This is a genomic window from Dyadobacter sp. SG02 (genome assembly GCF_900109045.1).
GTDB lineage: Bacteria > Bacteroidota > Bacteroidia > Cytophagales > Spirosomataceae > Dyadobacter.
The window spans coordinates 634,386-692,056 of the sequence record NZ_FNYL01000002.1 but is presented as its reverse complement, the minus strand read 5'-3'; the positions used below and the strand labels follow the sequence as shown (position 1 = coordinate 692,056).

The following is a 57,671-nucleotide window of genomic DNA, read 5'->3' as shown; positions in this document are numbered from 1 at the left end:
TGGCAGCAGGACAACATGTACCGTGAGGAGCTGGGTAACTTCGACGCTTACCTCCCGCGCCTCGTGGGTTATGTGGCACAAGGTACCGGCCGCGCATTGCAGGTGGCCAACGACCGTTACATGCAGAATGTAGGTTACATCCGTTTGAGAAACCTGCAAATCGGTTATACCATTCCCGAGCGCATTACTTCTAAAATCCATGCACGCGATTTGAAAGTATATGTGTCAGGCGAAAACCTCTGGACATGGTCACCATTGTACAAATGGACCCGCGACACCGATGTTACCAGCATTTACGGATCTGACCGTGATCTCGGCGGCGGAGGCTCAGGTGACGGATACAATTACCCGATGTTGAAAGCTGTCTCAATCGGCTTGTCACTCAATTTTTAATGGAATTATGAAGACTAGAAATATATTAAACTATACCCTTGCCGTGATGCTGATCGCAACGGCAAGCTCCTGCGACCTCAACGAGGTGCCGGTGGATACCGCTACCAACGAAGCCGTTTTCGGCTCGGAAAATGGTTTGGACCTTTATGCCAACTCCTTTTACAACCTGCTTCCCGATCCGGATGCGGGGGTATTTCAAATCGACGACAACTCCGACTTCGTGGCACGAAATGGCGTGGATACTTACCTGGCTGTTAATGCATTAAGCCCTATTACCAGCGGTGGATGGGACTGGGGAAACCTGCGCAACATCAATTATTTCATCGAAAACACCGAAAAAAGCACCGTCCCTACCAAGAATCACTACCTCGGAGTAGCGCGCTTTTTCAGGGCTTTGTTTTATTTCGATAAGGTTAAAAGGTTTGGCGATGTGCCCTGGATCGATAAAACCATCGATGTAAAAGATGATGCGACCTTGTACGGCAAGCGAATGAACCGTTACGAAGTGATGGACAAAGTGCTGGCGGACCTGAACTTCGCGATCGAGAATATTACATTGACTTCCGACCCGTCGGTAACGCGCATTACCAAAAACGTGGCACGCGCTTACAAAACGCGCATTGCATTATTCGAGGCATCCTGGCGGAAATACCATACCGAGGACAACAAGCAGGCTACCGCCAATACCTGGTATGAAGAAGTAGTAAAAGAAGCCAACGCCATCACCGGTTATACGCTGCATTCCAGCGCTGCCGACCGGTCTTACCGCGAAATGTTCATTGCGAAAAGTGCTTTTGCCGACGAAACCATTCTTTCGGTAGCATTGAGCGCCAGCTTGCAGGTGTACAGCTCTGCCAACCGCCGGTTTATCAGCCCTACTTACGGAAACCGTCCGAGCCTGACCCGCCGTTTTGTAAATACCTACCTGAACCTGGATGGTACGCCATTCACGAGCAAAAAAGGTTACGAAACGACCCCGTTCGTGGAAGAGGTTAAAAACCGCGACCTGCGTTTGAAGCAAACCATCCGCACCGGCGACTACACCCGGACTGAAAACGGCGTACCGGTGATTGCACCACCGAATTTCAGCCAGACCTACACAGGTTACCAGCCGATCAAATGGTGCTACGACGAGCGCTTCCCGTTCGACGACGAAAGCCGCAACGACAATGCGCACATTATCATGCGCTATGGCGAGGTGTTGCTCAACAAAGCCGAGGCATTGACCGAACTCGATAAAATGACCGATGCCGAATGGACCAACACCATCGGAGCATTGCGCAAACGCGCAGGTATCACCGGCGCTACGCTGACGACCCTTCCTACCACGGCCGATCCTTATATGGTGTCGTTCTTCGGAGGCAAGTTCAACAATGCCGTATTGCTGGAAGTATTGCGCGAAAGAGGTACCGAAATGGTATTCGAAGGACTACGCCCGGACGATTTGAGAAGATGGAAAGTAGGTAACCTGTTCCAGGATGCCCCTATGAACGGAATGTACGTTCCGGCCCTGGGCGAATACGACCTGAACGGCGACGGCAAAAACGACGTGTATTTCTACCAGGGTACCAAACCTACATCGACCACGCCAGGCATTGCATTCGTGGACGTGAGCCCATCGACGGCCGTAGGCCGTATCCAGCTTTCCAAAGGCACTTCCGGCGAAGTAATCTGGAACCCGGGACAACGCGAATGGGCAGATAAGAAATACCTCTACCCTATCCCGGAAGCAGATCGCATCAAAAACCCTGCTTTGGGCCAGAACCCGGGCTGGTAATTTCTGATTCTGGAAAGTCTGGTTCCGGAAATCCAGTTATAAAAATCTAGTTCTAAAAATCTAGTTCAGAAATCCTTATTCTTTCTATCCCCGGTCTAAAGACCGGGGCAAAGGATTGGCATCAGAGGTTGTCGGCAACGACAACCTCTTTTTTGTCCACCGCCAGTCCCGTTGCCCCGGACTTTAGCCCGGGGATCAGATGATTAGGATTGATAAAAGATTGAGATCAATAGAGATCGATAAATGATTGGCAGGAACATTTTACATACAAAACATGATTTTATATTTTTATAATACATACATTTAATGACAAAATAGACTAAACCATTGTGTGCCAATGAAAGGGACCAATCTGGGCGAATTTGAAGAACTCGTATTGCTCACCATCGCGTCCCTTGCGGCGGAAGCGTACAGCGTCGCCATTTGCGACGAACTCGAACGGTACACCGGCCGCTCGGTGAAGCTGGGGGTGGTGCATGCCGTACTGAACAGGCTGGAAGAAAAAGGACTCGCCAAAAGCCACCTCGGCGATGCCAGCGCGACCCGCGGCGGTAAACGGAAACGTTTTTATGAAGTTACCCACGCCGGGAAGGTGGCGCTCATGCGTGCGAAGGAATTACGCGAGGCGATCTGGCGGAATATCCCCGGCTTTAACCTCGAAGGTTCGATATGAAAAAGGACCCGCAACCTCCGCAATGGGCCACCGCTTTTCTGAAATGGTACTGCCGGCCCCGGCTGCTCGAAGACCTGGAAGGCGACCTTTATGAATACTTTATTCGCAACCTCCGCGACAAAAGCCTGCGGCATGCACAACTGATTTACCTGATAGACGTGATCAAGTTCCTGCGACCGTACACCATCCGTAAAATAGAACCTCTCACTTTCCTAACCCATTTCATGATGATCGGCAGCTATTTCAAAACTTCGAGGCGTAACCTCGTCCGTAACAAACTGTTTTCGTTTATCAATATCATCGGTCTGGCTGTAAGCATGTCGGTAGGGCTGCTGGTGATCGCCATCGTGAACGACCTGCGTTCCTACGACGACTTTCATGAAAAGAAAGACCGCATTTACCGGGTCGTCACCAGGCATCAGGACGACGGTAAACCGCCGATGGACCTCGCTTCCACGTCCGTAAGAACCGCCCAACGGCTGGCGGGCGACGTGCCGGGCATCGAGAATTTTACGATTATGCGAAACGGCTTTTCGGGAGATGCCAAAGTGGGCCAGAACACCTTTCCATTCGAAGCCACCTGGGCTGACCAATCGTTTTTCAAGGTATTCACCTTCCCGTTGATCGCCGGCGATGCGGCCACGGCGCTCAAAGAGCCCTACTCGCTGGTTTTGACAGAGAAAACAGCCCTGAAATTGTTTGGCAATACCCATGTGGTAGGACACACCGTGCGCTTCGACACGCTCGATTACCAGGTTACCGGCGTGGCCCGGGACGTTCCCCACCTCTCGCACATCCGTTTCGATGCGCTGGTGTCGTTCGCTACCGCGGACGCTACGATGGGCAAAAAGCAGGACGGGTTTTACAACTGGGATAATGTGTGGTCCAACTACATATATATGACAATCCCTAAAAAGGGCGGCACGGCAGGCATACAGCGGGCGCTCGACCAGATCGGCACCGAGGAAAACAAAGTGCTGGTCCATAAAAAAGTAACGTTATCCCTCCAACCGATCAAGGATATCGCGCTGGGCCGGAAGCTTTCCAACAATATGGGGCCGCGCATCGAGCCGGTCACGGTCTGGATATTGGCCGGACTCGCATTTGTGATCATCCTTTCGGCTTGTTTCAATTACACCAACCTGTCGGTCGCACGCTCGCTCAGGCGCTCGCGCGAGGTGGGCGTGCGTAAGATCATAGGTGCGCACAGGAGCCATGTCCTGGGCCAGTTCATCGCCGAATCGGTAATGATCGCCTTTCTTGCGCTGCTGTTTTCTTTTGGGTTATACCTGTTTTTGCGGAGGGAATTCCTCTCACTGGACCCGCACGTTTCCGAGATTTTCACGCTAGGCCTGTCCTGGCGTTCGATACTCTGGTTTATAGCGCTGGCGGCATTCACAGGCCTGGCGGCGGGATTTTTGCCTGCGGTGTTTTTCTCCAAAATCAATGCGCTGTCTGTGATGAAAGATGCCTCGGGGCTCAAAATTTTCAGGCATCTCGGCCTGCGCCGGGTGTTGATCGTGACGCAATATGTCCTTTCGCTGATATTCATCGCCACTACCCTGGTGGGTTACAGCCAGTACAAAGGCTTTCTGAATTTCGACCTGGGTTTCAACACGGAAAATATCCTCAATATCAAACTCCGCGGAGCGGAAGCGGCAGCATTGAAAAAGGAGCTTGCGGAAATCCCCGAAGTAAAACAGGTTTCCCAATCGAGCATGATCACGAGTGTGGGCAGTATTTATGGCTTCGATGTAAAATATTACCCATCTGGCAAAGCAACGCAACCTGCCGATTCCGCATTGGTGTGGGTGAATACGGTGGATGAAAACTACCTGCCCATCCACAAGCACAAGCTGCTGGCCGGCAACAATTTCAAGCTACGCCCCGAAAAAGGAAATGAAAGCGAACTCATTGTAAACCAGCAGGTTTTAAAACGGTTCAATATCGGCGACCGCGACCCGCACAAAGCACTGGAACATATTATCGAAGTCGAGGGGCGGAAGCTCACCATTGTGGGCGTACTGAAAGACTTCCACTACGGAACCATGGAAAACAAGATCGAGCCGGTGATGTTCCGCTATTCGAAAAGCGAGCCATGGGGTTACCTGAACCTGGAAATCGCTTCCACCGACCTGGAAAGCACGATGGCGAAAGTCGAATCGGCGTGGAAACAGTTCGATAAAGTGCATCCGCTGAAAGCCAATTTTTACGATCAGGAGATCGAGAATGCGTACAGCGAACTCTCCATGATGGTGAAAGCCATCGGGTTCCTCGCATTTCTGGCCATCTGCATCGCCTCCCTAGGCCTTTTCGGTATGGTGGTGTTCACTACCGAAACCAAGTTGAAGGAAATCAGCATCCGCAAAGTACTCGGCGCCAGCGAACCCGGGCTGATATACCTCCTCTGCCGTGGTTTTATCACGCTCCTGGGCATCGCGGCGCTCATTGCCCTGCCGGTTACCTACCTGCTGTTCGACAAAGTGTTGCTCACCCGGTTCGCCTACCACCAGCCCATCGGCCTGGCTGAATTACTGGGCGGCGCATTGGTTGTAATGCTGCTGGCGCTCGTCATGATCGGCTCGCAAACTGCCCGGGCGGCCCGGAGCAATCCGGCGAAGGTGCTGAAAAGCGAATAGGCCATTGCCGTCAGATCGAACTGGCGGCAATTTTTTATTTGAGTTTTACTTTGAAATACAAAGTACTTTATAAATATTTGAACAAAATATACCGCAACTATGAATCTGATCAACCGCCTTGCCGCATGTTACGTTGAAGCGAAAGGGAACAAATGGTTCCGCTATTTCGCCACTTTTTGCCGCATTGGCGTGGCGCTGGCCTTTGTTCCTTCGGGTTTTGTGAAAGTTAGCGGAGAAAGGTTCACTGCGCTGCCTTCGAACCATCCGCTCGGGCATTATTTCGACGCCCTGCATTTGACCGGCTATTATTATACGTTCATCGGCGCCGGTCAGCTGATCACCGCCGCCCTGTTGCTCATCCCGCGTACCGCGGTACTGGGCGCGCTCATGGCTTTCCCTATTATGCTCAATATCACCGTGCTGGTACACGCCACCCGTTTCGAAGGCACGCGCATTGTCACACTCATTTTGCTGGCGAACATTTTCCTGCTTTGCTGGTACTTCGACAGGGTCCGGTACATATTGCCTTTCAAATGCGCCGAACTGGGCATACCGGAATACAAACCCCTCAACAACAAATTTCCGTTCGCATTCTTCGGGATGGTGATCGCCATTGTTGCTACGGTGATCATTGGCAACATGTATCTGTACAACATCCGCCCCGGCAACTCCGAGCTTGAATGCACCAACGGCTGCGGCGGGCCTAATGGTGACCCGGCTTGTAACCAGTTCTGCGACTGCATTTACAACCGGGGCATGCCGCTGGACACTTGCCTGAAAATTTACGAGAAGGCGTCAAAAAACCGTTAAATCATCGAAAAATGCCGGATACTCATGAAAATTACCAGTAAATAGTTTCAGCGCAACGACGTCGGCGCGGTATGTTACGTTTGCATTGTTTTTCGGGTGACCTGGAAACAACTTATCATTAGCCATGAAAATTAACACTTCGACACCGGCCCTGCGCTGGTGTTTCTTTTTTAGCGGCCAAACGCTGCGCCAGCTCAAAGAGGTGGTTTGAACGTTGCAAGAAATTTTACTTTAATTTATTTTATATAAAATTAAATTATATATTTGATCAGTAAGGTTAAGAACACATTTCAACTACTAACCAACCTGACAAATGGCAGCAATAGAAGTACCCGGCAACGCCCACGGCACCGGCAGAGCAAGAAGCAGGGTTTCCACCCGCGTAGATATGACACCCATGGTAGATCTGGGCTTTTTACTGATCACATTCTTCATGCTCGCGACTACGATGAGCAAGCCCACCTCGATGTCGGTATTCTTCCCGGATAAAACCACCATTATCGAGACCGAACCAATCCGCGCTTCCGGCGTTCTGACGCTTTTCCTGGGCGATCACGATCAGGTGTATTACCTCGATGGCATTGCCGCGGATGACGACCGTGCTTCTGCATCCCTCCAAACCACCCGCCCAGGATTTGAACTCAGGAACGTGATCTTCGCTGCGCAAAAACGTGTCGCCGCCCTGCCACGCCAGGGAAATGATGACCGCTCTCTGATCGTGGTGATCAAACCGACAGCCGTTTCGAGCTACAAAAACATGGTCGATGCAATGGACGAAATGGCTATTACGAAGTCGAGGCGGTATGCACTGGTAGACAAGCTTACCGAAGCGGAAACGAAACTGCTCGGAGACCGGCTGTCTGGAGACAAGATCACGCATTAGCCGAAATAAACGGAATCCGAACCTGATCAGCTAAGGCGCTATCTGCGATTTCCGCTCTGTGAACGAGAACCATAGCAGAATGGCGAAAGCGGTAATGAGCAACGGCGCGGCGATCAGGTTCACCACATTCCATCCCCAGCGGTCGAGTGCCGCGCCAGCTGTGAACGACGATATAGTGGCCACGGCATACACCATAAAATCGTGAAATGCCTGACTTTTGGCGCGGTCGCCCGCGGCGTAGGATTTGGTAAGCAATGCGGTACCACCGATAAACATGAAGTTCCAGCCGACGCCGAGAAAGATCAGTCCCGTGGTGAAATGGAACAATTCGGTGCCCGAAAGCGCGAGGGACAAATGCAGCAGGAATATCAGTATCCCGCATAAAATGACCCGCACCGCGCCGAAACGCTGGATAAGATCGCCGGTGAAAAAGGAAGGTACAAACATCCCGAGCACATGCCATTGAATGACAAGCGACGAATCGTCGGCATTGTACCCGCATATCTTCATGGTAATGGGCGTGGCGGTCATCACCATCAACATCACGGCAGAGCCTACCGACGACGAAGCGATGGCGCCGATGAAAGCAGGGCGTTTCAGAATCTCCGAAATCGGCCGCTCCTGTGCGCTTGTACCTGCGAGCGTGCTCTCGCGCGTATCGCGCCGGAGGCACGAAACAGCTACAACGGCGCAAAGTGACAATGCCATGATCGACAAATACGAATACAAAAACGGTATCTCACCTATATCTTTCGTAAACCGTGCGATCGACGGCCCTGCCACGGCGGCGAAAACCCCGCCGGAAACTACCCACGAAATGGCGCGGCTCCTGTCGGCCTCCTCCACCGACTCGGCCGCCGCAAAACGGTAATACTGCGAAAAACCCTGGTATGCACCGATAAACATATTGCCCACCACGAACAGCCAGAAATCGACCAGGTAAATGCCGAGCGACGTCAATGCCCCGGCCAGGAAACCCAGTCCGATCCCGAGCATAAAGCCTGGTTTTCGCCCGTATTTTTTCATAAACATCGAAGCGGGGATCAGCGCGGCGGCTGTTCCGATGCTGATCACCGCGACGGGCACCGTCGCCAATGCCTTATCGGCAGCGAGGTTGTACCCTACCAGCCCCGACAATGCGGCCACCAGTATCCCGGCCGTCTGAAAAAAAGCCTGACCAGCTACGAGGGGGAAGACGTTTGCCAGAAACCGGCCTTTTGTATTCATCGACATATCAGCTTTTCGATGGGTATCCAAACACATAAACCGCCGAATCTACATCAATGCGCCACTACATCCGAGCCTTTCAATAGGTTATTTCGCTCCGGCTGTTCCGTTTCGCTATTTTTAGCGTCGCACGGAAAACCTTTTGGCTATGCATATCCCTTCCCCCGACGAAGTCAGGACCATCACGGCGATCACCGACCCGGCGATCCGCAATTTGCGCATTACCCAATGCTACAACGAGCTTTCTGCCGCATTCATCGGCCGCACGGGCCCGGTGGCCAACTGGTGTACATTTGCTACCTGGGCTTCCAAACAGGCCGGACAGAGCATCCGGCGTGAAGATCTGCTCAGAAGCGTGGAAGCCAGGCTGAACCTCGGCCAAATGGAGGAATTGAAGGCACTGTGGCGCATTGCCGGCGAGCTGGGAATCGATAGTGCTTTACAACAAAAGCTGCTCGGCATTATCCGCAACACGTGGCTGGCGGGCATTATCGATAATATCAGCGAGGCCGTCGGACGTGGTAACCGGAAGGTATTCGAGGAAATCGGCTGGGAGTTCGCGCGGTTTCTTTCATTATGTTTTAAAGATCAAACCTTCAATCAGCAGCGGCTGGATGCATTTTGTGCAACATTCAGGCCCGGAAGCCCACCCGACGGCCAGCAATATCTGCAACAGGCATTTACCCATTACTATCACGCATTCTTCGAACAGGAACCACAGCTACGGACGGAATTGCAGCTGCTGGCCAACCTCGAAATCGGATTTCACGAGCAGACGCGCCTGCAACCGGAAATCGCGTCGTCGCTGAATGCAGCATTTGCGGTGAATAAGGAGATCGTCCGGAAGAAAATCATTGACGCTTTTTTCCCGCCCGAAAGCTGGCTGGCCCGCATTCGCCTGGGTTACCTGAAAATCACCGGCAAAACGTCCCGGCTGGATACCGCCATCGACCAGCTCCTGAACCGCCTCCAAGGCATGGTACGGGAACAGCTCACCGCACACCTCATGACGCTGACCTTGCCACCCGATCTGCGACTGTCGCTGGGCAAAGACCTCAACAGGGCCTACCCGGATAGTTTGCTTCAACTCTCATACGCAGGCCTGCTCGCGCTGCTCGCCGAGATCGATCCCACCCCCGACAGCGTTTCGCAAACCGGCGCCGTCGACTGGTCCGATCTCCGGGAGCGTATACACTACATCGCGGATTTGTTCCGCTGTTACCACCTCGACCCGGTTTTGTACGCTGCCGCATTCACATTACAACAGGTCGAAGCCATGAAAGCGGGAAAGTTGCCCGCCGGGAAGCTGTAAGATTGGCATGACAAAACCGCCGGAAAGCATGTACTCTCCGGCGGTTTTGTATTCAACATTCGACATTAGCGGGGTTACTCCTTTTGGATCTAGTTATCCGCGAGAGCCAGCGACGGATAGTCGATATATCCATCTGCTCCTGCCGAGTAAAAGGTGTTATAATCCGGCGCATTCAATACGGCATCCAAATCGATTCGGGTAACGAGGTCGGGGTTGGCCAGAAACGGCTGACCGAAAGCGATGAGATCAGCGACGCCCTCTTGCAATTTTGCTTCCGCAGTTTCGGGCGTGAAACCGTTACAGTAAATAAGGGTCCCTTTAAAATTCCTGCGAATGGCTTCCAGTGTTTCCGCTTCGATGTCGGGGCTTAACGAAATGTGAATATAGGCAATGCCCAGGTCGTTCAGTTTCGCAGCAAGGTATGCATACGTTTCTCGCACTTCGTTCCGGTCGTAAGGCGTCATGTCGTTATAAATACCATAGGGCGAAAAGCGGATTCCGATCTTTTCCTTGCCGATCGCGTCGGCTGTTTTTTGCACAATTTCCAGCACCGCCCTCGAACGGTTTTCGATCGGGCCACCGTATTCGTCCGTACGATTGTTCACATTCGGGTTGAGGAATTGTTCGAGCAGATAACCATTGGCATTATGAAGCTCAATACCATCAAAACCGGCCCGAATGGCATTTTGTGAGGCTTTTACAAATTCATCGACTACGTCCCTTACGCCCGCGGTCGTGAGTGCTTCCGGCTGCGAATGCGGCAGCATACCTTCCTGGTCGGTCCACATTTGCCCTTCGGCGGTAATGTCCGACACGCCTACCACACGTACGCCCTCGGGCAGGTTGTGCGTATGCGCTATCCTGCCTGTGTGCATGAGCTGCATGAATATCTTGCTGCCGCCCCGATGTACCGCGTCAGCTACATTTTTCCAGGCTTCGGTTTGCTCGTCACTGAAAATGCCCGGGATGCGCGCATAACCCAGTCCTTCGGGTGCCGGCGCGGTACCTTCCGTGACGATCAGCCCGGCGCCGTTGCGCTGGGTATAGTACTCGACCATGAGGTCATTGGGAAGGTTATTAATGGCCCTGGACCGGGTCATGGGCGCCATTACGACGCGATTTTTCAGGCGGAGTGTTTCCGTAATATATTCAGTCAGAATCTTTTTCATTTCACTTTGCTGATTGTTTGATACAGCAAAGCTATTGCGCAAGACAGGAACAAAATAACCTGATATGGCAAATAAATAGTCCTATCCGACAGATTGAAATTTCTTGGGCGTCTTGCCGTGATGCTTCGCGAACAACCGTCCGAAATGGCTTAGGTTGGTAAAACCCAACTGATAACCCACCTGCGAGACGGTCAGGCCCGGCTGCCGGAGCATCGATGCCGCCTCTTCCATCCGTGCGGTTTGATAATAGTTGTAGATACTGTCCCCGAACACCTGCCTAAAAAGCTGTTTCAGCTTCGTTTCACTCATATTGGCTAGTTTGGCGAGGTCGCGCAACTGGGGCGGCACCGAAAGATCGGCTACCAGTGTATCCCGGACGGTCATGAGCATCCCCGCGTCGAAGTTGTTGAGCTGGCAATGCTTTTTGTCTTCGCGCTGGGCCAGCTTGCTGAACACCTGGTACAGCAGCTCCTGGGCCTTCACTTTGTAATAGAACCGTTGCAGGGGATCGGCGTTTTCGCTCTCGAACAAGCTCCTCAACGTTCGCTCGAAGTCGGGGACCATGAGTAAATGGTACAAAAAGGTGCTGTTCGCTTTGGTGACGGTTTCAATGAGTTGGTTGGGCTCGGTGGGGCCGAGCAACTCGCGGAGCAATGCGGCCCCGACGCCTACCGACGTGAAATGGATTTCATGCCCGGGCGGAAACCGGATCTCGGAACTGAGATCGCCGGACGACACCTCGACGGACGCGGCGTGCGTTTTTGTACAATTAAAACTGCCCTCGCGGTTCGAAAGAAAGTTATTCGGGAATGCCGCGCTATAAAAAATGACTGTCACCAGGTCGCTGGAAGCTTCCGGCGCGATTCGTTTTAAAACAAATTCTTCGCGTAAGGTGTATTGGTGAATATGTAACCTGAAATCTTCACCGAGATCGATCCGCCTGATATTCCCCTGCCCCATTTTAGCCGGAATCCTCAATTCATCGCCCAGGACCGGCAAGCCGAACTGTTTGGAAAAATCCGCCAGAAAATCCACACCGGCGCCGGCTGAGAACTCGAATGTCATAGTATTATAGGTAAAAAGCGATGTCCGATCCTGCTATTAACTACGTCATGTAACAAAAATCAAAACCAACAAATTCACGATTTTACCGCCCAAAACTTGCTTGAAAAGCCGCATTACGAATATATTCGCCGCATCGTTAAATAGTATTTTTCTCAGGTATGCGTACAAGGAAGATCATTCCGGGTGTAGTTTTTTCGCTTATTTTCTCATTATCAGCAGTATTTGCACAAAACAAAGTCGACCTATCCAATGCCCTCAATGCCGCACGACTGAAAGCGGAGAAGGATACGGCCTGGCATAAGATCGAATTCGGGGCTAATCTTAACCAGGGGTCGTTTAGCTCCAACTGGACCGGCGGTGGTGTGAACTCGGTGGCGCTCGGTGTGTTTTTTAATGCATTGAACGAAAAGAAGACGGGGAAGAACTCCTGGCGCAATGATTTCCAGTCGCAATACGGCATTGTCCGCAACAAGGGACAGGAGAGCCGCAAGAATGCCGACCGCATTTTCTTCGATACCAAGTACAACCGCGAACTTTCCCCGAAATGGAGCTTCTTCGCGAACCTCAACTTCCTCTCGCAGTTCGCGGCGGGTTACGAGTACAGCGGCGCGTCGGATTCCATTCAATTTAAAAGAAAGGTTTCAGGACTGTTTTCGCCCGCTTACGTCACTGAGGCAATCGGTATCGAGTACCGTCCCGCACCCTATTTCTTCGTCGATCTGGCGCCCGGCGCATTGCGGCAAACCATCGTCGTCGACCGCGATTTGTACGTCAATACACCCGACCAGAAAAACTACGGCGTGCCCATAGGCAAGCGCGTACGTACGGAAGCCGCGCTCATCCAGCTCGTAGCCAACTTCGACAAGGATGTGGCCAAGGGCGTCAACCTGAAATTCCGGTACCTGATGTTTTCGAGCTTTCAAAACCCGTTGGAGATCGACAACCGCCTGGACGCCCAGCTGACTGCGAAGATCAACAAGTATGTGAATGTTAATCTCGGCGCCATCGTCGTGTACGACAAGGACCAGAGCAGCAAAATCCAGTTCGCCCAGGCATTGAGCATCGGCTTCCTTTTCGCACTGTAATCAGGCGGCAGCCAGTTTCCAAAGCGTGCCGTTGGGTGTAGTGTAATCTTCCAGAAGGCCTTCTTTGTGCAGCGCACGCAGCTGTTGTTCGGCGCTTTCGAAACTTTGGCCCGTCAATCCGGCGAATTCTTTGGCAGTCAGTGTCGGATATTTGCCGAACAGATCCTGCCAGTTTTTACTGTACCAGGCCTTGGGAGCGCCCGGATGCATTTTGGCAATCGCGGCCTCGAACACTTCATATGGTTTAAATCCATAAACTTTCTCGTACCGGCCCTCACGGTCGAATACCAGGAGCGTCGGAAAACCGCGGACAGACCATTCCGCCGCCAGCTGCAAGTCAGCCTCGAACATTGTCACGGCGTTGTTCTGATAGTCTTCTTCGAATAAAGCGGCGTCCAGCCCGGCGTGGTTCGCAGCATCTGCCAAATGCTCCCAGCGGGCAATATTCTTCTTTTCGAGAAAAACCATTTCCCTGATTCTCCGCAAAAATGCAATGGCTTTGTCCTCGTCCTGCATTTGCGCGGCTTTGAAAGCCACCGAAGGCGGATAGGACGAATGCAGCGGATCTTCCAGCCAAACGTCGCCGACAATGGGCATCTGGTAGTAGTGGCTCACCTCGTCCCAATGCGGTGCCACGTCGGTGGGCTTGCTGATTCCCCCGCTGTTGTAGGACCAGTCGGGTAGCAGGCCGCCCATCCGGTATTCGAGCTCCACGAGCTGGCCGTATTCCAGTTTCAGTTTACGTAGTTGCGGCTCGATGCCCCAGCAGGTGGAGCAGATCGGGTCGGTGAAATAAATGATTTTGACCGGCTTTTCCCCCGGTTCGATGGCCCCCGGTCCGGCGGCACCCGGTTCGTTTTCAGTGTGCACCGACGGCAGTTCACAAATGCCGCTTTCGGTATCGCAGAGCAGTGGATTGTTTTTCATACACGAAATTAATCCGACCATAGTTTCCAATTGTTATGCATTTCCCTTTGGTAACCGGTTACCTCTTGGAAACTACCGGGCCGCTTTTTAATTTTACACCTGACCCTATCTGGTAAAAAGATGAAAAAACAGGCCTCCTGCAATACCTCCCAGCAATGCCGGAAACGAATCCTGGCTATCAAAGACGCCATGGAGATACTTTCGGGAAAATGGAAGTTCCATATCCTGGGAACGCTGCTGCTCAACGACAAAATGCGTTTCATGGACCTGCTCCGCGAAGTGGACGGCATTGCCGCCAAAATGCTTTCCAAGGAACTGCACGATATGGAAATGAACCAGCTCATCACCCGCCGCGTGCTCGATACGAAGCCCGTCACCGTCGAATACGAACTCACGGAATATGGCCGGTCCGTAGAACCGATCATCAACGAAATTGCAGGCTGGGGCATGCTTTACCGCAGCGGTGTGGTGGCGTAATCAATTAAAAATAGACTTGCGGTTACTTAAAATATTTTTGTTAATTGCCGTTAGTCTAATGTATCAAATCAGCCAGCCATGCAGAGATTTCAACGATTATTTAAAGCAGCATTATCCGTAACTACCTGTGCCCTTTTGACTAACGCAGCCCACGCGCAGCTAAGCCTGGGATTGAAAGGCGGTGCTAATTTCAGCACGCTGGTGACCGAGAACAGCAACATCGACAATTTCAAAACCCGGGTAGCGCCTAACTTCGCGGTCGTTTTTAACTACCGGCTTTCGCCGGCGTTCAGCATTCAGGCCGAGCCGGGATTTTCGGGCCGTGGCGGCGTGTTCCGCCCGCAACAGGGACCTCCGATCGTAATAGTCCCCGGTGCGCCGAGACAGGTGGTGGAAAAAGGAGCGATCAAAATCGGCTATTTTGAATTGCCCCTGCTGGCCCAGTACCGGCCCCGCCTGACGGAAAAACTGGAAGCAATCATTTCCGCCGGTCCGGAGCTTCGTTACCGCGCCGGGTCGCGAAAAGAGGAGGCCACGATATCCACCTACGTGAACGACGAGAAAATCGGGACGGTTAAACACACCGAATCCTACTCGGGCGACGACGCAGGCAGCGCATTCGATATAGGCGCGGTAGCCGGGGCGGGCCTCGCCTACCCGATTGGCCGTTTGAAAGTGTTCGTGGAAGGCCGCTATCACCTCGGATTGCGTAACCTTTCCAATCGCGACGATGTCAAAGTTCACAACCGGGGCGCCTCGGCAGTACTGGGCGTGACGATTCCAATACTCAAATAAACCCATTTTAAACCCGAAAAGCATGTCATCCGTACCCGTATCCATTGCCGTTCTCCCTTTTGTGAACCTGAGCAACGACCCCGAAGAGGAGTATTTCAGCGACGGCGTTACCGAGGAGATCATCAACGTACTGAGCCGTGTGCCGGGCTTGCAGGTGGCGGGCCGGACGTCGTCTTTTACATTTAAAGGCAAAAGTCAGGACGCGCAATGGGTCGGCGGGCAGCTGCAAGTGGGCCATATTCTGGAAGGCAGCCTGCAAACTTCGGGTAGCCGGTTGCACATTACAGCGAAACTCTTGAAAACCGCAGACGGTGCTCAGGTATGGTCTGAAAAGTATGACCGGGCGTTGGAAGACATATTCGATGTGCAGGAAGAGATCGCGCAGGCTATTCTCGGGGCGGTTAAAATAGAACTATTGGGCGAAGAGCCGGTGATCGCGTTCAAGCGCTATACCCATCACAAGGAAGCTTACCAGCTTTACCTCCGCGCCCGGTTTTACCACAACAAATTCGGCGGAAGCGACGATTACCACAAGGCCATCGGGTATTTCCGGGAGGCGCTGGCCATCGATCCTTCGTATGCGATAGCCTATTCCGGCATTGCGTCCTGCTACCTGAATATGTGGTTTTACAGGCATTTACCGGCGGAAAAGGCTTTGCCGCTCATGAAGGAGGCTACCGAGCAGGCTCTGGCGCTCGACAACGCCATTGCCGAGAGTTACCTCGCGCTCGCACGTATGCAAATGCTGTACGAGTGGGATTTTACAGCCGCATCCGCATCTTTCCAAAAAGCATTGGAACTGAACTGGAACACCGCCGACCTCCACGGCCAATATGCGCTATACCTCGCCCTCACCGACCGCCCCGCCGAGGCCGGGCAGGAAGCGGCGCAAGCGCTGGCGCTCGAACCGTTCTCGCTGATCAACAATTTCTACGCGGCTTATGTGTACTGGATTTCGGAGAGGTTCGATCTGGCCGTGGAACAGGGACGCAAGCTGGTGGCGCTTGACCCGTCGTTCTGGGGCGGGCATATGCTTATCGGACTGAACCTGATCACATTAAAACAGTACCCGGCGGCCCAGGACGCGCTCGAAACGGCACTGGAAATCAACTACAACGGCATTACGCTGAGTGCCTGCGGTGTACTTTTCGGGTTGTCGGGCGAAACGGAAAGTGCGGGGGATATTCTTACGCAAATGGCTTCACTGGGGAAAACCAGCGTCGTGGCAAACTACGACCTGGGCATTGTGAACGCGTCCATCGGAAAAAAAGAGGTTGCAGTGAATTATTTCCGCGCGGCAATCGACAAACACGAGCCGCCGATGCTGTTCTTTAAATACATTATAAGAGATTGGCTTTCAGGAAATCTGTACGACGACCGATACGAATCATTGATTAATCTCCGCCATTAATTTTACAAATAATATATTTCCGTTACAACATCAAAATTTTATTCTACCTTTGGCACTTAACAAAAAAAGTAACAGTATGAACAAGGGAAGAGTAAAGTTCTTCAATGAAACGAAAGGTTTTGGTTTCATTACTCCGGAAGATGGCGGAGATGACATTTTTGTACACACATCAGGTCTCAAAGACAATGTTCGTGAAAACGACGTTGTTACTTACGAAGTTGAGAATGGCCGCAAAGGATTGAATGCAGTCAACGTTACATTGGCCTGAGCAATCATATACACGGCAGACGAATAATCCTCCTTTCCCGGGAGGATTTTTCATTTCAGAACTCGTAACCATCCGTTTCCCATGGCATTTATCGATATTGTTCTTCGCCCTCCTTCGTACGGATGGCAGGATGAACACGGAAATCTGATCAAACCCCGCCCCGGCCAGATTTTCGCCGAATTCTTCAAACGGTTAAATGTCGTGCAGGACAAGCGGAACTGGCTATCGCTGATGAGCTGGGTGAAAGTGCTCTGTATGGTGCCGTTTCTGGCACTTTTTATTTTCAAATTTTTCAATCTCTGGCTGTTGCTGGCGGCATTTGTGTATAGCATGTTCATCATGGGTACGCATGGCACGATCTGGCACCACCGCTATTGTACACACGGCGCGTACAAGTTTAAGAACCACTTCTGGCGGGTTTTTACGCAAAATCTCACGGTTTGTATGATCCCGGAGGAAATATATGTGGTCTCGCACCACGTACATCACGCCAAATCCGACCGTCCCGGCGATCCTTACAATGCCGAAGCCGGGTTTCTCTATTGCTTCCTGGCCGATGTAAACCATCAGCCGATCGCGTCCGACCTCAGCGAACGGGAGTACGACCGCGTGAAATCGCTCATGCGGCATACCGGTGTGATCGCCAATTCCTATCAGCAATACCTCAAATGGGGCTCTTACCAGCATCCCGCAAGGGCAGTCCTCTACTGGCTGCTCAACTGGTCGTTCTGGTACGCGGCATTCTTCCTGCTCGGCGGCCACGCGCTGGCGTGTACATTGTTCGGCGCCGCCGGTTTCTGGGCAGTGGGCGTGCGTACTTTTAATTATGAAGGGCATGGAAAAGGCGAGGACAAGCAACGTCCGGGAACCGACTTCAACCAGAACGACAAGTCGATCAACCAGCTTTGGCCGGGTATTGTGGCCGGTGAATGGCATAACAACCACCACCTTTTCCCCAAAAGCGCCCGGAGCGGCTTTCAGCCCCATCAGGTGGATCTTGCATGGTATTATATCAAATTAATGAGCAAGCTCGGCGCCATTTCCAGTTACCACGATTCCAAAAAACAATTCCTAAAACAATACGAATCGCCCTACCGCGAGGCGAAGCAAAATACCGCGGTTGCCGAAAAACACTGATCTCGGGCTCCTGCCCATTCCGATAGATTGCGCGGTGTTGTATCTTTACAACTCCGATGAGCACCGCATTCGTCAAGTGGTTTCTGGTTGTTGTTACCCTTCTCCTGCCGCAACTTCCTTCGTGTGCGCAGCAGGGTAACCCGGCTGTTGCCCATAAAAAAATCAAACTGCAAAATATTTCCATCGACGACGGCCTCTCGCAGGGGTACGTGAGCCGGGTTTTACAGGATAAAACCGGTTACCTGTGGATCGCCACCGCCGACGGCCTCAACCGCTATGATGGCTACGAGTTTGTAGTGTACCGAAACAGCCCCGATAGCCGGTCGATCGCCTCCAATTCCATTAAAAAAATGTGTCTGGACCGCGACGGAAGGCTTTGGATCGCCTTCGCCCAGGGCGGCTTGGATCTGTTCGATCGCGGTTCGGGAACGTTCATGCACGTGATCCCCATCGGAAGCCGGCCCATTACGACAGATCCCGACGGTTTTTCGTTCCTCGGCCCTTACCGCAACGGCGTGGCCTTTATACGGGACCGGCAAATATTCGGCGTGGACGCCGGGCTGCGGATACGGCCATTGTCGGCCGCAAAGGATTCGGGGAGACCCGTCTGGGGCATTATGCCCGACATTCACACCTCGGCCAACGGGCGGATATGGTTGCTCGATGCGCATTCCTCCCTCTACGAGCTGCAAATCGACACCACCGCCAACCGGTACCGCTTCGTGGAGCGTGCCGTTCCCGCCGCATTGGCCCCGGGCAATGCACCTAAGGAATGCCGCCAGTTTTTCGCCGTAGACGAATTCAACGGGCTTGTTTACTTTCAACAATACAACAATCTGTACCGGCTGAACCTGAAAACCAATGTTACCGACCTGTTCATGCAGCATACCGGTTTCTGGACATTCCTGTTCAGCGCGGTCGACCACAATGGTAATATCTGGTTCTCCAACTACGGTAAGCTCTATTTCGTGGATACCGCCGCCCGCAAGGGATGGTTTATCGAAAGTGCCGATCGCGACATCGAGAAAAAGAACGTATCTACGGACGGCGCCTGTTACCTCGACCATACGGGCAATATCTGGGTCTGCACGCTGGGTTACGGTTTGACGAAGATCAATTTGCGGAACGCCAGTTTTCACCATGTCAAGCGGGAGCGGGCGATTAATTTTTCGAGCAAGAAAATCTATACGAGCGTCCGGGGCGACTTGCGGGTTACGCCCTGGGAAGGCGAGGACTGCCTTTTTGATACCATTCAAAAAAAACTTGTGCCCGGCGAAGTTCAATTCAGCGACAAAGGCCTTGAAAAGAACGGCCGGGCTGTTCCGCTTTACCCGTTTACGCCGGGATCGGGCAAAATCCCCGCCGACATTCTCGAACACGGCAATTATTACCTGCTGCCGGTGCACAACAGCCACATATGCCTGATCGAGCCCGACCGGAACTTCGCAACCGTTCTTTACAAGGAAGATCAGATTGTGTACGAATGCCCATACCTGCTGGCGCCCGGGCATCAGGTGTGGTTTGTGGCCGACAACCAATTCCTGCGCTCGCTCGACCTCGCGTCCGGGCGCTACCTGAATATGCCCCTGCCGGTACAGGCGGGGCTTGCACGCGAGACGATTGCCCGCGACAGAAGCGGCAATATCTGGCTGGCGGTAGAAAACGGCATCGCCGTTTACCGGGCAGCCACACGCACGTGGCGCACGTATTTGCATAACCCGAACGGAGGGTTGCAGCCCGGCGGCATACTATGCTTTTTCTTCTCCACCGCTGATCCGGAGCATGCCTGGATAGGTTTTGAAGGAAAAGGGTTTTGTAAAATGAATGTTAAAACCGGTGCCTGCCGGTACTATACCATGGAAAACGGGTTGCCTAACAACGTCGTTTACGGCATCATGCAGGATAAGACCGGCAACCTGTGGATGAGTACCAACAGCGGATTATCTTCCTATAATGCCAGGAGCAACCAGTTCCGCAACTATACATTCGAGGACGGCCTGCAAAGCAACGAGTTCAACCGGTACTGTTTCGCGCAGTCGCCTTCGGGAGCGATGCTCTTCGGGGGAGTTAATGGCGTCAACTACTTCCATGCGGCCGATATTACTTCGCGAAGATCGGAGACGCGTGTATGGCTTACCGATATGCTCGTGAATGGCAAGACCGTCAGGCCCCATCAGGAAATGCATTTACGCCACGACGAAAACATGATCGCCTTCCGCTTTGCATTGTCGGACCTGACCAATCCCAAACAGAACCAGTTTACATGCAAACTGGAAGGCATCGATCAGGATTGGTCGCGGATGAGCACCGACCATCATGCAGTCTACACCTACCTTCCGCCCGGCGATTACGTATTCAGGGTAAAAGGCATTAACCGCGACGGGGCTGGCGCCGGCAATGAAATCCGTTTCCCGTTCAACATCGCTACCCCGTGGTGGCAAACATGGTGGTTCCGCGCGCTGCTCGTCCTGGCGGTAGGCGCGACGGTTTACGGGCTGTACCGCTACCGCCTGGACCAGGTTTTACGCTTGCAGGCCATGCGCAACCGCATCAGCGCCGACATGCACGACGAAATCGGCAGTACGCTGAGCAGTATCAGCTTTTACAGCCAGGCATTATTGATGCAAAACCCCGACGAGGCACAACGAAGCGTGCTCGAAAAGATCAAATCCAATGCGCAGGATGTGCAGGACGGGCTAAGCGATATCGTGTGGAGCGTAAAGGCGGATATGGACAGTTTTGAAAGCCTGCTGATAAGAATGCAACGGGTGGGGAACGAGCTGCTGGAACCCAAGCATATCCACTTCCATTTCAATGCCGACGCCAGGCTGAAAAGCCTGAACATCGACATGATGACCCGCAAGAATTTCTACCTCATTTTCAAAGAGGCACTTCACAATGCGGCCAAGTATGCGCAATGCGGTAATGTATGGATCGATATCTCGACAACCCGGCAGCAGGTGGTGATGAAGATCCGCGACGACGGCAAGGGGTTTGACACAACCACGCAAAGCAACGGTAACGGCCTCGGTAATATGCAGCATCGCGCGGCTTCCATCAAAGGCGAACTGGGAATCCATTCCAGCCCCGGCAAAGGGACGGAGATCATTCTTTCCATCAAAACCCCGCATCAGTAGCAAATATTTGCTATTCACTTTCCTGTACGGGTAACTTACATTTGTCCATGGCCAACCGGATCGTAATTTTCGATGACAATGAGGAGCGCTTGAAAAGCGTGGAAATGCTGCTGAACCTCTCTCCCGATTTCGAATGTGCAGGTACATTCAAAAATTGCAACAATTTGCTGGAAGACATTGCCCGCACGGCACCGCATCTGATATTGATGGATATCGACATGCCCGGAATGAACGGCATCGAAGCTACCCGGCTGATCCGCAAGCACTACGACCTGCTGCCGGTCATTATCCAGACGATTTTTGAAGAAAACGAAAAGATATTCGATAGCCTTCGCGCCGGTGCCAATGGCTACCTTTTGAAAAAAACCAATCCCGATAAGTTCCTGGAAAGCCTCCGCGAGGCCCTCGATGGTGGTGCGCCGATGACCGGCAGCATTGCCAGTAAGGTTTTGCTGTACTTTTCAACCGAGCGGCAATCCGCGAACGAATACCACCTCACCGAAAGGGAAAAGTTTATCCTGGGCCTGCTTGTGAAAGGATTCAGCTACAAAATGATCGCCAACGAATGCAAAATCGCCTACAATACGGTGAACAACCATATCCGCAATATCTACGACAAATTGTACGTGAACAGCGCCACGGAGGCGGTGAGCCTCGCCATTAAAGAGCGGCTGGTTTGAAATAGCGATACCAGGAAAGCAGAATCATCAACCCTGCGCGTTTCATCGAAATACGTAGAATAATTTCTATCTTGGCGACTATTCCGTACGCATTTAGTTTTGCCAGTGAAGAACAAAAGCACCCGTTTCTCTTACCTCTTTCTGTGTTTGATGGTCTGCAATGCCTTCAATGCCTGGTCCCAGGCCGGGCTACGCGAATTTCGCATGGAACATTTTACCGATGAGGCCGGCCTGCCTCAAAACAGTATCTACGGCATTGTGAAAGACGACCTGGGGTATATATGGCTCTCTACCGAGCGGGGCCTGGCCAGGTTCGACGGGAAGAATTTTACGGTTTTCGACAATTTTGGTAAAACATATTCCTCGGCCAGCATAGGCGTGTTCCGCATCGATCCACGCCCAGAACCCTCCGGCTTTTTCGCAACCAACACCGACGGGGATTATATCCATGTCCACCACGGCAAGGCTGAAAGGGATACGGCAGTCTTTCGCTTTTTAAAACGACAACCCTTCCTGTTTCCCGGAAAGGAAGAAGGACAGGTGATGGAGCGGCTTCCGACATTGTATTATGGAAACCCTTTCCCGGTCTATTCCGTATTTCCTGCCGGTTACGGCCGTTTTTTTGTCTTTACCGGGAAGGTGCTCGAATATTATTCCAATAAAAAGTTCGCCGGAAGGGTCTCCTGGATCGACGAGGAATCAAGGAATTTCTTTCAGATGGGAAACAGCCTTTACCATCTTAAAAACGGACAGCTCAACCGGTTTACCCCCGATTCGGGAACGCTCGGGGTGCGGCAAGTCAGTTTGAAAGGTGCATTGACCGACGAGCCTTTGTACCGGCGCGGCAAATACCTGCTGCTCTGGAACAACGTCACCAACCAGACGTTTATACAAGTCGGTCAGTCGGTTTACCGCCTCCTGCCCGAAAAAAACGGCGACCTGAAAGCCACGCTGATATTGAGCGGATTCAACTTCGACAAACAGCAGCTCACTGCCGTGTACCACGACGAAAAAGCCCATCGTGTGTTCATCGGCAGCCAGTTCACCGGTCTTTTTGTATTTACACGGAACAAGTTTACGACGCTCGCGACGCCATACCCCGGGGCCGACCAGGTGTACGGCGGCCAAGCCCTTCTGAATAAAAACAGCATTTTATCCAATCAGGGCATTGTGTACATGGCCGATGACTCGGGCAATACCACCAGCCGGCAGTTCCCGCTGATCACGACCAGCGTATTTTGGGCCAAATCGAGCATACTGAGGGATGACAAAGGCTTCATCTGGTGCAAACGCGCCGAAAAACTGATGATGTTCGAACCGGATGGCTCGGCCATCAGAGCGAGCTGGATATTGCCTTCCGAGGTCACCCAGCTCTACCAGGGCCCCGACAAAACGATCTGGATCCAAACCCGCAAGGAGGGCCTTTACACGATGACGGCCCCGCTCGCCGCCGGCAGCCGTCCTGCATTGTTTCTGAAAGGTCCGCTCATTAACATATCGTGGGTGGTCGAACAGCCGGCCGGCACACTCTGGGTCGGTACGGGCCAGGGGCTATTCCGCATTTCGAGGAAAACGAAGCAGGTATCGGCGATCAAAGGGCTGGAAGGCATGTATGTACGGAGCCTGCACATATCGCCGAACAATACGGATATCTGGATCACGACCTACAAAGACGGCTTTTTCCTCCTGCGAAATGGAAAACTCACCCGGTTTCCACTCGACCGCAAGGGATACCTGGCCAATGCGCACTGCATTGTAGAGGACAAAAACGGTTTTTTATGGATACCGACCAACCGGGGGCTGTTCCAGGTGCTGAAAAAGGACCTGTGGGATTATGCCGATAAGCCCACGGAAATCTACTACCACCACTATTCAAAAAACGACGGCTTCAATAGCAATGAATTCAATGGCGGATGCCAGCCATGCGCCGTCCGAATGCCTTCCGGGGTCGTATCGTTGCCTTCCATGAACGGACTGGTGTGGTTTAAACCCGAACAAATATCGGCGGAGATACCCGACAAGAAGATCGTCATAGACCGGATCGATATCGACCGGAAAACCGTGGTGGCGCCGGGGAAACGCATTACTTTTTTGCAAAACCAGAAGCAGCTGAGGTTAGAAGTAAATACATCTTTTCTGGGTAATGACTACAATGTTGAATTTTCCTATACGCTCACGAAGCGCGGCAACGCGCCTACGCCCGCCGACTGGCTGGCCGTAGACGCGCCTGTTCCCAACAAGGCGACAATCACCATTTCGAGCCTCGGGAAAGGGCATTACACTTTATATATCCGCAAAAAGAATGGTTTCGGCACGGACAATTACGGCTACGAAACCGTCGATATCGACGTTCCGCCGTTCTGGTACCAGACGTGGTGGTTTTACCTTTCAGTCGCGCTGGCAGTGCCCCTGGCGGTGTTTTTCTACCTGAAACACAGGATCAGGTCGGTACAGCGGCAGAGCCGGCTCCTCGAACTTCAGATCAGCGAACGAACCAGCCAGTTGCAGGGTACGTTGCGCGACCTCGAAAGCTCACAAAACGAGCTCCTTAGCCAGATGCACCTGCAATCGCGGCTGATGGCTTCTATTGCGCACGACGTCCGTTCCCCGCTGGGCGCGGCCATTATCGTCGCCGGCGAAATGCAGAAAATGATCGAACGGCAGGAATTCGGAATGGTGTCGCTGTTTGGGAAAAACATCGAAGATGCATTGCGGATGGTGAAGGGCTCGCTGGAAGATCTGCTCGCGTACGTGAAAATCCAGGTGTACAAACACGAACCCAAGAGCGAAAGAGTGGCGCTGCAAGAGTTGCTGGAAGAGAATATGCAGCTCTATGGCAAAAACACCAAAATCAATTCCAACACATTTCTGAACCTGATTCCGGCGGGTACTTTCATCGACACCCACCAGCAGCTGCTTAAAATCGTGATCCACAACATCATCGATAATGCCAACAAGTTTACCGATAACGGTGAGATCAGGGCGTACATTTCCCGACGCGACAACCGGTTGCAGCTGGTGATCGAAGATACCGGCCGTGGAATTTCGAAGGAACTGCTTGCGTGGTTTATGGAAGACAAGGCATTGGCGCCCGCTTCGCAGACGGGCATCGGCCTGGCGATGATCAGGGAACTGGCGCCTTCGGTGACGGAACGCATTGAAATGGAACGACTGGAACCGGGAACGAGAGTTACACTGACGTTCCGTGCATATTCGCAAACCTCCTGATCGGCTCCCCGGACGGCGGCTCCCGGAGTGCGACTCCCGGAGCGACGACTCCCGAAACTACTCCTCCCGCAGCTTTTTCGCCAGGTCGATCACATTATCTACACCCAGTTTTTCAAAAATCCGGGCTTTGTAGGTACTCACGGTGTTGGACTGAATATCGAGTTGGGCGGCTATTTCCTTTACCCATTTACCGGCAACCAGCAGATCGGTAATTTCCCTTTCACGCCCCGAAAGGCTTTTGATCCCGACCGGGCGCTTCCGGTTCTGTTTACCGAAGGTGGCCACGTCGAGCAACCGCTCCTGTATGGCCGGGCTCACGTAGCGGCTTTTTTTGACGACCGTCACAATGGCTTTGACCGTCTCGCTTTTTTCGGCAGTTTTGGAAAGAAAGCCGTTTGCCCCGGCGGCGATAAATGCCAGCGCGTTCTTTTGCTCGTCGGCGGCGGAACAAACCAGAATAGGCGCATCCGGCTGGAACTGGCGGATGCGGCCGATCATCCCCGTGCCTTGTCCTCCCGGAAGTTCGATATCGAGCAGGATCAGGTCGTACGGATTGCCGCGCATAGTGGCAATGGCGTGGTCGAAACTTTCCGATTCGGAAATACTGGCCTGACTGTAAAGTTCCTGTAATACGATTTTCATACTCATCCGAACCAAAAAGTGATCTTCAACGACGAGGATGTTCATGACCTGCATGTATTGTGGTGGTTTGGGCTGTAAAATAACACGCAATTGTAGTAATAATTCGGAAATTTTTAGTTCCAGTTTAAACCAAAACGGTTTCCGTTTTTCCGCCGGTTGTCTTGTGAATGCTCCGTTTGTGAACCTGGGTTGAGATTGAAACAGAACAAACCTACCACCGACGGGATGTTTCAATTTTTTGGTATGCGAAATAGTTTTTATGCACTAAGGTCTATTAAATAGAATTAATACTATTTAACAATAAAAATAATTCGCTATATCAATTTGGGTATAATATCTAAAAAGCCTCCCACGCACAAAAAAAGGGTTCGTAAACCCAAGATTTACAGACCCTTTACATTAAATTATACCGGTTTACTCAACCGGCTCCGGCGTAACTCCGGATATCAAAGACATTGAAACCCAACACAACCGGGTTTCCCGGAGCGGATTTGAAACGGATTGTCGTCGATCCGGGAGCTATGGTAATGCTGTTGGAAAGTACGGAGGATGATATCGGGCAGTAAACAGGCCAGTCGCCCATGGCTACCAGGCCTTTGATGATCAACTGCTCCGCTGCGGTAAAGCTGGCGTCCGACGTGAGGGTAAGGGTAATGCCATCGGCGGCGAGTAGAGAACCTACGGCGTGGGTAAAGCTTCCGGTAGTTCCGAAATAGGTCTGCCAGTCAGCGCTGTCGATCCACGGCGGAGTGGATGGCGACGCCCATGCCTGGTGCAGCGACGAGGAATTGTACCACGGCCCCGGCGTGACGGCAACCGTTGCGAAATGATCGAATTCGACGGACACGGTGACGTTGCTGGATGCAAACTTCCTGCTCACATGAAATGCGGCCGAGCTGCCTGTCCACATTCCGAAATAGTTGGGATCGTCGCCGGGCACCCAGGAATCGGAAACATCCGGGTCGTCGTGGGCGGAGTTAAACGAGAAACTCGTTCCCGAAGAAGCCTTCAGGGTATTTTTGAGGTCCGAAAGCGAAGGCGAGAAATCGGCAGGTTTCGCATTGGGTCCTTCATAGGGTTCCAAAACAGCCTGCGCGCTCTGGATCAGCAGCTGTGTGGAAAGGTCGGAGCGCCCGATGTTGGCTACCTCAGGCGCATTTACCAGCGCCCATTGAAGCCAGACGGTCGGCAAGGTATTGGTGGGCGGGGGTGGCGTGATCGTCTTTAAGTAAGCCTGCCACGCTACATAAGTCTCCGCACCGATGTCCTTCACAAAAGCGCTTTCGGGGAATGAAAGCCCATTGACCACCGCCGCATACTGACTGAAAAACGTAGGCTGCTGATAAATCCAGCGGTTGTATTTGAGCGTCACAGGCGGAATTACATTGAAACAATCCCAAAGGCCCTGGTCACTCGTGGGCACTGCGGGCGGTTGCAGCAACTGGAAATGCAGGTTCGACAGGTTCAGGCTGGCGGCCAGCTGGTTGTACCACCCGTCGGTAATGGCCGTCATCGCCTCGGTAGGAGTATCGTAGGTAGTGATCATTTTGCTTCCTGAAAGATGGTTTCCGCACACACGGGTAAAATCAGAAAAAAGAAGGCCGGTGTTACCCGGCCTTCCCGAAGAAAACACTACGCGGTCGCGAGGCTGTTCGGAATGAACGCTTTGGCGGATTCGAAAAGTGAAACGCCAAGATCCGTAGAGTGGCCGACAAATTCACCTGCCGACAATACATTCACACCCAGCACAATGGGAACACCCGGAATGCTGCTGGTCGTGATGGTCATATTGCCTTCCTGGTTAAATTCAACACGGTTGGAAGACGAACTGCCACTATCGTTCGAATAGAATGGCCAGAAACCGGACGAACCGCTGGTCGTGATCGTCTGCTGATCCACAGAAGAATACTTGGCATTGGAGGTAACGGTAATAGACATACCCGACGCCACGATCACGTTGGCGCCGAAATACTGCATGTTACCGTTCGGGCCAAACGTATTGTTCCAGTTGATCGACGACTGATCGCTCCACGGGTTACCGGTTTGGTTGGCGAATGCCAGGCCCATGGCCGAAGAATAATACCATGCGCCCGGCGTATTGGCCAGCACGAGGACGTGTTCGAAACTGGCGCTGACGGTGATATTGCTGGAAGCAAATTGTTCGCTGAGCGACGATGTGGAGCTACTGCCGCCCCACAATCCAAAGAAGCCCGATTTCGAGCCGCCTGCCCACGAGCTGCTCACATTTTTGTTCATCGTACCGCTATTGAAGTTGAACGAGCGTGAAGGGGAGCTGGCTAATTGGGTTACCAGGTCGGCGTAGTTCAGTTGCCAGTCGAAGTTGGCGGGCAGGCCCTTTTCGGTGGTATACACTAATGTAAGCTCGTTCTGTGCGGTAGCGATCGGGTCGAGCAGAATGGCTGCATAATCGGAAGAACCGATATTGGCCACCTCCGGCGCGTTGAACATCGCCCAGTTTCTGAACATCGTCGGCATCTGGTTCATGGTCACCCCCGACTGTGTTTGTACGTAAGCATGCCAGGCGGCATAGTTTTCCGCTCCGATGTCCTTTTTCACATCGATTGTCCGGGTGGGAACCAAAGCCGAAAGCAAGCCACGGTAATTGTTATAGAACTGGTTACCGCCGCTGGCTACAAACTGGGCGGTCAAAGTTTTCGGGGGGATATTGTTGTAGTAAGCCCAGAAAGTCGGGTTCGCGGCAGTACCGCTGGCAATCGGCGGTGCTGGCTGGATAATCTGAAAAGAATCCTGGCTTTGGCCCAATCCCTGGATCAGCCCGTTGTACCAGCCGTTTTGTAGGTCTAGAAAATCGCTCATTGTGACGTATGAATAATCCCCTGTTGTAAGACGTGCAGGATCCGTCCCCGTAATAATGCCTTTACAGGTAAGCCCGTTTTTTAAAGTGGTTGCTGAGCTCCACATTACAAAAGCTTTTGCCTGACAAAGGTTCGTAGAAATAATTCTTCAAAAACGACTACAAACACCTGTTTTGAAAAACACGTGTTTACACTTGGGGGGAAGGGCCGCCTGTTATCACCTTACCGCATACTCGCTCGGTGTTTTGCCAAACTGCTTTTTGAATTCCTTGCTGAAATACTTGCGGTCGTCGTAGCCAACCGCGTAGGCGACTTCATAAATAGTCATTTTCTGCTGCCGTAGAAGCTGCGCAGCCCTTTTGAGGCGGATCGATTTGAGGAAATCATTGACCGACAGATCCGTTACCGCTTTGAGTTTCTTGTAAAGTACCGACTGGCTCATCCCGATCTTTTCGGCCAGCATCGGCACGCCAAAGTCAGGGTTATCCATCAGTTCTTCCGTGATAGCGACGATCCGCGCCAGGAATTGCTCGTCCACGGATTCGATCACGACATTCTGCGGCTGCAAGGTGATCTGGCGGCTGTATTTCTGCTGCATCAACTTCCTGGATGCCAGCAGGTTCCGCACGTTCAGTTCCAATAACTGAATGCTGAACGGCTTGGAAATATAGGCGTCCGCACCGGTTTTCAATCCGCTAAGCTGGTGGTTCAGAGAGACTTTGGCAGTGAGCAGGATCACCGGGATGTGGCTTGTGCGTTCATCCGTTTTCAATTTCGTACACAATGCAAGCCCGTCCATTTCGGCCATCATCACGTCACTAATGATCAGCTCGGGAATGCATTCCGTAGCCATACCCCAGCCTTGTTCGCCGTTTTCGGCCTGCACAATGCGGTACCGGTCGCCCAACGCTCCTGCGATAAACGTCCGCACTTCTTCATTGTCTTCCACGAGCAGCACCACGGGCCTATCCTCGCCCGCCAGCGGATCGGGCGCCGGTAATAGCTCCGTTTCTGCCGCCAGATAACCCTCCTCCTCAGCAAGGCTTACCGGCGTTTCCAGTTGTTCCGCCGCGAAATGCTTGCTTCCCTTCAATAATTTGATCGTGAAGCAGGTCCTGCCCTTCCGGTGCTGTTGCTCCACGGCGCTTTCCACGGTCAGTTCCCCCTGGTGAAGTTCCACAATGCTTTTTGAAAGCGCCAGCCCGACGCCGTAACCGGTATTCTGCTTGCCATGGTCGTAGATCTGGAAAAAATTGGCAAACAACTTGCCCAGGTACTGCGGCGCAATGCCGATGCCGTCGTCTTCTATCCGGATTTGCACAAAGCCGTCATGCTCCGACACTTTCAGGGAAACCTTGCCGCCGTCGTGTGTAAACTTGTAGGCATTGCTGAGCAGGTTGAAAATCACCTTCTCCATTTGTCCCGCGTCGAAGTAAAGCCGAATGTCCCCGGCATCGCATTCGAATACCGATTCGATGTTCCGGCGTTGGGAAACGTAACTGAAATCGCGGAACACGCCGCGCAGGAACGGTAGCAAGTCGTTGGGCGTCACATGCAACGCGAGGTGGTTGGTCTCGGCCTTTCGAAAATCCATCAGCTCGCTCACCAGCCGGAGCAGCCGACCGGCATTCTTACGCACCAGCGAGAGGTGCGATTGCACGTCCTCGTCATACGGGCGTGCGAGCATGAGCCCCTCCACGGGCCCCTGTATGAGCGTGAGGTGCGTGCGGATTTCGTGGGATACATTGGTAAAAAAATTCAGTTTGGTCTGGTGCAGCTCGTGCTCCCGCTTGAAAAGCGCCGTCATGTAGAAATACCGGGTCACAAACAGCACCGCCGCAAGCGCAGCGATCACATACAGGCAATAAGCCCACCAGGTTTTCCAGAGGGGCGGCAATACACAAATGGTAATCCGGGCCGGCGATTTACTCCAAATACCGTCGTTATTAGCCCCTTTCACCTCAAAAATGTAGGTCCCCGGCGGCAGGTTGGTGTAGGTAGCCGACGAGGTTTTGACATAATTCCAATCCTTCTCAAACCCTTCCAGCCGGTAGGCGTACGCATTCTTTTCGGGCTTAATGTAGTTGAGCAAGGCAAAATCGATGGTAAAAATGTTCTGAGCGTGTGTAAATACGATCTCGTTTGTAAGACTAATATCCTTTTGCAAGAGGTCGTCGGGCCCTCCGATACGCACGGGGTTATTGAACAACTTCAATCCCGTAAACACCACCGGTGCGGCAAAGTCATTGGTTTCGATGGTATTAGGCCAAAAACTGACCAGCCCGTTGAGCCCGCCGAAGAACATTTCACCCGACGCATCTTTGTAATGGGTATTGGGAATGAATTCATTGCCCGGAAGGCCGTCGGCTACGGTGTAATTCTTGAAACTGCGCTTGCCGGTATCGAACCGGGACAGGCCGTTGGAAGTGCTGATCCAGAGGTTACCGCGCTCGTCGTCGAGAATGCCGAGCACGTTGTCGTTCGGGAGCCCGTCTTTGCGGGTGAAATTGATAAACGTATTGCTGGCGCGGTCGTAGCGCGTGAGCCCGCCGTAATAGGAGCCGATCCAGATGGTTCCGCGGGCATCTTCCCGCACGCAGTTGATGATACGCGGGAACCGCTTCACCTGTGTTTCGTCACGGGGTTTGATCCATTCAATACCGCCGGAATCGCTTCGGAGGACATTCAGTCCCTCTGTCGTCCCGATCCACAGGTTACGCCGGGAATCTTCGTAAAAATTCCGCGTAAAATTGCCGCTCAGCTTGAACGGTGGCTTCGTACCCACATTGAAATGCGTGAAAGTTCCGGTCCGCTTATCGAGTAAATCGACGCCTTGCTGATCGGTACCGACCCATAACCTGCCACGGCTGTCTTCGAAAACCGCGCTGACATTGTCGGAACTGAGCGATGCCGGGTTGCCCGGGTTGTTCCGGAATGTACGGAACCGTCCGGCATTGTAATAATTCAAACCGCCCAGGTGCGTACCAACCCATAAATCCCCCTTCCGGTCCTGCACAATCGCTTTCACGAGGTTCGATGCCATACCGGGTGTCGCGCTCGATCCGCTCCTGAAATTCCGGACGGCGCCGGTACGTACGTCGAGGTAATCGAAACCGCCCCCTTCCGTGCCGATCCACAGGTTACCCGTTTTGTCCTTCACCACCGCACTCACGACATTGTGGTTAATGCTGTATTTCGATTTTCCGGCCTGGTACACCCTGAAAGGCGTTTCGTGCGAATACACGATGTTCACGCCATTGTAATAAGTACCGAGCCACACCGAGCCGCTGGCGTCCTGAAAAATATCGTATAACGAATTCTGGCTGAGACTCGTCGGGTTTTCGGGCTCATGCTGGTAGGTCGTGAAGGCGCGCGTAACAGGGTCCAGAATGCTGAGCCCTTCCAGCGTCGCGCTCCAGAGCTTGCCGGACTTATCTGCGAATATTTTGCGGATATTGTTGTGGATCAACCCATTACTACCCGATCCTTTTTTATAATGCCCGATTGCCCCCGTCGCATGGTCCAACACATTCAGCCCGCCATTCTTCGTCCCGATCCAGATGTTATGCTGTTGATCTTCGGCAACGGTGGTAACAAAATTGTCGCTTAGCCCGTTTGCCACGGTGTAAACTTCAAAACGGATACCTTTCCGCCCAAATTCCATGCAGGTAAGCCCCGACGCCGTGGCCACCCAAAGCCTCCGTTGCGAGTCTTCGAAAATGTAACGTATATCATCGCCCGACAGCGAGGGTTTCCCTTTTTGGGCAAAATACTGTTTGAAACGAAAACTACTCCGGTCGGTAAGCAGGTTGAGGCCATGGCCCGTTCCTACCCACACCATCCCGCGGCTATCCTCGAAAATGCAATTCACGGTATTGCTGCTCAGCTTGCCTGCCTCCCCAGGCTTCCCCGCCAGTACAGATTCGAACGAGTCCGTTTCCGGCAAATAGCGGTTCAGGCCATGGCTCGTTCCAAACCATAATGTATTTTTCGAATCGCTCAGGGAAGAAAGCAGGTAGTTCCCGCTCAGAGAACCCGGGTTGGAGGGCTCGTTCTGGTAGATTTTAAAGCTACGGCCATCGAAGCGGTTCAGCCCGTAGCTTGTCCCCAGCCAGATATATCCGGTACTGTCCTGCACGATGGTCAGCACCGAGTTCTGCGACAATCCATTTTCCGCATTCAGCTTGTTGAAGATAAATCGCTGGCGGTCCAGCCGCTGGTCCGCCAGCCGCTGCCCCCACACCATTACGGAGGAACACAAAACTATTATCAACAGGAGCACCGTCCTTAACCTCATCATTTGTCGCTTGCCAGGCACATTTTCGCCCACTGTTTTTTGGTACTAAAATACGATAAAATTATCCCTCCGCTGAAAAACACCCCTATTACAAATGGATTTTCACCCCGTCTCACGGCCGCTTTGACGGAATTTTGTTTACACATTTTTCTTCAAAGCAAAATAATCCACCTTCAAATCCCGGGAAATACGATGAAGTATTCTACCAAAACTAAAATTAACCCTCCTACCCGGCAGTCCCGTACACGGCTGCGCCCGCATGTCACGCAATTGGGCAGGCGCGCAGGTGTCGCGCTGGCCTTGCTTTCACTGCTTTCGGCACCTTGTATCGCTACGGTAGCCGCCCGGCAGGCCACCGTGCCAACGCAGGCCGGCGTTACCCGAAAAGCGGTAGCCGATCTGAGCGGTAAAGTAACAGACGAAAAAGGCGAAGGCCTTCCCGGAGTAAGCGTCATCCTGAAAGGCTCCCAGCAGGGAACCGTCACCGACGCCGACGGCCGGTTCAAACTGACAATCACCGACGTCGCGGGCAAATCGCTGGTGTTCAGTTTTGTCGGTTATGAATCCAGAGAACAGGAGATCGGCAGCCAGACGGAATTCAATATCAGCCTCGCGCCGTTGGCCAGTAACCTCAACGAACTCGTCGTGGTGGGCTACGGCGAGCAGAAAAAGGTAAACCTGACCGGCTCGGTGGCCACGATCGACTCCAAAAGCATTGAAAGCCGCCCCGTCACGAACCTTTCTTCCTCCCTCGCGGGCCTGGGCCAGGGCGTGTACGTACGCCAGGGATCGGGTAAGCCGGGCGACGACGGCGCTACCATCCGCATCCGCGGTACCGGTACCCTCAACGACAACAGCCCGCTGGTGCTCATCGACGGCATTATCGGCGTCATGGATGCCGTGAACCCCAACGACGTGGAGAGCATTTCGATCCTGAAAGATGCGGCGTCCTCCGCCATTTACGGTTCGCAGGCAGCCAACGGCGTAATCCTGATCACCACGAAAAAGGGTTCCAAAAACAAGACTACCGTGTCATACAGCGGGTTATTCTCGACGGCCAGCCCCAGTAACCTGCCGCAGTTCGTATCCGACTACCCGCGCCATATGCGCCTTTTCAATGAAGGTGCCGCCAACATCGGCCGCGCGGTGCCCATTTACTCCGACCAGACCATTCAGACCTGGGAATATGCCAAACAGCACCCCGACGAGCTCAACGCGAACGGCGTGCCCAACTGGCTGGCCTACCCCAACACCGACTGGGGTAAGGTGATTTTTGAAAACAATGTCGTTCAAAATCATAATATCTCGGTGAATGGCGGGAGTGAAAAGTCGCTATTCAATATCTCGCTAGGATACCTGAACAACCCCGGTGTGATGCAGAACACCGGCCTGAAGCGTTACCAGCTCCGCGCCAACGTGCAGACGAAGATCGGCAATGCGGTAACCGTAGGCACGCAGACATTTGCCCAGACCCAATCCAAAGACATGGGTAACACGGCGAATGCATTCAACTTCCTCCGCCAGACCGTGCCCGGCATTGTCCCCTATTACGACGGCCGTTACGGGCTCCCTGCCGCCGCCGACGAAATCCAGACCGCCAATGGAATTCTCGCCTACCTGAACACAACCGGCGGGAAGGATTCGGAATCGCGGTTCAATACGACACTTTTCGCCAATGTCGACATTCTCAAAGGTTTGAAATTTGAGACCAAAATGAACTACCAGATCCGGTTTGCGGAATACAACTCGCACGCCATTCCGGTACTGCGCTGGAATTTCGCCAATAATGTGGCCGACGACGTGAACCAGACCAACGACCCGACCACGATGACCACGCGTTATACCTACAACAAAAACTACCAGATTACCTTCGACAATGTGCTGCGGTACAATACGACGATCGGTAAAGACCACGAAATCGGGGCACTGGCGGGGTACAACCAGTATTACTACAACTACTACGATATCGACGCCACAAAAACCGGCCTCATCGACTGGACCATTACCACCCTCGGCTCGGCTACGGACATGACCAATACCACCGGCACCGAATACGATCGCGCCATGCGCTCCTGGTTCGGGCGGCTCAACTACTCGTTCCGTTCGAAGTACCTTTTCGAAGCCAACGTCCGCTACGACGGCTCTTCCCGGTTCTCGCCCGATACGCGCTGGGGTACATTCCCTTCCTTCTCGGCAGGCTGGCGGATTTCGGAGGAAAACTTCTTCGGCGGCCTCCGCAACCACATTCCGAACCTGAAACTGCGCGCCTCCTGGGGCAAGCTGGGGAACAATGCGTCCGGAGATTACGACTACCAGGCCAATTACGGGAAGGTCAACTACTCGTTCAATGGTACTATCGCCTCCGGCCTCGCGCAAGGCAAGATCGCCAACCCGTTCCTGAGATGGGAATCGACCACAGTGACTAACATCGGCCTCGACGGAAATGCCTGGAACAACCGCGCGAGCTTCGAACTGGAATGGTACGATAAATACACCGACGGTATCCTCACCACCCCGCCCATTCCATTGACTGCCGGAACCGTTTCGGCCCCCACGCAGAATACCGCCGCCGTACGCAACCGCGGGATCGAGTTTTCGCTCGGATGGCGCGATAAGGTGGGTGGTGTAAACTATTCTATCAATGGAAATTTTGCTTACAACATCAACCGCGTGACGAACTACAAGGGCAAACTGAACGAGCAATGGGTGACTAATGCCGACGGTACCCGCACCTACGTGAGCAACCTGGGCGATGTTTCGACCGGTACCGACAACCGCATCCTGGAAGATCGCGCAATCAACGAATACTACCTCCGCGAACGCTACCGCGGCAACGGTACTTACAAAGCAGGCGGCGATGCGGATATCAATGCAGGCCCCAAAGACGGTATGATCCGCACGCCCGACGACCTCGCGTGGGTGAACGCGATGAAGGCCGCAGGCTATTCGTTCTCGCCTGTAAACAGCGTCGGCAAAGCGCAGCTCTATTACGGCGACTTCATCTTCGCCGACCTGAATGGCGACGGCAACTACGGAAACAGCTACGACCGGAAGTTCACCGGCACGACTTCGAACCCGAAATATGTATTCGGTTTGAATATGGATGCGACATGGAAAGGTTTCGACCTGTCGATGATCTGGGCCGGTTCGGCGGGAATGCAATATTATTACAATGCCGAAGGCTACAACAACTCCATCGTGCGCGACGGAAACGGTATTGCATTGCGCGTGGCCGACGACCATTACTTTTACAACGACGCCAATCCTGCCGACCCGAACAACAACATCAACGGCTCGTTCCCAAGGCTCAAATACAATGGCGACGCCATTAATACCACTTCCAGCACCACCTGGCTCTACGACGCTTCGTACATCAAGCTGAAAAACCTGCAACTGGGCTATTCCATCCCCGATGTTTGGACTAAAAAACTGAAAATCAGCCGCGCAAGACTGTTCCTTTCCGGTGAAAACCTGTTGATCATCACCAAATACCCGGGCCTCGATCCCGAGATCGGTGCCGGAGTAGGTTATCCTACCATGAAGCAATACTCGCTTGGCGTGAATGTAACCCTTTAATTTTCAAATCAGTATCATGAAATTCCCTATTCATATATTCAAAAGAAATGTCTGCCGGATCGGCATTCCGGCGCTGTCGCTGCTTGCATTGAGCGCCTGCGAGCCCGACCTGCTCGATACCAGCCCCTACGGCTCCATTTCGTCCAACAACATGTGGACGACCGACAACCTCACCGACCTCGGCATGACGGGCGTCTACAACGGGTTGCGGCTCGGCATCAACACCGGCGCCGCCTCCGGCCGCGAGCTCTACCATTTCGACCGCATGGGCATGAGCGGCCAGCAACGCGATGGCGACGCATTCATGAACGGCACCGCTACCGTGGGCAATAGCAACGTGAGCAGCATGTGGTCGGAGCTGTACGAAGGCGTGCACCGCGCCAACGACGCCATCAAGAACATTACCGACAAGTCACCTTCCTCGCCTGAGAAAAAGGCCCGTTACCTGGCCGAAAGCAAGTTTCTCCGCGCCTACTATTATTTCAGATTGAACCAGCTTTTCAAAGGGGTCCCCGTTTACCTGGAACCCGTGCAGCTGGAAGAGATCACCAAAGGCCGCGAAACCGAGGCGAAAGTGTGGGAGCAGGTCGTGAAGGACCTCACCGACGCCATCAACGAGCCTGCATTGCCGGACAAATATGCCAAAGGCAATGCCGCATTCGGCCACGTGACAAAGGGCGCGGCTTACGCATTGCGGGGAAAGGCATATATGTATACCAAACAATGGGACCTCGCCATCGCAGATTTCGAAAAAGTGAAAGCTGCCGGCTACGCATTGTTTGCCGGCGGCGGTGCCGACAGCTATCGCCTGCTCTTCAAGCAGGCCAACGAGCAGAGCGACGAGATGATCTTCTCCATCCAGCATATGGGCGTGAGCGGCTACGGGTCCACCACGCAATTCTTCTGCGGTACCCGTTCTTCGACGGGCTCTTGCTGGAATACCTACCTCATATCGCCGAATGTCGTGGATTTGTATGAAAACAAAGACGGCAGCAAGTTCAATTGGAACGCCATTATCCCAGGCTATAATGCCATGCCCATTGAGAAACGCGAGGTTTATTTCCTGAGAAACAACCTTACCGCGACGGAAATCGCCGCGATGACCGCCAAGGGCCTCGATATGAGCCTCTACCTGCCTGCCGGCAACGAAGAACGGATTTTGAAGGCTTATGAAAACCGCGACCCGCGCCTACAAGCGAACGTGATCACACCTTACGCGCCCTACAACGGCACTACGCCCACGGTGTCGCGCTGGCCGTACCGCGTGGCGAATGGTTTAACGATCGCCGACCTCCGCACCGATACCGGTAACCTCTTCTATTACCTGCACCGCAAGTTCGTGTACGAAGGCGCGCCGGGCGTGGAGATCGAAAACCGTACCTACGGCCCTACCGATTTCCCGATCATCCGCTATGCCGATGTGCTGCTCATGTGGGCCGAAGCATTGAACGAAAAAGGCAATACCGCGGACGCCGTGGCGCTCGTGAACGAAGTCCGGGCGCGGGCAGGCGTGGCATTACTCAACTCCAATGCAGCCACCACCGTTACAGGCCAGGCCGACCTCCGCGAGCGCATCCGCAACGAGCGCCGCGTGGAGTTTGTGAACGAAGGCATCGATTATTTCGACGAGCTGCGCTGGGGTACGCTCAAAGAGACCGTGTTTTCTGCCGGAAACGGCGTGAAACAGGTTTGGGGAACGGTAGTAGTGCCTTACATATGGTCGGGCGACTTCCTGAACACCTGGCCGATCCCGCAGGCGGAAATCGAGCGGAACGCCAATTTGCAGCAAAATCCCGGCTGGATGAATTGAGTATATTCCCGAAAGCGGAGTGTGGTTTTGCTGCACTCCGCTTTTGTATTTTGTCAAAAAACAGGCTTATCCATTTAATTTCAACAACTCATGAAACAATGTAAGTCCTTTACCCAAATGCTTTTCCTCGCGGGAATGATCGCGTTACTGCTGGGCTCCAAAGCGCACGGCCAGAATGATTTCACCACCATTTCCGACCGTATTTTTGACAATTTCCAGGCTACGAGCGCCACCACCGTGGACACGCAGACAGCCTCCCTACTCAGCACTTTGCAACCCGATTTTTCCTGGCCGGACATCAATTACGCCTCCACCGCCCAGACCGACTGGGCACCGGGCAACCACCTGGCCCGAATGGGTACGCTCGCCAAAGCCTATTCGAAACCCGGCAGCATTTACTACGGCGACGCCGATTTGAAAGCCAGGATCGAAGGCGTGATGAACTACTGGCTCGCATTGAGCCCCGCGCCAACCAGTACCAACTGGTTTTACCTGTCCATCAGCGCGCCCAAAGACATTGGCAATACCCTCATTTGTCTCCGCAAATCACCTGCCGGCATTTCACAAACCCTCGAAAACCAGATGCTCGCCTGGATGACGAAAGGTGTTTCCATTACCGTTTCACCCGCGAAAGACGGTTCCAACCTCACGGACGTGGCCCAACATTACATTATGCGCGCCTGCCTCACCGAAAACCAGACCCTGCTCAACCAGGCGATTACAGCGGTAACCAATTCCATCGTTGTGACGACCGGCGAAGGTATCCAGATCGACAACTCGTACACGGCGCACGGCCCGCAACTGTATGTGTACGGGTACGGGCGCGAGTATGTGTCGGGCATCAGCAATATCGCGGTGTATGTGGCCGGTACTTCCTACGCATTTTCGAGCGACAAGCTGGCGATATTCTCGGATTTTGTAAGAAAAGGCTTTGTAAAACCTTCCCGCGGCGCCTATGCCGACTATAACCTGTACGGACGCGGTGTGAGCCGTGCCAATGCGGGCAAAGCCGATGTAGCCCTCATCGAAAAAGTGAAAGCCTTCGACCTGCCCGCCCACGCTACGGAATACGACAATGCGATCCAGCGCATGCGCGGTTTGCAGGCGCCTTCCTACAATGTGGCACCCGAGCACGTGCATTACTGGCGCACGGATTATACCGTGCATCACCGGCCCGGCTACATGTTCGGGCAGCGGAGTATTTCCAACCGCAACGCGAAGTCGGAGATGGGTAATGGGGAGAATATTAAAGGCTACTACCTCACCGAAGGCGCCAATTACATTGCCGTGAATGGCGACGAGTATTACAATATCTTCCCGGTTTGGGAATGGAACAAGATTCCCGGCACCACCGTACCGGGGATCACGACTTACCCGGTCAGAACCTCCTGGGGCGTAAATTTCGGCACGGTACCATTTGTAGGCGGCGTTTCCGACGGCACCTACGGCGCAAGCGCATTCGCGATGAGCGACTACGGCACTACCGCTAAAAAGGCATGGTTTTACTTTGATAATGAGATCGTTTGCCTCGGCGCGGGCATTAATTCTTCCGCTGCCCAGGCTATTAATACCACCGTAAACCAATGCCTTTTAAAAACGGATGTGACGGTTTCCGACGCTTCCAACAATGTGAGCGTGCTGAACAATGGCTCGCGGGATTATGCCGGTAACCTGAAATGGGCGTTGCAAGGCAATGTAGGCTACTATTTCCCGCAGGCGGGCCTCGTTTCCCTGAGTAACCAAAGTCAGACGGGCAGCTGGTCGTCCATCAACACCACCGGCTCCACGGCGTCGGTATCCGCCGATGTTTTCAAATTGTGGTTTAAACATGGTGTAGCGCCTAACAATGCTTCCTATGCCTATTTCGTGCTTCCCGGCAAAACCTCGGCGGGTGAAATGCAGGCTTACAATGCGTCGGACATCAGTATATTAACCAATACTTCAACAGTCCAGGCAGTGCGACACAACGGGCTGGGTATCTGGCAGATCGTGTTTTACCAGCCTGGTGAATTCACGGCCGACCAGGTGACTGTCAAAGTGGACAAAGCCTGTGTGGTGATGCTGAAAAACACGACGAGTAGCGACGTAACGGTGCATATCGCCGATCCGGCGCAGAGCGCGCAGCAGGTTTATGTGGGTATTAAAAATAACCAGTTCGCTACTATGAAAGCGGCGGCGATCACCCTGCCCACAGGCGCGGGCGCGGGAAGTTCCGTGGAAACCCATATTACCGCCAGCAGCCCCGATTACCAGCAGCCCGCAGAACCGCTGACAACCCTGACCGCCGTCGCCGACGCCTTCGTGCGCAGCGGCGGAAGCGGCAGCACCGCAGCTTATGCCACCACCAACTACGGCACCGACGCCGTGCTGACAGTGAAGAAAGAAAGCGCCGGGTACGACCGCGAGGCATTTATCAAATTCAACCTGACCTCAGTTACTTCGAACCCCGACAGCGCGATCCTGCAACTGCGGGTGAACAATGCGAATACGTCCATTACCAGCACCAAATGGGCATTGTACCTCGTGGAAAACAACGGCTGGACCGAAACCGGCATTACCTGGGCAAACAAACCGGCCCATACCACACGCCTCGGAGAAATGACCGGCACCGTCGCAGGCTCCACGATCCGGTTCAATGTGTCGTCGGCCGTCATCGCCCGCCTTGCCGCCGACAAAATGCTTTCGCTGCACATCGTCTCGGAGCCGACCACGACCGATGCCGCGGTTATCAGTAAAACCGATGCGAGTTTCAATGCGCGTGAAAATGCCAATGCACTCTACCGGCCGCAAATCTTCATTTACGGCAGCCAATCGGCTAACCTCCCGGTCGAGCTCGTTTATTTTAAGGGAAATCCGGTGAATAATAAGGTCATGCTGTCATGGGAAACGGCTTCGGAAGAAAACAACAGCCATTTCGAAGTCGAGCGCAGCGCGGATGCGCGTACCTTCCGCACGGTCGCGCGCGTGGAGGGTTCAGGTACAACCCGTGTGACGAAAAAGTATTCAATAATGGATGAAGAAACCGCCGACGGGAACCGTTATTACCGCCTGAAACAAGTCGATATGGACGGCACCAGCACCATTTCTTCCATTATTTCAATTGCATTTAAACCAAAAGAAAAACTGTTTACGATCGGGCCTAACCCGGCATCGGACCATCTCGATGTGTTTCTAGGAGACGACAATGCCGATGCCTCGCTGTCCATTATCCATGCGAATGGCCGCGTACTCGCAGCAAAGCAGGTTTCAAATAATCCGAAAGCCACTTTCGACCTCACCGGCTATTTGCCGGGCACTTACCTGGTCAGGATAAGCAAGGGACAAACCGTGCAGACTTACCGGTTCGTGGTTTCTGAATAGGTTAACGGTTAAGCTATTCTTCCCGCCGGCTGGTGCAAATCTGTACCAGTCGGCGTAACTAGCGCATTTGCTACGCGATTTCTACCGTTGCCACGAGCCAATCCCGCACAATGGCCGACAATGCCTCCCGCCCCGCTTCCACCGCTTCCATATTCTTAAAAGAAGCGATCGCCCTGTCGTTTTCCTTCCAAACCAGCAGGCCGGTTGCATCCTCCACGAGCCTTTCCTTCGGTTGTTCCTTCACCTTTGCCCCGCGGTGAAAAACGAGCTGGATCTGTTTCGGAGGCTGAATTTTCACCGTGATCCTGTCCTCCGCCCCTACCGAATAGTTGGGCCCGTTCCATTTGATATTTTCTTCCAGCATTGCGCTGGCGTCCAGAATGATCTGACGCAATGCTTCGATCTCCGGTCGTAGCGGATGACCTAGCTCGTCTAAAAACCGGGTAACATCTTTGTTCAAAGGCATTCGCACGAAGTTTAGTATTGATATAAAACCCTAACCCTGAATGTACTGACAAAATCGCAACGTGTTCCCGTCCGCATCCGTGACGTAGAACTCCCTCCTGCCCCAGGTCTGATCCACCGGGCCCTGATGCACCGGCGAACCTGCCTTCTGCGACGTATCCAGCCCACGGCCCCGGTATTTCGCGAACAAGGCATCCACATCATCCACCCAAATATAAACTACCGAACCAAACAGCTTTTCGCTCTCCGCCGTAGTGATTTGCAAATTATCGCCATCACGTCCCAGATCCACCACCGGCGAACCGGCATGATCGTTCGGGTCGGTCATGACGAAGTCCAGCACCTCGGTGTAATGCCGGATGGCGTCGGCCATATTAGAGACTTTGAATAGTGGGACGATCATATCAGTCTGCTGTTTGGTTTGATACTACGGTTGTTGTTGCACTTGTTGTGCTTGAAATGTACAAACTTAAACCGAGAAATGCGGTTAAAACCAGCAGTATCAGGCCGATCGAGACCACTGCCACCCTGGAAGTTGCGCTGGCGCATCGCCAGTATCCGGCGCCCCGCAACTCATCGATCAGATTCATGACGAAAAGGCCGTTTATCGCAATGAATGGTCCAAGCAGCCAGATTCCAAGCCGATCCAAAACGTCCATCCGCAAATCTGCAAAAGCCCAGTACCATATCAACATGATTATCGCCAGCGCTTCTATTGTAATCAACAAGATCCCGGCCCATTTTAACCATTTGCGCTCGCGGCTTTCGGAAATAATAAGGCTTATACCTAGTAATAAGTTAGCGATATGCACTGCGCCGTAAAACACAAAATACCAGTTTTCGACATTTTCGCCCATCATAAGCTCCCAAATAATACCCGTCTCAGCTGACGTCACCATCACGCACAGCCATCCGGCCGCGTACGAGAGCCGGAAGTCCTTCTCACGATAATACAGCAACAACAGAAGGCTACCCAAAGTATGGGTGACTAATTGTACAAAGAGAAACGGGACAAGGGCATAGAGCGGATTGTGCTGATCGTCCGCTAACTGAACAACACCATTCACGAACGCATCCTGCACCATCGAAAGCACGAGTAAAAAGATCGCAAAACGATAAAAAAGTTTGGTCATGAAGGGGGCTTAGTTGTTTACTGAATTCTTTTTATTATATTTAAGTAAATTATATATAATCATGAAAAGATTACGTTTTACCACACTTCTGCCGGCGCTCATAATATGTGCCTGTATGACGTCGCACGCGCAGGTGCGCAAACGCCAGTTGCCCGTGGACACCGCCGCTCAGGAAGTACACCTCCGGGATTTGCTGTACAGAAACCCGCCTGAAAACGTTGGCTTGTCGGAAGAAAAAGTCTTCGCCGAGTATGAACAACAGCCCTCCTACCCCGGCGGCGCGAATGCAATGTACGGATTTATCAAGGCTAATATGCGCACCCCGCCCGCCGCGAAGAAAGCCCACGTTTCCGGGAGGGTATTTTTGAGTTTTATGATAGGCGTCACGGGCGAGATCAGCGATGTTATGGTGTTGAAAGGCATAGGCTTCGGATGCGATGCGGAAGCGGTGCGATTGGTGAAATCGATGCCCAAATGGATACCCGGAACACAGCAGGGCAAACCGGTCAGGGTGAAATACAACCTGCCGATCCTCTTCACAAATGAATAGCCGGAAGCACGCATCACGCACGCTTCCGGCAACTTCTTGCTAAAATCCGATCCTACAACGCGACGGTTTTCGTAGAAACCCCAATGCGGTTCAGGAAATTAATGTGGGAAATACAGATAAAAATATCCCCGATCTCCGCCGTTGTGAAATGAGCCTTCACGTTTTCATACGTCTCGTCGGCCACACCGTCGATGGAAATGTGCGTCATTTCCTCCGTCAATTGCAGCACAGCCCGTTCGCTTTCGGTGAATAGCGGGCTTTCTTTCCAGGCGGAGACGGCGAATATCCTCCGGGCGGTTTCTCCGATTTGCAGGGCTTCGGCGGTGTGGTAGTCGATACAATAGGCGCATTTATTGATCTGCGAAGCGCGGATCTTGATCAGTTCGATCAGTTTGCGGGGAATGGACGAAGCGTAAATCCTTTTTTCGATGGCTGCCATGTGGGTCCAGTAGGAAGGTTCTTCTTTCCAGACGTCCAGGCGGTGTTTAACGACTTTTGACATGATTGACATTGTTTTGTTTTGGTATGACAAAATTCGCCAGCCATGCGCAGGAAGTTCTTAAACTGGTTTAAGAAAGGGATTTCTTGCGGATTTCACTCAAATATTCGGGTGTAAAACCCAGGAAAGAAGCCAGCAAATACTGTGGTACCCGCTGCATAAATGCGGGATAATTCCGGCTGAAATCCTGGTACAAATCCTCCTTCGAGAGCTCGTACGTCTTGCGTATGCGCATTTGCGAGGCCGCGTACGCGCGCTGGAACATGACGTGGAAGTATTCGTGAAGCTCCGGGATAGTCGATAACATCTCGCGTTGCCGCGTGGCTGAGATAGCAAGCACTTCGGTGGCCTCGACGGCGCGGATGGAAAATTGCGCGGTGCCGCCCTGCTGGAAGGCCATAAAATCGCTCGTCCACCAGTTTTCCAATGCAAAATCGATGGTTTGCTCCACGCCGTTCTTCCGCAGGTAATACAAATGCACGCAGCCTTTTACGATAAAAAACTTCTCGCCGCACCGCTGCCCCTCTTCGAGCAGCATTTCCTTTTTCTTAAATTTCCGGGCCTCGAAGAAATCGCCCATCTGTTCGAGCTTTTCGGGTATGATCGGACAATGCCGGGTAATGTGGGTAATCAGTGGCTGCATAAGTGTGCTTGCATTGGGTGCGCGGGCAAAATTACCGCATTTGGATGCTCCTATTTACTCACTTTTAGCAAAGCTGCAAAGGTTTTCTTGCGGTTTTGGCATTTCGTTGTGGCTGAAATAAGTAACTTCGCACGGCTCTGTACCCAACTCAGGGCTTTAAGACTAAACTTCCTGATAAAATGAAATTTGCAATCCAAGCATTCGTCGCCGGCGCATCCCTGGCCCTTGCGCCATCCCTTTCGATCGCACAGCAGGCCGGTGCCCCCGTTGAGACTAAAAAACCCAACTCCGAATACAAGTCCGCATTCGCAGGCCAGACCCGCATCGGCTCGGTCGTGACCAAGACTCCGTATGAAGGAAAAGTACTGACCTCTTCGCTCGAAAGACCCTGGGGAATAGCGGTACTGCCCGACGGCAAGTTTATCGTGACGGAAAAAGGCGGAACGATGCGTATCGTATCGGCGACCGGTGAAGTTGGAAAGCCCATCGACGGCGTGCCCAAAGTGAATAGCGACGGCCAGGGTGGCTTGCTCGGTGTTACCCTCGACCCGGCTTTTGCGCAGAACAGAATGGTTTACTGGGCATTTTCGGAACCACTTGCCGATGGAAACCTTACAGCCGTAGCCAAAGGCAAACTGTCGGCCGACGCTACGAAGCTGGAAAATGTGAAAGTGATTTATCAGGCAACACCTGCCTATAAAGGTACGCTCCACTACGGCGGCCGCGTGAAATTTGCGAAAGACGGCAACCTGTTCGTATCGACCGGCGAGCGTTCCGACCTCGTTACCCGTCCGCAAGCGCAGGACCTCAACTCGGGCCTGGGCAAAGTGATCCGCATTACCACGGACGGCAAACCTGCCAAAGGAAACCCGTTCGTAGGCAAAGAAGGTGCCCGTCCTGAACTATATTCCTACGGACACCGCAACGTTCAGGGGCTGGCTGTCAATCCGGTAACCGGCGATCTGTGGGAAACGGAGTTCGGTCCGAGAGGCGGCGACGAGATCAACCGCGTGCTGCCCGGCAAGAACTACGGCTGGCCAACCATCACGTACGGAATCGAATACAGCGGCAAGCAGATCGGCGACGTGATCCAGCAAAAAGAAGGAATGGAGCAGCCGGTATACTATTATGACCCTGTTATTTCCCCAAGCGGCATCACTTTCTACGACGGCAAGCAAATCCCCGAATGGAAAGACAACCTGTTCATTTCTTCGCTCAGCGGCATGCACGTTTGCCGTATTGTGCTCAAAGACAACAAGGTAGTAGGTGAAGAAAGACTTCTTTCCGGCGAAAACCAGCGCTTCCGCGACATTACCGAAGGCCAGGACGGTGCGCTCTACGCTGTAACCGACCAGGGAAGATTGTATAAAATCGGTAAAAAATAATTCCGCGGGCATTAACCCGCCCTCGACCCGTCACCCGTCGGACCGGCAATCGCCCCAAGCGTTGCCGTCCGGCGGGTGATTTTGTTTTGCAGGCAGCACTACATTTCTTCAAAAAGAATTCCAAATTGTTACATTAAATTGCCCGAATGAAGATCCTGATCATTGAAGACGAACCGGACCTGGCGGAGAGCATCGGAGCATACCTTGCGGCGCAGGACTACCTGTGCGAGTATGCTGGCACCTGGGCGCAGGCGCGCGAAAAGGTGGAGCTCTATCGGTACGACTGCATCCTGCTCGACCTCATGCTGCCTGGCGGCGACGGGATGGACATTCTGGAGACGCTCAAAAAGCAGGGTCAGCAGGACGGGGTGATCATTATCTCGGCAAAGGGCGATTATGAAAACAAGGTCCGTGGCCTGCACGCCGGAGCCGATGATTACCTGTCGAAACCCTTTCATTTACCCGAGCTGGCCGCACGCATTTACTCGGTGATCCGAAGAAGGAGTTTTGCCAATCATAATGATGTTGTGCAGAATGAATTAAAGGTCGATCTGCTTAGTAAAACGGTTACCGTTAATGGTACCGGCGTGATACTGACCAAAAAGGAGCTCGATCTTCTGCTGTTCTTTATCGGCAACAAGAACCGCGTGATCGCCAAAAGTGCATTGGCGGAGCATTTGTCGGGGGATATTGCCGATATGTTCGACAACCACGACTTCGTGTACGCCCATGTGAAAAACCTGAAAAGGAAGCTGAGCGAGGCCGGCTACGGCAATTACCTGAAAACCATTTACGGAACCGGCTACAAATGGGAAGGATGAAAAAACTGCTCGACCGAAGCCTGCGCCCATTGGTGATCTACGCATTTACAGTGCTGATAATCAGCATTCCCGTATACTTCCTGATCATCGACTGGATTTGGGAAAACGAGCTGGACAAGCACCACTACGCCATCCGCGAAAAGCTCGAAAAGCGCCTTACCCGCCTGACGCTGCCCGATACCGCCGTGGATAATATGATCGCCGTACTCGACAAAGTCCAGCCCGGTTTTTCATTTAACGAAACAACCACTCCCCGGCCCGACAGCCTCTATACCGTTATCCGGTTCGACAGTTTCATGAACGACCGGGAGCAGTTCCGCTGCCTGACGACCGACATCCGCGTCCATGAAAAGCTGTACCGTCTGCTCATCGAAACGAATATGGAGGAGATCGACGAGACGATACTGGCCATCGCCGCCGTAACGATTTTCTTCATTATGCTGCTGCTGGCCGGATTTATTTACCTCAACCGGAAAACCGCCCTGCGCATTTGGCAACCGTTTTATGATACGCTGGCAAACCTGCATTCCTTTCGCCTGGAAAGGGGCAAAGTCATACCCTTACCGGCATCAGACGTCACCGAATTTGCGGATTTGAATAAAAGCCTGGACACCCTCATGCAGGGCAGCCTCGCTTCCTACCGCCAGCAAAAGGAATTTACGGAAAATGCCTCGCATGAATTGCAGACGCCTTTGGCCATCGTGAAATCACGGCTCGATATGCTTTTGCAGAGCCAGTCGCTTGACGCGGGCCAAATGCAGATTGTGGAGCAGGTGTACCAGGCCATCAACCGCGTTTCGCGCATTAACAAAAACCTTCTTCTGCTGGCCCGCATCGAACATTCGCAGTTTGAGGAAAAAGAACGGATAGCACTCGATGAAATGCTCGCAGGCATTGCAGCGCAGTTTACCGACCGTTTTGAAAACAATGCATTGCATTATGCCGAAAACATCGAACCTTTTGCCACGGACGCCAATCCGGTACTGACTGAAATACTGCTCACCAACCTGCTCGTGAATGCGGTGCGCTATACTTCGGCGGGTGGAGAAGTACTGGTGCAATTAAATAGCGGCGTGCTCATGGTTTCTAACTCCGGCACGGCCGCATTGCAGGCCGAAAACCTGTTCCGAAGGTTCGCGCTGGCCTCGGGCGAACACGCGGGCAGCGGGCTCGGCCTCGCGATCGCACGCGAGATATGCGACCGTTACGGCTGGCGGATTAGCTATCATTTCGCTGACGGGATGCATCGGTTTTCCGTTCGCTTCTGAATTCGAAATTTCTTCCAATTCGGTTTTCAATTTTGCCATCAGATCATCCAAAATAGTATCTGAATGGCTTTCAAAAGAATCCTCACCTGTCTTTGCTTCTGCTTCACGATCGCCCAGCTCCGGGCGCAGGTAAGTAAAGTAACGCTTTCCGGTCAGGTTACTTCCGTGGCAAGCGGGCAGGCGCTTCCGTTTGTCAATATTGTTCTCAAAACTGAAAAAGACAGCGCGTTTGTAACGGGTACCATCACCAACGAGCTTGGGCGGTTCAGCTTGCCGGACGTCGGGAGCGGCCACTACCGCATGGAATGCGTATTGCTGGGTTACAAGGCGTTGCAAAAGTCGGTTACCGTAGGTACCCTGAGCCCTTTTCTCGACCTGGGCGAGCTCCGGATGGCCGACGATCCCAAAAACTTGCAGGAACTGACCATCACCGGCCGGCAGGCTGACGGCATCGACGATAAGCTTGACCGGAAAACTTTCCATATCGGCCGCAACGTGAGCCAGAGCGGCGGGTCGGTCTTGCAGGCGTTGAAAAACCTGCCGGGCGTTACGGCCGGAGAAGACGGCAAGGTACTCCTGCGCGGCAGCGACAAGGTGGCGGTCCTCGTGGACGGCCGCCAGACGGCGCTCACGGGCTTCGGCAATCAGACGAGCCTGGATAACATCCCGGCATCGGCAATCGAACGGATCGAAATCATTAACAACCCTTCGGCCCGCTACGATGCGAACGGCAATGCGGGGATCATCAATATTATTTATAAAAAAGAAAAGCAGGAGGGCTTCAACGGGAAAATAGGCATGGCCGCGGGGCTGGGCGCGTTGTGGGTGCGGAAAGAAAACCTGCCCGATATCCGCCCGCAGTACCGGAATACCCTCAAACTCAATCCGTCGCTGGCCTTGAATTATAAAAAGAGGAAGGTGAATGTATTTTTCCAGGGCGATTACCTGCACACGCCGACGCTCAACAAGAACGAGTTCGTGGACCGGTACTACGACACCGGGGATACCGTGCGGCAACAAACCAAGCGCAACCGCAGTACTAATGTAGTCACCGCCAAAACCGGCGCCGACTGGACTTTCGACGAACGTAATGCATTGTCGGTCTCGGCCCTGTTCAGCAGCGAGAAGATCCTCGACCGTGGCGACGAGCCTTTTTTCAATGCGCGTTTAACCCAACGCAGCCGACTGTGGCAATTTCTGGAAGACGAGCTGAAAACCACCGTGACCGCCAGCGCGTCGTACCAGCACAAATATGCGCAGCCCGGGCATTTGCTCAATATTGGGGTGAACTACACTTTCCACCGCGAAAACGAGCAGTATTTTTTCACCAACATCCTGCCCGATTTCGCGGGCAAGGATGCATTTAAACTGCTTTCGGATGAAAATGTATTCGATTTCAATGCCGACTATATCCGTCCGCTGCGGTACGGGCGGCTCGAAGGTGGCTTGAAGCTGCGCAGGCGCTTCATCCCGACGAATATGCAGTTTTTTCCGGGCGTCGCCACGCCGGGCGTCGCCACGCCGGGCCCGAATTCTCCTATCGACAGCCTGGCAGGCGGATGGGCCGATTACCGGGAGACGATCCCGGCGGTGTATGGGAATTATGTCTTTGAAAGCAGGAATTTCGAGGTGGAAGCCGGCTTGCGCGTCGAGTATGTCAACCTTCGTTACGAGGTCAATCCGACCCACCCTACCTACCACAGCGACGGCTACACCTACGCAAAACCATTCCCGAACGTCCGCCTTGCCTATAAAATGGACGATCGCAACAAGGTTTCGCTCTTTTACAACCGGCGCGTCGATCGGCCGAACGAGGTGGATATCCGCATTTTCCCCAAATATGACGATGCGGAGATCATCAAAATCGGTAACCCCGCCCTCAAACCGCAGTTTACCAGTTCCTGGGAAGCCGGCTACAAATCCAGCTGGAACAACGGCTCGCTCTATGCCGCATTATATCACAAACAGATCAACGGAACGATTACGCGAATCGGCACCATCGTCCCCGGCAGCACATTGATCTACAACATTTTCCAGAATGCCGGCAAGAGCTACAATGCCGGTGGAGAGCTCGTTTGGCAGCAGGACATCACGTCGTGGTTTTCGGTCAATGTGAATGGGAATATTTATAAAAATACGGTCAATGCATTCTCTGTCGAGAACCTGTACCCTGTAAAATCCATTTACAGTGCCACCAAACAGACCCTTACCTCAGGTAGTGCAAAAGTAAGCGCCGTTCTGAAAAGCAAAAAAACGGAGGTACAGGTTGTCGCCATTTACCAGGCACCCGACATCGTCCCGCAAGGCCGTACAGGCTACCGCTTCTCAGTAGACGCCGGCGCCAAACGCCAATTACCCAAAGGCGAAATTTTCATCAATGCCACAGACCTTTTCGGAACCCTGGTCATCCGCAAAAACGTGTATGGTGACGGCTTCCATTACAACAGCCGCGACTATTACGAGACCCAGCTGGTCCGGGCCGGTTACAGTTTCAAATTCTAAATCAATGACCATGCGCCTTCTCATCATCCTCCTTATTTCCGGTTCAACCTTTGCATACGCGGATACCCCTGCGGATAGCCTGCCCGCCCGCAAGCCATTCACCTTGCAGCGGTTTTACGTCCCCGCTTCCCTGATAACCGCAGGCCTGCTGGCCAACGGCCATTCGGAAGAATCCCTTAAAAACGAGCTCGCCGAAAGCAGAAACCGGCATATCCCCCGTTTCCGGACACGCATCGACGATTACATGCAGTTTTCGCCGCTGGTAGTCGCTTATGGCCTCGATGCATTTGGTATCAAATCCAAAACCGACGTGCTAAACCGCACCGCGATCCTCGTCAAAGGCGAAGCCATGGCCCTTACCACCGCCACCATCCTGAAATCGGCCACCCATACCCTGCGGCCGGACGGAAGTTCTTACAACTCGTTTCCATCCGGCCATACCACCCAGGCATTCGCCGCAGCCACATTTCTGAATGAAGAATACAAGGACCGCTATCCGTGGATGCCTTATGCATCGTACACGGTAGCGTCGTCCGTAGGCCTGCTGCGTGTGGCCAACAACCGGCACTACATCAGCGATGTGCTGGTAGGCGCCGGGATCGGGTATTTATCGATGAAAGTGGCTTACTGGACACATCGTTACAAATGGGGAAAGCCTCATGAAAAGTTGCAGCCGGTATATTGACAACTAATGCCGTACCGGGCGGAACCAGTCGGGGCGTTTCACCTCGTCCGGCCAGAAGAGCGCGGCCTGGCCGAAAACCTGTCCGTCGGCGTCGCGCAACTGCCACACTATTCCGTCGTAAATCATAAAGCTGTTCCCGTATTTATCGACCCGGGGACCCGAATAGTTGTAAACAATACCATCCCGCAGCACGATTTCCAGCATTCGCTGTCGTTCGGGCCGGTCCTGCTGCGAGGCACTGAGCCTCGAAGGTACGGCAAGTATCTCTTCCTGCGAATATTTGAATGAGGCCAGCGCCTGTGCATTGGCATATATAAAGCGTGGGTCGGCGTCGGTGTTATGTGCCAGGATAGCGTACGGCGCTTCCTCGTGGAGCCATTGATGAACATCCGGGGCTTCGCGAGCCGCTGCTCCGGGAGCCGCCGCTCCGGGAGCATATAGCGGTTGGCCGGATAGCCGGTGAAAGCTCTCGTTGATCTGCCGGATCAATGCGTCGTTTTGTGCAGGGGTCATTCTTTATAAATTTTTAAGACGTGGATTCTTGCCCAGTACCTGATTGGGATCTACCGGGACTTCAATCAGCAAAGAACGGGAAAGTCCGCGATCTACTTTGCCAAGAATGTCATCGAGATTACCGAGGTCGGGTGCCAACCGCACGGCATCCCAGCTGTTGGCCTTGGCGATACCGCAGTAATCGACGGCTTCGAGCCGCGAATGGTACCAGGCCGTGCCTACATCCGGCAAAACCTTCCTCAAACCCTGCTCTACAATGCCGAATGTCTCATTATTAAGCAGGAAAACCACCAATCCGAGATTACTTACCTCCCCCAAAGAGCCCGAAAATAGCCGGAAGCAGCCATCACCGGTAAACAAAAACACCTGGCGGCCGGGCTCGGCCAGTTTGGCGCCGATGGCCACGCCGAAAGCCCCGCCCATGGCCGATCCGCGGTAAAGCGAGTAAAAGCGGATGTTGTTGTTGGGCCGCTGAGTTATGTATTGGCGGTCTTTATAAGCCAGGCAAGTATCGTCGATGCCGATGGAATGCGCCGGCCACCACCGGTCGAGACGCTGGTAGAGCGCCGCCATATCCGCATAACGGGCACTGGCATTGTCAAAGGGGAGATCGTTCAAATACGAAGGCGCCTTTTCCATCGGTATATTGTCAAACGGGCGCTCTGCGGCAGCGTCGACCAATGCTTGCAACGACACATCCAGCGGGGCATTCATGAGGTAATAACCGCCTTCCACGACGTGCCGCAAGCTATTATCTACCAGTCCGTAAGCCTCGGGAATGTTACTGAAATGAAAAGTAGCGGATGCCGAAATCTTCTTGAAATTGACCGTGTACTCGTCAGGACATGCGCCTACGACCAGTAATATATCATTCTCTCCCAGCGAATTATACAACGACATCGCCCGGTCGTTGCCTCCGAAGGAAATATACCCATAGCCATAAGGATTGTGGCGGCTCACCGCATTCGCCCCGTTAATGCTCCATATCGTGCCGGCTTGAAGCGCTTCACTGAGCCGGGTAGTCAGGTCATGCGCTCCGGGGTAACGCGCCATTTCTTCGCCGACGAATAGCACTACGCGTTTTCCGTCGGTCTCCGTCCGGAATGCGGCCAGGAAATCGTCCGTCGAATGGTCTTCCCGCATGGGGATTTCGGGCAAGGACGCCGTAAAATTCGATCCGATCGGTGAAATGCTGAGTCCTTCATTATCCAGCACCAGTACCACGGGTTTCGAGCGGTCGAGCTGCCCTTTTGCTCGCGCAAGTTGGTCATGCAATGCGATGGGGTTATCCAGTACAAAAACGGAATCGGGCAGCTCCGCGCGCAGTTGCGCTACGATGTTGCTGCCGTAAACTGTGGTGTCTTGCAGCGGCGAAAAGCCCGCCGTGCTGCCATTCGAGACCGGTACTATATATACGGCCGGAATATCGTGCAGCTTGGCGTCGCTTAACCCGCAGCATATGAGCTTGGTAGCCGCGCCGGTGGTGGCCACGGAAGCAGCAACCCTTCCGCTGCCGAGGTAGTAACCCAAGGGAATAAACCCCGCCGTATATTCTCCGATGGTCAGGAATGAGGGTGTTTCGATTGTGTCCTCGCCGAGCGGGTCCAGGTATTTGAGCAAATGGATCACCCCTCCCCCGTTGACGCCCGCGTACAAGCGGATGCCCCAGTTATGCAATGTGTGAATGATGGTCTGGTAACTGTCCAGACCGGATTGCTCTTCCAATACGTTGATAAAGGACGCGGATTCGCTCGCTTCGATGTGCATGACGATGTGTTCGTTGAGTAAAAATGTTGAAACAAGTAAATGCCCGGCCGGGATTGATGTAGGCAAAAGTAGAAATAGTTTGAATATCAAATTGTCAAATTATCTGCTATATTGTATTAGAAATTATTCTACAAAATTGTGCATTGAAGAATTGCTACAACCCGTTAACTAGGATGTTCTTGTCCCGGCTCCGGGCATTGGGTAATATTGCACTCCCCCTCCTCGCAAAATTCTTGCTGGCACCCAATTAACGTAACTATCTATGGAACAGCCCCATTTGTTGTTCATCGACGACGAAGTTCAATACAGCGAACTGACGAAAGAGTACCTGGAAATGAAGGGATGCAGGGTAATGCTCAAACACGACGGACAGGCCGGGCTCGACGCATTCAAATCTCAGAAATTCGATCTCTGCGTGCTGGATATCAAAATGCCCAAAAAGGACGGCTTCACGCTCGCGGAGGAAATCAAGCAACTCGACGAAACCATTCCTATCATTTTTCTAACCGGACAATCACTGAAAGAGGACAAAATCAGGGGGCTAATGCTCGGCGCCGACGATTACCTGACCAAGCCGTTCAGCATGGAAGAGCTTTACCTCCGGATCAGGGCGATCCTTAAACGGGTGAAAGTGCAGGAAAAAGCGCGGGTAGTCGCGCAGTACGAATGGGGGCATTCGCGGTTCGATCCTGATCTGCGGCAACTCGTCGTTTCCGGGGAGACGATCAAACTGACTTCGATCGAAGCGAAACTCCTGAAATTATTCTGCGAACACCAGAACAAGGTCCTCACGCGCGACGCCGCGATGATCGGCATTTGGGGCGACGAGGAACATTACCGGGGTTACAGCCTCAATGTGTATGTGAGCAAATTACGAAAGTTCCTGAAAGCGGAACCGGCCGTAGAAATCCTGAACCTGCATGGAGAAGGTTACAAACTCATTTTCAAACCGGGCGCCGCTTAACCATGGACCTCTCCCTGCTCCACAACCTGATGGGCGGCGACCAACGACTCGTCGACCGGTTCGTAGCCATTTTCAATACGCAGGTACCTGCCCAGGTAGCCGCGCTCCCGGAACTATGCGAGGCGCAGGATTGGGAAGGCCTTTCGACGGCACTACACAGCCTGAAAACACAATTCAACTACGTAGGAATGCATACGTTGGCAGAACAGATACGAAGCCTGGAAGAGCAGGTCGACGCGGGACTTACCGACGGCATTTCCTTGCCGGTCAACCATTTCGTTCGGGATTTCCGGCTATCCTGACAGCCGGAATTTTCACCTCTTCCTGAAACGTCCCGGCCCGGCTGGCCTGCAACAGCTTCCGGATCTTGTATTTTAATTTTTTCGCTTCGATAGGCTTCGTAACGTAATCGTCCATACCGGCGTCCGCGCATTTTTGCGCTTCGGACGGGTTAGCATTGGAAGTGAATGCGAGGATGGGGACACGCCGGCCGTTCTCCCGTGCGCGTATTGCACGCGTGGCGGCGTACCCATCCATAACGGGCATTTTCACGTCCATCAGCACAATATCAAATGGATGATCAACCAGTTTTTGCAATGCGATTTCGCCATTGTCGGCAATGGTAACACGGACGTCGCGGATCATTTTCTTCAAAGTTTCCTCCGCCACTACCTGGTTGAACAGGTTATCCTCGACCAGCAGCACCGACAGCCCGACAAGCGGCGTATCGTCGACTGTTTCGTCATGTTCCGCGGAAGGATTGCAGATTTCAAACGTGAGGTCGAAACTGAAAGTGGTCCCCTGCCCCGGACGGCTTTGTACCTGCATTTGTCCACCTTGCTCCTCTACCAGCTTTTTGGCAATAAAAAGCCCCAAACCGGTACCAGTTTGTTTGCTGTTCGAATCGTCGTCTATCCGGGCGAAGGTTTCGAAAATGTATTCCAGCTTGTCCTGGGCAATGCCGATACCGGTGTCGGTCACGCTGAAATGCAGTTGCTCATGCACCCCATCGCGCGAGGCGACGCCCACGCGGATGGATACCGTGCCGTTTTCCGTAAACTTCACGGCATTACCTGCCAGATTTAACAGGACCTGGTGGAGCCTGATCGGATCGCCGATCAGCTGCGGGCTTACGTCCGGCTCCACCAGGATTTCCAGTTTCAATCCTTTCTCTTCCGCAATCACCCGTAAAATGTAGCCCAGCCGCTCCATCCGGTCGCGGACCTGAAAGGGTTTGTTGACAAAAGAAAACTTCCCTGCCTCGATTTTGGAGTAGTCTAAAATGTCGTTGATAATCGCCAGCAGGTTTTCCGACGAATAGCGGATGCCTTTCGCATATTCCAGTTGCTTTTCATTGAGGGGCGTATCAAAAATCAGTTCGGACATGCCGATAATGGCCGTCATGGGCGTCCTGATTTCATGGCTCATATTGGCGAAAAACTGCTCCTTAAACCGGGATTTTTGTTCTACCAGCTGCTTCTGCCGCTCGATCTCCTCTTTTTGTATCTGGATTTCCGCCGTTCTGACGGACACTTTCTGTTCGAGCTTTTCGTACAAAATCGCGTTCTCGATCGCCACTGCGATCTGCCCCGAGAGGAGCTTGATCAACTGCGTACGCTCCTGGGTAAATACCGCCGTTGCCAGGTTGTTTTCCAGGTACAATGCCCCTACCACTTTGCCCTGGTTTAATGCGGGAATGCACAATGCTGAGCGAACTCCCCGGACAGCTACCACCGGATCGTTTTTGAATTCGCTCTGTTGTGCGTCCGGCAGTACAATCTCGGTTTTATGCAAAAAAACATGCTCCACAATGCCCGGGGGAACGGATACCGATTCGGATAGCGGGATTTTCCGGATATCGGTCCGCTCACTCACTACCGACCGCCCAGCCTCGATCATCAGCTCTCCGCCCCAGTCGAGAATGAAGTACCCCGATTGCGCACCGGCGTTTTCAATCGCGAATTGGATCAGTTTTTCCATGAGCTGGTCAAAAATCACTTCGCTGGAAATAGCCACGGAAGTTTTCAGCAATGTCGAAAGGTCGAGCGTCGAGGCAATGCTCTCGCCTGCGTGAAACGGGGTTATCGATTCAGCTGTTGAATGGGCTATTTCGGGAAAAGCCGCGAGTAGCTGGCGTTCTTTCAATGCACAACCCCACTCGCGGTAGCCGTCCATGGCGGCGCGCAGGTAAAAATTTCCGGCTTTCGCCTGGCCCTTTTCCAGCCAATATCTACCACACAGCTCGTTCGCGAGCGCGGCCTCGTGCGCATGACAGTTCTCCTGCGCGACCACAATGGCCTGATCGAAACGCGCAATGGCCTGGTCGGCCTTACCTTGAACGGCCAGGATTTCAGCATCGAGCAGGTAATAGCGGTGGGCAAAATTGACGGGTACCATTTCGGCGAGCTTTTTGAGTTTTTTCAGCTGCGCCCCGGCTCCGCGGATATGCGCTGCACTCCGGTCGTCGGAACGGTACAAGGCCACATTGACCAAACCCAGAAAGAAAATATAAAGTGGTTCGAAAAGAGATGCTTTGACGGCATCGAAGTAGGCCGAGGCGTGCGTGGCATATTGCATCGCCCGGGAAGCGTCCCTGCCAAGGTAGGCGACGATCATTTTAAAAACGAAAACCGCAAATATCCGCGACCGGTCTTTTTGGGCAAGAATGCCGGAAAAGTCTGTTTTTTCATCGAAATAGGGTCCCGAGAGCGTGGCAGGATCGTCAGGATTACCGAGAAGATTGACCAGCATCTGGATAAAAGGCTCATTATGATGGGTGGTCTGCTCCCGCGAAAGCGCACGGGGCGGCTCGTTGAACCGCATGATCTCGTGTTTGACCCAATGCAGGTTTTTACCCGATA

At 53.1% G+C, this 57,671-nt stretch carries 44 protein-coding genes (2 of these 44 cut by a window edge); 27 read left to right on the top strand and 17 right to left on the bottom strand.

All coding sequences use genetic code 11. From position 1 onward, the window contains the following. The 5 genes from BMW93_RS06390 to BMW93_RS06370 form a co-directional block, all read left to right on the top strand. A protein-coding gene (locus BMW93_RS06390) for a TonB-dependent receptor (RefSeq protein ID WP_090374355.1) crosses the window boundary here: on the top strand, nt 1–393 show its end. Its footprint begins 2,922 nt before the window's first position; only the last 393 of its 3,315 coding nucleotides appear in the window; its start codon lies off the left edge, out of view; the stop codon is at nt 391–393. 7 nt (nt 394–400) lie between these two features. Continuing rightward, nucleotides 401–2,170, top strand: a complete 1,770-nt coding sequence (locus tag BMW93_RS06385) for a RagB/SusD family nutrient uptake outer membrane protein (protein ID WP_090374354.1) — start codon at nt 401–403, stop codon at nt 2,168–2,170. Between the two features lie 337 nt (nt 2,171–2,507). Further along, nucleotides 2,508–2,843 carry a PadR family transcriptional regulator gene (locus BMW93_RS06380; protein ID WP_090374353.1) on the top strand — a complete coding sequence of 112 codons (336 nt, stop codon included), beginning with the start codon at nt 2,508–2,510 and terminating at the stop codon, nt 2,841–2,843. Next, nucleotides 2,840–5,482 carry an ABC transporter permease gene (locus BMW93_RS06375; protein ID WP_090374352.1) on the top strand — a complete coding sequence of 881 codons (2,643 nt, stop codon included), beginning with the start codon at nt 2,840–2,842 and terminating at the stop codon, nt 5,480–5,482. Before BMW93_RS06380 ends, BMW93_RS06375 begins: the two co-directional genes overlap by 4 nt. A gap of 99 nt (nt 5,483–5,581) precedes the next feature. Next, nucleotides 5,582–6,292, top strand: a complete 711-nt coding sequence (locus BMW93_RS06370; RefSeq protein WP_143061611.1) for a DoxX family membrane protein — start codon at nt 5,582–5,584, stop codon at nt 6,290–6,292. Here BMW93_RS06370 and BMW93_RS06365 read toward each other — a convergent pair. Then, nucleotides 6,278–6,490 (bottom strand): hypothetical protein, encoded by a 213-nt coding sequence (locus tag BMW93_RS06365; protein WP_090374351.1) that lies wholly within the window; start codon nt 6,488–6,490, stop codon nt 6,278–6,280. The two genes, BMW93_RS06370 and BMW93_RS06365, sit on opposite strands and share 15 nt — an antisense overlap. 115 nt (nt 6,491–6,605) lie before the next feature. On the opposite strand from BMW93_RS06365, the gene BMW93_RS06360 reads away from it, so the two are divergent. Continuing rightward, a complete protein-coding gene (locus BMW93_RS06360) occupies nt 6,606–7,175 on the top strand; it encodes a biopolymer transporter ExbD (protein ID WP_090374350.1) in 570 nt (189 codons plus the stop codon). 30 nt (nt 7,176–7,205) lie between these two features. On the opposite strand, the gene BMW93_RS06355 is transcribed toward BMW93_RS06360, so the two are convergent. Further along, nucleotides 7,206–8,408 (bottom strand): MFS transporter, encoded by a 1,203-nt coding sequence (locus BMW93_RS06355; RefSeq protein ID WP_218147668.1) that lies wholly within the window; start codon nt 8,406–8,408, stop codon nt 7,206–7,208. A 142-nt stretch (nt 8,409–8,550) separates the two neighbouring features. Between BMW93_RS06355 and BMW93_RS06350 the strand changes: the two genes are divergently transcribed. Then, nucleotides 8,551–9,714, top strand: a complete 1,164-nt coding sequence (locus BMW93_RS06350) for an uberolysin/carnocyclin family circular bacteriocin (RefSeq protein WP_090374349.1) — start codon at nt 8,551–8,553, stop codon at nt 9,712–9,714. 89 nt (nt 9,715–9,803) lie between these two features. Here the strand turns inward: BMW93_RS06350 and BMW93_RS06345 are convergent, their stop codons facing one another. Continuing rightward, nucleotides 9,804–10,883 carry an alkene reductase gene (locus BMW93_RS06345; RefSeq protein WP_090374348.1) on the bottom strand — a complete coding sequence of 360 codons (1,080 nt, stop codon included), beginning with the start codon at nt 10,881–10,883 and terminating at the stop codon, nt 9,804–9,806. A gap of 81 nt (nt 10,884–10,964) precedes the next feature. After that, nucleotides 10,965–11,948 carry an AraC family transcriptional regulator gene (locus BMW93_RS06340; protein ID WP_090374347.1) on the bottom strand — a complete coding sequence of 328 codons (984 nt, stop codon included), beginning with the start codon at nt 11,946–11,948 and terminating at the stop codon, nt 10,965–10,967. Nucleotides 11,949–12,106: 158 nt separating this feature from the next. Between BMW93_RS06340 and BMW93_RS06335 the strand changes: the two genes are divergently transcribed. Then, entirely contained in the window at nt 12,107–13,033 is a 927-nt protein-coding gene (locus BMW93_RS06335) for a DUF3078 domain-containing protein (protein WP_090374346.1), read from the top strand. On the opposite strand, the gene BMW93_RS06330 is transcribed toward BMW93_RS06335, so the two are convergent. Continuing rightward, entirely contained in the window at nt 13,034–13,960 is a 927-nt protein-coding gene (locus BMW93_RS06330) for a ClpXP adapter SpxH family protein (RefSeq protein ID WP_090374345.1), read from the bottom strand. Between the two features lie 120 nt (nt 13,961–14,080). Between BMW93_RS06330 and BMW93_RS06325 the strand changes: the two genes are divergently transcribed. From BMW93_RS06325 to BMW93_RS06290, 8 genes are all read left to right on the top strand, one after another. Beyond that, complete coding sequence (locus BMW93_RS06325) at nt 14,081–14,437, top strand: helix-turn-helix domain-containing protein (protein WP_090374344.1); 357 nt, start codon at nt 14,081–14,083, stop codon at nt 14,435–14,437. A gap of 78 nt (nt 14,438–14,515) precedes the next feature. Beyond that, nucleotides 14,516–15,232, top strand: coding sequence for a porin family protein (locus tag BMW93_RS06320; RefSeq protein ID WP_090374343.1), 717 nt, complete (start codon nt 14,516–14,518; stop codon nt 15,230–15,232). Nucleotides 15,233–15,254: 22 nt separating this feature from the next. Continuing rightward, a complete protein-coding gene (locus BMW93_RS06315) occupies nt 15,255–16,643 on the top strand; it encodes an AraC family transcriptional regulator (protein WP_090374342.1) in 1,389 nt (462 codons plus the stop codon). A 76-nt stretch (nt 16,644–16,719) separates the two neighbouring features. Beyond that, nucleotides 16,720–16,911: a cold-shock protein gene (locus BMW93_RS06310; RefSeq protein WP_090374523.1), complete on the top strand. Its 192-nt coding sequence runs from the start codon at nt 16,720–16,722 to the stop codon at nt 16,909–16,911. A gap of 81 nt (nt 16,912–16,992) precedes the next feature. Beyond that, complete coding sequence (locus BMW93_RS06305; RefSeq protein ID WP_090374341.1) at nt 16,993–18,048, top strand: fatty acid desaturase; 1,056 nt, start codon at nt 16,993–16,995, stop codon at nt 18,046–18,048. A gap of 56 nt (nt 18,049–18,104) precedes the next feature. Further along, nucleotides 18,105–21,185 (top strand): sensor histidine kinase, encoded by a 3,081-nt coding sequence (locus BMW93_RS06300; protein WP_090374340.1) that lies wholly within the window; start codon nt 18,105–18,107, stop codon nt 21,183–21,185. Between the two features lie 47 nt (nt 21,186–21,232). Further along, nucleotides 21,233–21,865, top strand: a complete 633-nt coding sequence (locus BMW93_RS06295) for a response regulator transcription factor (RefSeq protein ID WP_090374339.1) — start codon at nt 21,233–21,235, stop codon at nt 21,863–21,865. A 204-nt stretch (nt 21,866–22,069) separates the two neighbouring features. After that, nucleotides 22,070–25,093 carry a two-component regulator propeller domain-containing protein gene (locus BMW93_RS06290; RefSeq protein WP_177194026.1) on the top strand — a complete coding sequence of 1,008 codons (3,024 nt, stop codon included), beginning with the start codon at nt 22,070–22,072 and terminating at the stop codon, nt 25,091–25,093. Nucleotides 25,094–25,150: 57 nt separating this feature from the next. Here the strand turns inward: BMW93_RS06290 and BMW93_RS06285 are convergent, their stop codons facing one another. The 4 genes from BMW93_RS06285 to BMW93_RS06270 form a co-directional block, all read right to left on the bottom strand. Beyond that, nucleotides 25,151–25,789, bottom strand: coding sequence for a response regulator transcription factor (locus tag BMW93_RS06285; protein ID WP_229240226.1), 639 nt, complete (start codon nt 25,787–25,789; stop codon nt 25,151–25,153). Nucleotides 25,790–26,153: 364 nt separating this feature from the next. Next, nucleotides 26,154–27,281, bottom strand: a complete 1,128-nt coding sequence (locus tag BMW93_RS06280) for a hypothetical protein (protein ID WP_143061609.1) — start codon at nt 27,279–27,281, stop codon at nt 26,154–26,156. Between the two features lie 86 nt (nt 27,282–27,367). Continuing rightward, nucleotides 27,368–28,573, bottom strand: coding sequence for a hypothetical protein (locus BMW93_RS06275; RefSeq protein ID WP_090374336.1), 1,206 nt, complete (start codon nt 28,571–28,573; stop codon nt 27,368–27,370). 216 nt (nt 28,574–28,789) lie between these two features. Then, nucleotides 28,790–32,833, bottom strand: a complete 4,044-nt coding sequence (locus BMW93_RS06270; RefSeq protein WP_177194025.1) for a hybrid sensor histidine kinase/response regulator transcription factor — start codon at nt 32,831–32,833, stop codon at nt 28,790–28,792. A gap of 228 nt (nt 32,834–33,061) precedes the next feature. Between BMW93_RS06270 and BMW93_RS06265 the strand changes: the two genes are divergently transcribed. The 3 genes from BMW93_RS06265 to BMW93_RS06255 all read left to right on the top strand — a co-directional run bounded on the left by BMW93_RS06265 (nt 33,062) and on the right by BMW93_RS06255 (nt 41,615). After that, nucleotides 33,062–36,445 (top strand): TonB-dependent receptor, encoded by a 3,384-nt coding sequence (locus tag BMW93_RS06265; protein ID WP_090374521.1) that lies wholly within the window; start codon nt 33,062–33,064, stop codon nt 36,443–36,445. A gap of 16 nt (nt 36,446–36,461) precedes the next feature. Further along, a complete protein-coding gene (locus BMW93_RS06260) occupies nt 36,462–38,255 on the top strand; it encodes a RagB/SusD family nutrient uptake outer membrane protein (RefSeq protein ID WP_090374334.1) in 1,794 nt (597 codons plus the stop codon). 90 nt (nt 38,256–38,345) lie between these two features. Beyond that, the gene (locus tag BMW93_RS06255) at nt 38,346–41,615 is read left to right on the top strand and encodes a polysaccharide lyase family 8 super-sandwich domain-containing protein (RefSeq protein ID WP_090374333.1); all 3,270 of its coding nucleotides are present in this window, start codon (nt 38,346–38,348) and stop codon (nt 41,613–41,615) included. A 70-nt stretch (nt 41,616–41,685) separates the two neighbouring features. Here BMW93_RS06255 and BMW93_RS06250 read toward each other — a convergent pair whose 3' ends face one another. Genes BMW93_RS06250 through BMW93_RS06240 form a run of 3 tightly spaced genes read right to left on the bottom strand, consistent with a single transcriptional unit; the run spans nt 41,686 to nt 43,213 of the window. Further along, the gene (locus BMW93_RS06250) at nt 41,686–42,081 is read right to left on the bottom strand and encodes a DUF1801 domain-containing protein (RefSeq protein WP_090374332.1); all 396 of its coding nucleotides are present in this window, start codon (nt 42,079–42,081) and stop codon (nt 41,686–41,688) included. A 30-nt stretch (nt 42,082–42,111) separates the two neighbouring features. After that, nucleotides 42,112–42,483, bottom strand: a complete 372-nt coding sequence (locus BMW93_RS06245; RefSeq protein ID WP_143061608.1) for a VOC family protein — start codon at nt 42,481–42,483, stop codon at nt 42,112–42,114. A 1-nt stretch (nt 42,484) separates the two neighbouring features. Continuing rightward, nucleotides 42,485–43,213, bottom strand: a complete 729-nt coding sequence (locus tag BMW93_RS06240) for a hypothetical protein (RefSeq protein WP_090374330.1) — start codon at nt 43,211–43,213, stop codon at nt 42,485–42,487. Between the two features lie 61 nt (nt 43,214–43,274). Between BMW93_RS06240 and BMW93_RS06235 the strand changes: the two genes are divergently transcribed. Continuing rightward, nucleotides 43,275–43,763: an energy transducer TonB gene (locus BMW93_RS06235; protein WP_090374329.1), complete on the top strand. Its 489-nt coding sequence runs from the start codon at nt 43,275–43,277 to the stop codon at nt 43,761–43,763. A gap of 52 nt (nt 43,764–43,815) precedes the next feature. On the opposite strand, the gene BMW93_RS06230 is transcribed toward BMW93_RS06235, so the two are convergent. Both BMW93_RS06230 and BMW93_RS06225 read right to left on the bottom strand, forming a co-directional pair. Continuing rightward, complete coding sequence (locus BMW93_RS06230; protein WP_090374328.1) at nt 43,816–44,265, bottom strand: carboxymuconolactone decarboxylase family protein; 450 nt, start codon at nt 44,263–44,265, stop codon at nt 43,816–43,818. Nucleotides 44,266–44,332: 67 nt separating this feature from the next. Next, entirely contained in the window at nt 44,333–44,905 is a 573-nt protein-coding gene (locus BMW93_RS06225; RefSeq protein WP_090374327.1) for a Crp/Fnr family transcriptional regulator, read from the bottom strand. 179 nt (nt 44,906–45,084) lie between these two features. On the opposite strand from BMW93_RS06225, the gene BMW93_RS06220 reads away from it, so the two are divergent. The 5 genes from BMW93_RS06220 to BMW93_RS06200 all read left to right on the top strand — a co-directional run bounded on the left by BMW93_RS06220 (nt 45,085) and on the right by BMW93_RS06200 (nt 51,566). Beyond that, complete coding sequence (locus tag BMW93_RS06220) at nt 45,085–46,290, top strand: PQQ-dependent sugar dehydrogenase (protein ID WP_090374326.1); 1,206 nt, start codon at nt 45,085–45,087, stop codon at nt 46,288–46,290. A 146-nt stretch (nt 46,291–46,436) separates the two neighbouring features. After that, on the top strand, nt 46,437–47,111 hold the full coding sequence (locus BMW93_RS06215) for a response regulator transcription factor (RefSeq protein ID WP_090374325.1): 675 nt from the start codon (nt 46,437–46,439) through the stop codon (nt 47,109–47,111). After that, nucleotides 47,099–48,379, top strand: coding sequence for a HAMP domain-containing sensor histidine kinase (locus tag BMW93_RS06210; RefSeq protein ID WP_090374324.1), 1,281 nt, complete (start codon nt 47,099–47,101; stop codon nt 48,377–48,379). Before BMW93_RS06215 ends, BMW93_RS06210 begins: the two co-directional genes overlap by 13 nt. A 63-nt stretch (nt 48,380–48,442) precedes the next feature. Further along, nucleotides 48,443–50,881 carry an outer membrane beta-barrel family protein gene (locus BMW93_RS06205; protein ID WP_090374323.1) on the top strand — a complete coding sequence of 813 codons (2,439 nt, stop codon included), beginning with the start codon at nt 48,443–48,445 and terminating at the stop codon, nt 50,879–50,881. Nucleotides 50,882–50,891: 10 nt separating this feature from the next. Continuing rightward, nucleotides 50,892–51,566 (top strand): phosphatase PAP2 family protein, encoded by a 675-nt coding sequence (locus tag BMW93_RS06200; RefSeq protein WP_090374520.1) that lies wholly within the window; start codon nt 50,892–50,894, stop codon nt 51,564–51,566. 3 nt (nt 51,567–51,569) lie between these two features. On the opposite strand, the gene BMW93_RS06195 is transcribed toward BMW93_RS06200, so the two are convergent. Together BMW93_RS06195 and BMW93_RS06190 are read right to left on the bottom strand one after the other, a co-directional pair. After that, complete coding sequence (locus BMW93_RS06195) at nt 51,570–52,079, bottom strand: MEKHLA domain-containing protein (RefSeq protein WP_090374322.1); 510 nt, start codon at nt 52,077–52,079, stop codon at nt 51,570–51,572. Between the two features lie 3 nt (nt 52,080–52,082). Beyond that, nucleotides 52,083–53,912 (bottom strand): thiamine pyrophosphate-dependent enzyme, encoded by a 1,830-nt coding sequence (locus tag BMW93_RS06190; protein WP_218147667.1) that lies wholly within the window; start codon nt 53,910–53,912, stop codon nt 52,083–52,085. 196 nt (nt 53,913–54,108) lie between these two features. Here BMW93_RS06190 and BMW93_RS06185 point away from each other — a divergent pair, with 196 nt between their 5' ends. Together BMW93_RS06185 and BMW93_RS06180 are read left to right on the top strand one after the other, a co-directional pair. Next, entirely contained in the window at nt 54,109–54,810 is a 702-nt protein-coding gene (locus BMW93_RS06185) for a response regulator transcription factor (protein ID WP_090374320.1), read from the top strand. A 2-nt stretch (nt 54,811–54,812) separates the two neighbouring features. Further along, nucleotides 54,813–55,112 (top strand): Hpt domain-containing protein, encoded by a 300-nt coding sequence (locus BMW93_RS06180; protein ID WP_090374319.1) that lies wholly within the window; start codon nt 54,813–54,815, stop codon nt 55,110–55,112. On the opposite strand, the gene BMW93_RS06175 is transcribed toward BMW93_RS06180, so the two are convergent. After that, nucleotides 55,078–57,671, bottom strand: the 3' end of a protein-coding gene (locus tag BMW93_RS06175; protein WP_090374318.1) for an AAA family ATPase. Its footprint extends 3,055 nt past the window's final position; the window shows 2,594 of its 5,649 coding nt (coding positions 3,056–5,649); the start codon falls outside the window, past its right edge — the gene reads right to left on this strand; the stop codon is at nt 55,078–55,080. The two genes, BMW93_RS06180 and BMW93_RS06175, sit on opposite strands and share 35 nt — an antisense overlap.

Excerpts from the sequence above, each read along its gene's own strand:
- BMW93_RS06225 (WP_090374327.1), bottom strand. The coding sequence starts at position 44,905 with ATGCAGCCACTGATTACCCACATTACCCGGCATTGTCCGATCATACCC.
- BMW93_RS06230 (WP_090374328.1), bottom strand. The coding sequence starts at position 44,265 with ATGTCAAAAGTCGTTAAACACCGCCTGGACGTCTGGAAAGAAGAACCT.
- BMW93_RS06295 (WP_090374339.1), top strand. The coding sequence starts at position 21,233 with ATGGCCAACCGGATCGTAATTTTCGATGACAATGAGGAGCGCTTGAAA.
- BMW93_RS06245 (WP_143061608.1), bottom strand. The coding sequence starts at position 42,483 with ATGATCGTCCCACTATTCAAAGTCTCTAATATGGCCGACGCCATCCGG.
- BMW93_RS06280 (WP_143061609.1), bottom strand. The coding sequence starts at position 27,281 with ATGATCACTACCTACGATACTCCTACCGAGGCGATGACGGCCATTACC.
- BMW93_RS06385 (WP_090374354.1), top strand. The coding sequence starts at position 401 with ATGAAGACTAGAAATATATTAAACTATACCCTTGCCGTGATGCTGATC.
- BMW93_RS06370 (WP_143061611.1), top strand. The coding sequence starts at position 5,582 with ATGAATCTGATCAACCGCCTTGCCGCATGTTACGTTGAAGCGAAAGGG.
- BMW93_RS06305 (WP_090374341.1), top strand. The coding sequence starts at position 16,993 with ATGGCATTTATCGATATTGTTCTTCGCCCTCCTTCGTACGGATGGCAG.
- BMW93_RS06260 (WP_090374334.1), top strand. The coding sequence starts at position 36,462 with ATGAAATTCCCTATTCATATATTCAAAAGAAATGTCTGCCGGATCGGC.
- BMW93_RS06330 (WP_090374345.1), bottom strand. The coding sequence starts at position 13,960 with ATGAAAAACAATCCACTGCTCTGCGATACCGAAAGCGGCATTTGTGAA.
- BMW93_RS06380 (WP_090374353.1), top strand. The coding sequence starts at position 2,508 with ATGAAAGGGACCAATCTGGGCGAATTTGAAGAACTCGTATTGCTCACC.
- BMW93_RS06200 (WP_090374520.1), top strand. The coding sequence starts at position 50,892 with ATGCGCCTTCTCATCATCCTCCTTATTTCCGGTTCAACCTTTGCATAC.
- BMW93_RS06220 (WP_090374326.1), top strand. The coding sequence starts at position 45,085 with ATGAAATTTGCAATCCAAGCATTCGTCGCCGGCGCATCCCTGGCCCTT.
- BMW93_RS06345 (WP_090374348.1), bottom strand. The coding sequence starts at position 10,883 with ATGAAAAAGATTCTGACTGAATATATTACGGAAACACTCCGCCTGAAA.
- BMW93_RS06335 (WP_090374346.1), top strand. The coding sequence starts at position 12,107 with ATGCGTACAAGGAAGATCATTCCGGGTGTAGTTTTTTCGCTTATTTTC.
- BMW93_RS06340 (WP_090374347.1), bottom strand. The coding sequence starts at position 11,948 with ATGACATTCGAGTTCTCAGCCGGCGCCGGTGTGGATTTTCTGGCGGAT.
- BMW93_RS06325 (WP_090374344.1), top strand. The coding sequence starts at position 14,081 with ATGAAAAAACAGGCCTCCTGCAATACCTCCCAGCAATGCCGGAAACGA.
- BMW93_RS06205 (WP_090374323.1), top strand. The coding sequence starts at position 48,443 with ATGGCTTTCAAAAGAATCCTCACCTGTCTTTGCTTCTGCTTCACGATC.
- BMW93_RS06375 (WP_090374352.1), top strand. The coding sequence starts at position 2,840 with ATGAAAAAGGACCCGCAACCTCCGCAATGGGCCACCGCTTTTCTGAAA.
- BMW93_RS06250 (WP_090374332.1), bottom strand. The coding sequence starts at position 42,081 with ATGCCTTTGAACAAAGATGTTACCCGGTTTTTAGACGAGCTAGGTCAT.
- BMW93_RS06185 (WP_090374320.1), top strand. The coding sequence starts at position 54,109 with ATGGAACAGCCCCATTTGTTGTTCATCGACGACGAAGTTCAATACAGC.
- BMW93_RS06195 (WP_090374322.1), bottom strand. The coding sequence starts at position 52,079 with ATGACCCCTGCACAAAACGACGCATTGATCCGGCAGATCAACGAGAGC.
- BMW93_RS06180 (WP_090374319.1), top strand. The coding sequence starts at position 54,813 with ATGGACCTCTCCCTGCTCCACAACCTGATGGGCGGCGACCAACGACTC.
- BMW93_RS06240 (WP_090374330.1), bottom strand. The coding sequence starts at position 43,213 with ATGACCAAACTTTTTTATCGTTTTGCGATCTTTTTACTCGTGCTTTCG.
- BMW93_RS06310 (WP_090374523.1), top strand. The coding sequence starts at position 16,720 with ATGAACAAGGGAAGAGTAAAGTTCTTCAATGAAACGAAAGGTTTTGGT.
- BMW93_RS06320 (WP_090374343.1), top strand. The coding sequence starts at position 14,516 with ATGCAGAGATTTCAACGATTATTTAAAGCAGCATTATCCGTAACTACC.
- BMW93_RS06350 (WP_090374349.1), top strand. The coding sequence starts at position 8,551 with ATGCATATCCCTTCCCCCGACGAAGTCAGGACCATCACGGCGATCACC.
- BMW93_RS06275 (WP_090374336.1), bottom strand. The coding sequence starts at position 28,573 with ATGAGCGATTTTCTAGACCTACAAAACGGCTGGTACAACGGGCTGATC.
- BMW93_RS06210 (WP_090374324.1), top strand. The coding sequence starts at position 47,099 with ATGGGAAGGATGAAAAAACTGCTCGACCGAAGCCTGCGCCCATTGGTG.
- BMW93_RS06300 (WP_090374340.1), top strand. The coding sequence starts at position 18,105 with ATGAGCACCGCATTCGTCAAGTGGTTTCTGGTTGTTGTTACCCTTCTC.
- BMW93_RS06255 (WP_090374333.1), top strand. The coding sequence starts at position 38,346 with ATGAAACAATGTAAGTCCTTTACCCAAATGCTTTTCCTCGCGGGAATG.
- BMW93_RS06285 (WP_229240226.1), bottom strand. The coding sequence starts at position 25,789 with ATGCAGGTCATGAACATCCTCGTCGTTGAAGATCACTTTTTGGTTCGG.
- BMW93_RS06235 (WP_090374329.1), top strand. The coding sequence starts at position 43,275 with ATGAAAAGATTACGTTTTACCACACTTCTGCCGGCGCTCATAATATGT.
- BMW93_RS06315 (WP_090374342.1), top strand. The coding sequence starts at position 15,255 with ATGTCATCCGTACCCGTATCCATTGCCGTTCTCCCTTTTGTGAACCTG.
- BMW93_RS06290 (WP_177194026.1), top strand. The coding sequence starts at position 22,070 with ATGGAACATTTTACCGATGAGGCCGGCCTGCCTCAAAACAGTATCTAC.
- BMW93_RS06215 (WP_090374325.1), top strand. The coding sequence starts at position 46,437 with ATGAAGATCCTGATCATTGAAGACGAACCGGACCTGGCGGAGAGCATC.
- BMW93_RS06355 (WP_218147668.1), bottom strand. The coding sequence starts at position 8,408 with ATGTCGATGAATACAAAAGGCCGGTTTCTGGCAAACGTCTTCCCCCTC.
- BMW93_RS06265 (WP_090374521.1), top strand. The coding sequence starts at position 33,062 with ATGAAGTATTCTACCAAAACTAAAATTAACCCTCCTACCCGGCAGTCC.
- BMW93_RS06360 (WP_090374350.1), top strand. The coding sequence starts at position 6,606 with ATGGCAGCAATAGAAGTACCCGGCAACGCCCACGGCACCGGCAGAGCA.